Below are 57,671 nucleotides of genomic sequence, written 5' to 3'. Positions count from 1 at the left end.
GTGGGCGAAGGTGGTAGCAGGGGCGGGGTCGGTGAGGTCATCCGCAGGTACGTACACTGCCTGAATGGAGGTAATGGAACCTTCTGTTGTCGAGGTAATCCGCTCTTGCAGTTCACCTACGTCGGTTCCCAATGTGGGCTGATATCCTACCGCAGAAGGCATCCGACCCAATAGCGCGGATACTTCCGAACCTGCTTGCACAAATCGGAAGATGTTGTCAATAAACAGCAGCACATCCTGCTTGTTCACATCCCGGAAGTACTCTGCTACTGTTAATCCCGAAAGACCAACCCGCATTCTAGCTCCGGGTGGTTCGTTCATTTGACCGTAGACTAGAGCAATTTTTGATTCGTTGAGGTTTTCGTTATTGATAACCCCAGATTCAATCATTTCGTTGTAGAGGTCATTGCCTTCACGGGTGCGCTCACCCACGCCAGCAAATACGGAGACTCCACCATGCTGGGTAGCGATGTTGTTGATCAACTCCATCATGATGACGGTTTTACCAACACCAGCACCGCCGAATAGACCAATCTTACCGCCGCGTCGATAGGGAGTCAGAAGGTCAACAACTTTAATCCCAGTCTCGAACACGGAAGGTTTGGTTTCCAGGTCGGTGAATTTGGGAGCAGAGCGGTGGATGGGTAAACTTGCCTCAGCATTTACAGGCCCCCTGTTATCCACAGGTTCGCCAAGGACGTTGAAAATCCGCCCCAAAGTGGCTTTACCAACTGGCACCGTAATGGGAGCGCCTGTATCGGTGACTTCAAAACCGCGCACTAAGCCTTCGGTAGAACTCATTGCAACAGTCCGCACTTGGTTGTCGCCCAGCAGTTGCTGTACTTCAACGGTGATGTTGATTTCTTGTCCAGATTCGTTAGTGCCAACGATTTTCAAGGCGTTGTAGATTTGTGGCAATTTCCCGCCGGGAAATTTAACGTCTACAACTGGGCCAATGATTTGGGTAATGTAGCCAATGTTTGTTTTTTCTGCGGTTGTGACCATGCTGCGCCTAATGATTGAAGCTATATTTCAGATACGGTCGGAGAAGACATAAAATTAAGCAATGTCACCTTTCAGATTAGCACTGAACGTCCCCACCTTCGCCTTAAATTGATCCTTAAGACTGGGGCTTGGGGATAATAGGCTAGGTTCCCGAACTGCTTGGGAGAATCGAAATCAAAAACTGCCATGTCTTGCAACAACAAGACACAGCAGCCATCAAAATAGGTTAAAAATGAATTTTAGGCTTTAGATGCAGCTTTCTGGTGTTGTTTGCGTTTTAGGAGCGAAGTTGCACCGCAAGCACCGAATGCAATTAAACCTAATACAGATCCAGGCTCGGGAACTGACTTACTTGCAGGAGTAAAAGAAAGATTGTCATATACAAACGCATTAGTCTCTCCTATTCCAGTAAGGACAACCTTGCTGATATTACCCAAAGATGAAGAAAACTTTAACTGCTTCCACTCTCCGACTGCTGGAGTAATGGTGTCAGTACCTAGTAGCAAATTGTTGATATCAAATGCTTGTAGCTGGAAAGTAGTAGGCTCAAATTCTTCAGGAAACAAGAAATCAAATCCTCCAGCAGCAAAGATAGAGAAATCACTTATCAAGTCAGCAAAACTGATTGTTTCTGGGTCTGTTGGTAAACCACCGTCTGATAAGGTCGTATCACGATTGAACGCTAAAAAGTTAGAGCCGCTGAGTGCGTTAACTCCAAAGTTGCTGCCTTGATTCAATATAGAGCCACCACTCAGTTGAAATGGGCCACTAAAGGTTACACCCAAGGGGGCATACAAATTAGTAAGGGCAGTAGTGTCAGAGAATAAAAATGGAGCATCTATAGGATTGCCATTAGCATCAGTGTCGAAGTCAATCAAGCCAGCCTGTGCTGTACTGAAGGTTCCTAGAGTTATAAATGCTGTGCCGATGGTAGCTATTGAGAATTTCATTACAATTGAAGTAGCCATAAAACTCATTTCTCCAAAAAAATGTGTTAACAGTGGAAATATCCTCAACTGCCTACGCGAAACTTTCAGCGAAATTGCACATAACGCCTCAATGACGACAGGTGAAGTTTCAGCCTTTCGCTGCGATCGCAGATATAAACACTAGTGAAAATAACTAAACTTTTAAACTTAGCTTTTGTCTTCTAGTTATTTCAAGAGGTTTTATCTGTGTTTTCCTCACTTGCTTATTCACTTAGATTAGTGGCAATTTTTTTTATGACTAGATTTTGTACGTGTATTCACATAAAAATTACATTCTAAACTAGAATAAATAACAGCCAGAGCTTAGATTTAATGGGACTTGTGTAAGCGGTATCAAATGAATATTTGGCTAAAACTTTGTAAACTTAAGTTGTTCCTTTAAAACAGATTTATCAACGTAATTATACGTATATATATTTAAATATACCGTAATAACACACTGTTATGATGCTTACCTATTAAAACCGTAGTGGTTAAAAACTTAGGGTAGCGATGCCTGCGGCGAGCTTCTCTAAGAGACGCTCCGCGTAGCTTGCTTCTCTGTAAGAGTACGCCAAGGCTTGCTAAATTCTATTAGAAAAGTTTACATAAAAAATCTGCTCTCTCTAGCGATCGCAGAAAGAGCAGCTTAATACCATTTATTCAAATAGTTACTACACACCTTCTCAACGCAATTTCGGAATCTGAATAATTAATAATCAGTATTTGGTACTTGGATACTATACATCTTTATGCTTATACTACTTTAAGAAAGCTTACATAAAAAATCTACTCTCCCTAGTGATCGCAGAAAGAGCAGCGTAATACCATTTATTCAAATAGTTACTACACATCTTTTCAATGCAATTTTGGAATCTTCCTTGATTAATAATCACTAATTCTTACTTGGATTCTCTACATCTTTACATTGCTTAAAACAGATTTCGCACAAACTTATACTACGTTAAGAAAGTTTACATAAAAAATCTGCTCTCTCTAGCGATCGCAGAAAGAGCAGCGTAATACCATTTATTCAAATAGTTACTACACATCCTCTCAACGCCATTTCGGAATCTAATCAATCAGTAATATGAGTAAATTAATGCTGTTTAATAGCTTTATATTATACGTTTTTACATTTTTTATGTAAAAGCTCTACTTCATACTATAAATATGTATATTTGTCAATACGTAGGAGCTATATTAACCTATTTTCATTTTCTGGATAGATTAATGCCATGAAACTTATGTACAAACTAGATTTTCAAATCTTCTGAATATCCCTAATATAAAAATAGGTAGAAAAAACTATTTTCAGTTCAGTCAAGGCGTTCTCGCTTCATCCTCACACTTCGACCAAGCAAAAGCTTATGAATTTCTCGTCAACACGACAATATTTTTATCAGGAGATTCAGCAGTCTGACGAACACATTGACCTAGCAAAGGCAGCTTTATATATTGCACAAGAAGAATATCCCAAGCTAGACCCAGAAGAATATCTCAACGCCCTTGATACAATGGCATGGGAGCTTCAAGAACGCCTGCCTGATTCACGATATCCTTTGCGGATGATTCAAAGTATTAATCAGTATCTTTATGAAGATTTAAAGTTTTCTGGTAACCAAATTGACTATTACGATCCGCGTAACAGCTTTTTCAATGATGTAATTGACCGTCGGCTAGGGATTCCTATTAGCTTGGCGTTGGTTTATCTGGAAGTTGCTCGACGGATCGATTTTCCGATGGTGGGTGTGGGGATGCCGGGACATTTCCTAATCCGCCCGGATATTGAAGATATAGAGATTTTTGTGGATGCCTTCAATGGCGGTGAAATAATATTTGCCCAAGATTGCGAAGAACGGCTGTCTCAACTTTATCAGCAACCTGTAACGCTACAACCAGAGTTTTTAGCTGTAGTCAGTAATCGGCAATTTTTGGCACGGATGCTGACAAATTTAAAATTTATTTACCTCAAACAGCAAGAGTTAGAAAAAGCACTGGCAGCAGTTGAACGAATTTTATTGCTATTTCCTAGTTTAACTTTAGAGTTACGCGATCGCGGTCTGATCTATTATCAACTTGGTTACTACCCCCAAGCCGTAGACGACTTACAAAATTATTTAGCAAAAGTTCCCGATGCCCAAGATGCATCTGTAATTCGGCGGCTACTTACGGAATTGGGGAAAGAGGAGTAGAGAGGCAGGGACAGGAGCAGGGGGCAGGGGAAGAAATAAGCAATACCTAATGACAAATGACAAATGACTAATTTTGTTGTTCCGCGACTCGTTTGAGGCGGCGGAGTTGGGCTTGCATATCTTTTTTTGTCCAAGATGCGGCGAAGGTGTTGAAACCCCAACTCACTAAAGGGTTAGGGATATCATATTCAAAGCGGTTGAGTAGGAGCGTTCCTTTTTCTGTTGGCTGACATTCCCAGCGATCGCGCCCTTGAAAAAATCCCTGAAATTCCCAAACTACCAAACCCGGTTGTCGTTCTACAACTACGCTATTCAACGTGGGTTTCAATAGAGGAATTTGAATGATAAAACGGCTTTCACTGCCAACATCAGTACTCCAAGCACCCACAGGTTCGCAACGGAGAACGGGGTTGAGCCAGCGATGCATGAGAGCTAAATCGCTAATACAACGCTCTACCACTGTAGCTGTAGCATTAATTTGAATCGATTGCTCCAAAACTTGGGACATTCTATAAGCTGTTACTCATTTAAATTGCACATCCACTAGTCAGATTGTCCTTTGTCCTTTGTCCTTGGTAAACCCAAATGACTAATGACGGTCTACACGGAAAATAGTGCAATACGTAGGCGCGTTAGCTTATCTCTGATGCTGTTGCTGCAATTAGAGTAACGCCAAATCTAGCACTATCAGTAGATTAAATCAAATATTAGTAACAAAGTCAAAAATTACTCTTGATATCAATGACATAAATATATGTTTTTACTGGTAAATTGATAGGCAAAACACTGACTCAGTGTTTGCGGCGAATACTTAAGCATAATTCCCGACAACCATGAACACAACTTGGCAAGGAATAACCGAGGTGATAGGAGTTGCTTTGTCCACAAGGGTACAGCAATTTTTGGCACAATCGCCCAGTCTGCAACCGATACAACCAGCAGTGAATCAAGGAATTGCTGATGTGCAAGGTATTGTTCAACAGTTAATTCTGTTTACGCCCCGTCTGCTGGGGGCAGTAGCAATTTTGTTAGTAGGTTTGCTAATTGCCTTCGGTGTAGCCGCGCTGACGCGAGGAATCCTCAATCGCACAAATATAGATAACCGCATTGCCGCAGGGGTAACGGGTCGTCAAGATGTTCCCCAAGTAGAGAAATTAATCTCCAGCTTAGTCTTTTGGAGCATTATTCTGTTGACGGCGGTAGCTGTTTTACAAGCATTAGATTTAGAGGTAGCGTCTCGACCTCTGAATAATTTTCTCAATCAACTTATTGGCTTTTTGCCAAAGTTGGTTGGTGCGGGAATCCTTTTGGTAACTGCCTGGTTTTTAGCCACCATCGTCAAGATTATCACTGTACGCTCATTACAGGCATTTAACCTGGATGAACGTTTAAATCCAGAACCAGAAGACAGGGTACCCAGCCTCAATCAGCTGTCTCTGAGTGAGACTATTGGTAATGCTCTGTATTGGTTTATATTTTTACTGTTTCTGGCTCCAGTTTTAGATACTCTTGAACTAAGGCAGGCTCTACAACCAGTACAAGCTCTCATTACAGAAGTTCTGCTAATTCTACCGAACATTTTAGCGGCGGCACTAATTGCTGTAGTTGGCTGGTTTATAGCTAATGTGGTACGGCGGATTGTAACAAACTTGCTGGCAACAACTGGCATCGACCATTTAGGTAGTCGGTTGGGATTATCTGCGGCTGCGGGGGTGCAACCTCTATCGAATATTATCGGCACAATTGTCTATGTTTTGATTTTGATTCCTGTGGCGATCGCAGCTCTCAATGCCTTAGAAATTAGTGCGATCTCTGTGCCTGCGATCGCAATGCTGCAACAGATTCTCAATGCCCTCCCTGCCATCTTTACAGCCCTGGCAATTTTGATTGTTGCTTATTTTGTGGGGCGGTTTATTGCGGATTTGGTTACAAGTATCCTTACCAATTTAGGGTTTAATAACATTTTTACTATTTTGGGTCTGACAACACCCAGTAGACGAATCGTAGTTTCAACAGAATCAACAACCCCCCCAATTCCAACCCGCACACCATCGGAGATTGCAGGCATTGTTGCCTTAGTGGGTATCATGCTATTTGCAACGGTGGCGGCGGTGAATATTTTGAATATTCCAGCCTTGACAGCATTAGTGTCTGGGATTGTGATCATATTCGGACGGATTTTGGCGGGATTGGTGATATTTGCCATTGGTTTATTCTTAGCAAATCTGGCTTTTAACATCATTACAAGTTCCGGCGACCGCCAAGCCCAAATTTTGGGACAAGTGGCGCGGATTGCCATCATTACCTTAGTTTCTGCAATGGCACTGCAACAGATTGGAGTTGCTAGTGATATTGTGAATTTAGCCTTTGGACTTTTACTCGGTGCGATCGCAGTTGCTATTGCCCTAGCCTTTGGTCTTGGGGGGCGCGATATTGCCCGCGAGCAAGTTCAAGAATGGCTAAACTCTTTTAAAGGTAGAAACTAATTCCTCTGTGACATCTCCCACCACTAAATCGTCCTTCCCGATTTTGGTGGGGGCTTCCAAGATAATCTGGCTACTGCTGTACATAGGCTCTTTGCTTTAAAGAGGGAATGATCTTTAATATGTAAGAGCTTTCTGCTGTTTTAGATAAATAACTGACTCTGCCTTTTAATATGCGATCGCTCTGGTAAGGTAGTAGATAAAATCAGCCTACCCAAACTTTCATAGTATGACTAACATTAAGATTTCCTTGCCTGAGTCAATGAAAGTCTTTGTCGAGGAACAAGTCGCTAAGGGCGGTTATAGTTCAGCTAGTGAATATCTTCAAGAGCTAATTTTTCAAGACCAACAGCGCAAAGGTCAAGAAGAAAAACGCGCTCAGTTGATAGCGAAATTTCAGACACAGGGTCAACTGAATAACGAGGAGTTTGAACTAATTGCAGATAAGTTAGCTGACGAGTTTACGGCATACTTTGGGTTAGATTTACCTATGCTGTCAGATTATGCTGTGACTCGTGAGAGTATTTACGAGGATCATCCTTAACAGTGGTATACCTCATAGATACTAATATTCTGCTGCGTTTTGTAGATCGCACTCACCCACTACACCCAATACTACGAACTGCCATCCGAAAATTGCGACGTGATGGACATACACTGCAAATCACAGCGCAAAACTGCGTTGAGTTTTGGAATGTTGCTACAAGACCAGCCACAAAAAACGGATTTGGCTTGACACCAACAGATGCAGATCGGCTGCTACAACTGATTGAGCGTCTCTTTCCATTGTTGCCTGATATGCCTACTATTTATCCTGAGTGGCGTAAGCTTGTTGTCGCATTCAGTGTATCAGGTATCCAAGTGCATGATGCTCGTCTCGTTGCTAATATGAAGGTAAGCAGTATGACGCATATTTTGACGTTAAATACCAAAGATTTCATTCGCTATGCGTCTGAAGGAATTGTAGCGGTTGATCCAATAACACTGTAATGATTCAATGTGCGATCGCCCTTTACTAGTAAATTTGACTCGACGATTGATAGAAAGAACGTTGTAGTAAGAACACTAAGAACTAGGAAACTCTAACTCACTGCTTCCTCGCCCTAACTGTGCCGTCTGAGGTGGTAGATGTTGTTCTAACCAATCTTCTAAATCAGCTAGTACTTCGTGGTAATTTAGGTCACACTGAATTTCGTGATAGGCTCCCGGATACTCGATTCTCAGCTTATCTGTGCAATTTACCCGTTGGTAAAATATATCACTTCCCGCAGGTAAAGCAACTCGGTCTGCACCACCGTGGAGAATCAACAATGGTAATTGCCAATCAGCTGCGTGAGCATAAATCCAATCAACTGTTGCAAAAAATTCTGTAGCCAGACGGGCAGTAGCAAGGGTATGTCGCAGTGTATCCTGAGCGATGGCGGCTAAAACCTGCTGATCTCGTGAACCAGCACTCAGATCAATGCCTGTATTCAGGGTAAAACGCGGCCACACCCGTGAGAGCATTTTTCCTAAAAGCACCCGAATCGGTGAAACTCCAACTTTCCCTAAGCTTGGCGCTAGAGCGATCGCACCTTGCAAAACTGATGCTTTTTGGGGATGGCGTAGAATATAATCTAAGACAATCACCCCACCTAAACTATGACCCAAAAGAAAAATTGGGCATTCAGGATTCTGAGTCTGAATTAACTGTAAAAAGGCTCCTAAATCTTCGCAAAACTCACTCCAAGCGTTGATATAGCCTCGCTGGCCCGATGAGCGTCCATGACCACGCAAATCTAAGGCGTAGACAGCATATTGTTTGGGTATCAAATGCTGAACTATATTATTGTAGCGATCGCTGTGTCCTCCAAGTCCATGCACAATGGCTAATATTGCCCGTGCTTTACCCTCTGGATACCAGCTTTGGTAATACAGTTCAAGTCCTCCAACACCTTGAAATCTGCCTTCTCTACGAGACACGATGCGATCGCTATGGTCAATCATCTGGTTAGTTTTTTAGATATTCTCCCAGCAAGCTATTAACATGTCAACTAATTATTAACCAACAGGAGCCAAATTATACGTTATTTCCTCAATTACATGTTGTGGTAAGGGTTTATTGCTCTAAAAAGTTTGTAACTTTGAAATTTGATGTTCCCTCCCAACAGTGATTTAAAAACGCATTTACCTGAGCATCTGCTGAGTCAGCCGATTCTCTAGAAGCGTTAAATTGCACTGCTGTCACAATATATTCAAAAATAATTACAAACTCTTTTCGGGGTGAAATTCTTTCGACTACAATTGTTTCACCTATTTTAGGAACTTGAGGCACATTCACTACAAATGTCTCAATTTTCGGTTTATCTAGTGGATTTTTGAAATTGAAATATTTACAGTAAACAATAATTTTCACTTAGACAACCACCAATAACATTATAGATAATCTAAATTATTCTTTAATTGGAAGATTATAAATATTATAATAGTTTTAAAAAAAATATCTACCAATTTATGCAAATAATCCAAAATCCGGCTACAAGATGTAAACCTGTAAGCCCAGATGAAATCTAACAAATCTTAACTACGAATTACGAATTATTTACCCTGCCATAGTTGCCGTAACGACTGAAAAATCCTTACAAATCTCTCTTCTAGCCAGAGCATAATATAATCAACCCATTCTAAAAGTTGCTCTAAGGGGTGCTTTTCGTAACCTATTGAAGTTGCTTTAGTTTCTATCCAGTCTGGCTGCGCCTCAACTTGAGTGCTTTGGTGAAAATGCTGGTGTAAAATTTCCCCCTTCTGACTCTCGTTTTTAGATTGGGAAATACTAGTTCTGGTTTGTTTTGTAGAGGCAACTTTTCCAGATGTTTTTTTACTTCTTCGCACCAAACCAGATCCAACTTTAGGTTGCCTTATAGTTAAATTATTTTGTGGAAAATGTCCTGCTGATATTGAGGCTAAAGCAGGATTTGTCTCTCTAGAAAGTGCAACTGGTTTTTGGGCGATGGTTTCGGTGTCGCCAAATAGATCATTCCATGTTAGCCAAGGATTACCTGTTAAATCTTGGTTTTCCAACTGAGAGCTTTTGGACAAAGACTTTCTACGTGATGATAATAGTTTACCTGGCAATTTCTCATCGCTAGTTGTTGACTCAAGTGTTTTTCTATTCCCAACACCAAAAAAGTAATTAAGCGCTGCCTCAATTAAAGCCTGAACATTCAGCCTATGAGTTTCTAAACTGTCAGCATTGGCTGTAATTTCTCCTTTAGCAGCTAATTGCTCTTTGCCATAAAGAAATATATTTAACTGACTTTGGGCAACTTGAACAACTTTTTGACTACGTTCTTGTACAGGTACTAAAGCATTTGATTCCAATTTAGCAAAAGCTATATCTAGAAATGCTAATAATTTATCTGTATTAAGTAAATCTTTTGGTACCCCTTCAGCTAAAACTGAATTTTTAGCTATATTTCCATCAGTGAGTTTTGCTAATAAATGGTCAATTTGTGGTAATAGTTCCGTTTCTTTTTTAGCTATAATCAACCGCCAAGACTTCCAATAATTAGCAATTTCGTTAATAATGCGGTCTTCTAGTATTGCCTGTTGCTGGGGTGTCAAAATATCTAGAATTTCATTGTCGGCAGTAACAAGTACTAAACTACGATCTATCAAATTTGTGGCAATTCCCCGCACTACTGCAAGCTGCTGATGGAGAGCATTTTCTAGCTGTAAAGGGTTGAGACTTCCGCTCTGATTATCAGTAATATTTGATAATTGAGTAAGATTAGGATTATTTGTATACTTTTTAGCAAATTTTAGCCGTAAAACTCCCAAGAAAGCCAAAGGTTTGAAAAATTCAACTGTTTTTGCAGGATTAGAAGCAGCTTCATTAGATGACAGATAATTGACTGCCTCTAGTACATGTTGAATGGGACTATCAACATTTGGAATTTTGGGTTGGAAACCGGTATCATTTGGTTGTAACTTTAGTCTAGTTTGTGGTTCTTTGGTCTGTAGCGTTTTCCCAGATGATTCAGATGACTGAAACAGTAGATACACTGGGTAAAGTAGTGCCTCCACACCCCACTTAGTAGCAACTTGCAAATGCCGGAAGGTGTGTTCCCACTGTTGTGTCACCCGCCGAGATTGCTGGTGGACAAAGTTAAATAGTCTGCTTTGATAACGCCCAGAGGAACCAGAAGACATAGTAGTAATTTTTTAGTTCAAGTCTTGTATAAGTTGTGAGACTCGCGCCAAACAATAAAAACGACCAACACCTCATCTTAGCGAATATATGACCCCGACTGTCTCTCAATCCCAGACCAAAATCATCTCACAAGCAATTGAGCAACTGCGCTCTTTTTGTCAAGTTAATCTTCAGTCTACTTGGCTATACCAGGAATCTGACCTGATTATTACTGATGTTGTAGCTGCTGATTTGTCTCATTGGCAACCTGTCCAGTTGAATGCTAAAGAACATATTGCTTGGACAGGCAAGAAAAAAGTGTTATGGCTAGTGCAAAGATTGGTGGTTCCCCAAGATTTACAGGGCTATCCCTTAGCTGGGTTATCTTTGCGGCTGGCGCTGGTTTGGTGGGCGGATTCTGCTGAGATTTATGTAAATGGGGAGTTAGTGCTGGAGGGTGATTTATTTGATTGTTCGCCTAGAGTGCTTCTCAGTCGAGGGGTAACGCCTGGGGAAGAGTTTATTGTGGCTTTGCGGTTAGTGAGTCCGGGGCATTGTGATGGTGCTTTAGTGCGATCGCTCCTAGTTTATGAGTCTACTGTTGATAATAATCCCGATCCGGGGTTTGTGGCTGATGAGTTGGCTGTGGTGCAACTTTATTTGGAAAAGTTTGCGCCGGAGAGGTTGGATGTTTTGGCGGCGATGGTGGGGGAGGTTACGAACCGCCAAGACGCCAAGGACACGGAGGAAGAAAAGGGAGAGTTCGTAAAGTCGTTTTTGTCTCTACGTCAAAATTTAATTCAATCTGACATCGGCGTTTGGGGGGATCAAAAATCCAAAATTTTCTTGTTGGGTCATGCTCATTTAGATTTAGCATGGCTATGGCCTGTGAGTGAAACTTGGAATGCGGCGCAAAACACTTTTGAATCAGTTTTGAAGTTACAAGCAGATTTTCCTGAGTTAATTTTTTGTCATTCGACTCCTGCACTTTATGCCTGGATTGAAGAACATCGCCCGGATTTATTCAGGGCAATTCAAGCACAGGTAGTTGCTGGACGTTGGGAAGTTGTCGGCGGAATATGGGTGGAACCGGAACTCAACATAATTGCAGGTGAATCAATAGTCCGTCAGCTATTGTATGGTCAGCGTTACATTCAAGAAAAATTTGGTAAGCTTTCAACTGTGGTATGGGTTCCAGATTCTTTTGGTTTTTGTGCCACTTTACCGCAGTTTTTCGCTAATGCCGGAATTGAGTATTTTGTTACTCAGAAGTTGCGGTGGAATGATACTACTAAATTTGATTATGGGGCTTTTTGGTGGCGATCGCCTGACGGTAGCGAAGTCTTTAGTTTGATGTCTGCACCCATCGGTGAAGCTATAGACCCAGTTAAAATGGCATCCTACGCTCTTGAATGGCAATCCCAGACTGGTTTAGCACAATCCCTCTGGCTTCCCGGTGTCGGCGACCACGGCGGCGGCCCCACCCGTGATATGTTAGAAACCGCCCAACGTTGGCAAAAGTCCCCTTTCTTCCCAGACTTAGAATTTACAACGGCTGAAAAATATTTACAACAAATCAAATCAGGAGTCAGAATTCAGGAGTCAGAATTCAGGAGTTATTCTCCCTCTGCTTCCTCTGCTTCCCCTGCCTCCCCTGCCTCCCCTGCCTCTCCTCCTTTCCCCACCTGGAATGACGAACTATACCTCGAATTCCATCGCGGTTGCTACACTACACACGCAGACCAAAAACGCTGGAATCGTCGTTGTGAAAATTTATTGTATGAAGCTGAACTATTTGCTACTTTGGCAACCGTAAGCTGTGGTGTGACATATCCTAAAGCAGAAATCGAAGCAGCTTGGAAACTGGTGTTATTTCAACAGTTTCACGATATTTTACCTGGTTCTTCAATTACCCAAGTTTACACGGATGCGTTGCCCGAATGGCAGAAAGTGGAACAAATGGGAACGAAGATATTACAGGAATCACTTTTAGCGATCGCATCTTACATTACCCTATCAGAACCGCCAAAACCCGATAGTTTGTCTATTTTCGTTTTCAATTCTCTCAATTGGCAACGCTCTGAAGTAGTGTCTGTACCCTTACCCACGCCACCAACCACTACCCAGGAATGGCAGATTTACGATGCTTCTGGAAACCAGCTTGTCTCCCAATTATCTGAACCATCAATCCTACAATTTCTCGCTATCGAAATTCCACCCATAGGCTACCGTATATTTTGGCTTTCCCCCTCATCTCCCTTATCTCCCTTATCTCCCTCATCTCCCCCACTCCTCCCAGACTGGATTTTAGAAAATGAATTCTTACGAGTTGTTATAGACCCTGATACTGGAGATTTATCAAGTGTTTTTGACAAAACTTATCAACGAGAAGTTTTGAGTGGGGCAGGGAATCAACTACAAGCTTTTAAAGACAGTGGTCAATATTGGGATGCTTGGAATATAGACCCCAATTACGCTCAACATCCCTTACCCTCAACAAATCTTCTATCTATTCAGTGGTTAGAACAAGGGCCAGTGCAAAGTCGTGTGCGCGTGGTGCGTCAGTTGGGTGAATCGGAATTTTGCCAAGACTATATTCTGCAAGCTAATTCACCTCTGCTGAAAATAGCTACTACTGTCAACTGGCAAGAAAATCATGTATTAGTAAAAGCTGCTTTTCCTTTGAATATTGAAGCAGGCTTTGCTACTTATGAAATTCCCTGTGGCGCTATTCGCCGTCCAACTAAACCGCAAACCCCGGCAGAACAAGCAAAATGGGAAGTCCCCGCCTTACGTTGGGCTGATTTAACAACAGAAGACACAATCCAAAATTGTTGTGGTGTTAGTTTGCTGAATGATTGTAAATACGGTTACGACAGCAAACCAAATCAACTCCGCTTAACACTCCTACGCAGTCCTAATTGGCCAGACTCAGAGGCTGATAGAGGTTTTCACGAGTTCACATATACTTTGTATCCCCATGTTGGTAGCTGGGAATCAGCCCATACAGTACGCCGTGGCTATGAATTGAATATACCCTTACAAGTGATATTGAATCCCGTTAATCAAAACTTAGATAAAAATTCTCCCCTCTCAGCTAGCAAAGAGGGGTTGGGGGTGAGTTTCCTAGATTTATCAGCTGAAAATTTAATCTTGATGGCCTTCAAGCCATCTGAGGATGACCCACAGCAGTTAATTCTGCGGTGTTATGAATGTCACGGAGAAACAGCCGAGTTATCTTTGCAAAGCGATTTAGGGTTAAATCTAGGAGATACAGTAGACTTGTTAGAGCGTTCCTCTACTACTGAATTCTCATCTGAGCAACAAATATTGACGATACAGCCTTGGAAAATCGCCAGTTTCAAGGTAATACCAGCGATTAATCCCAAGCTAGAGTAAGCAACTAGTACTATGTCAGTGGTCAATTGTGGTTTTCCACAAACCATTGACAAATGACAAATGACAAATGACTCTTTTAGTCTTCGTGGTCATCAAACGGATCGTTCAATTGCTTGCTAGGAGGGCCAAAGGAGGTATAAATCGAAATTCCCGTGATGGCAATTACCACGGCAGCCACAGAAATGCTAAGAACTATTGCGGGTTCCATAATTGAGGAATAGATGATGAGTGCTATTCTTATAGAATATTACAGAAGATTAAAAAAAGCTTTGGCAAGTAATATTAGGTGAACTATGGCACAAAGGACTAGGTTGGGAGATATCCTGAAACCACTGAACTCTGAGTATGGGAAAGTGGCTCCAGGTTGGGGTACTACCCCTGTGATGGCTGTTTTTATAGGGCTATTTTTTGTGTTTCTGCTAATTATTCTGCAACTTTACAATAGAACACTGTTGGTTGAGGATGTAGTAGTCGATTGGCGGAGTTTAGGACGCTAAAGCATACACAGCTATCAAGTTTGGATAACAAGTTATGTTACACCCGGTTCTTCCGGGTTTTTTTATGAATTGCGATTTGCTACTGGGCAAGGTCTTGCGCCCCTAGTAGAAATAATTTGAGATAATTTATTTTTTGCAAGTCTCTTTATGTTGGTCATTCATGTCCTTTGACAACCTCTGCAAACTTTTGTCCGAAAAGCATCCTGCCACGTTTGCCAGTTGGGTATTAGGTACACCGCAAACTGGTGTCACAGTCCTCAAAACTGAATTGAGTATTGAACTAATTCGTGCTGATTACGTCACATTCCTACAACTTCAAGAACGCATTCTCCACCTAGAATTTCAAACCAAGCTCGAATCTACACCACCCCTACCCCTGCGGATGCTTGATTATTGGGTAAGGTTGTATCGGTTGTATCGTTTACCAATCACTCAAGTTGTCGTATTATTGCTTCCTCCTACACCAGGGACAGTGATTGAAACTGTCTTCAATGTCGAAACTACCCGTCACGAATATCGCGTAATTTGCTTATGAGAAGAAAATCCCGAACTATTTCTCAACAACCAGGCTTTGTTACCCTTAGCACCACTAACAGCAACCACCCAACCCCAAGCCTTGTTGCAACAAGTGCTAGAACGAGTAAATCAACTTGAGCAAAGAGAACGACTAGAAATTTCGGCCTACACTCAAATCTTAGCCGGGTTAAAATACGAAAAAGACTTGATTAGAAATTTGTTTCGGGAGGGTATGATGCGCGAATCAGTGATTTATCAAGAGATTCTCGCTGAAGGAGAACAGCGAGGAGAACAGCGCGAACGATCGCTCATTGTTCGTCAACTAACTCGGCGCGTGGGAGAATTACCTCAAGAGGTGCGTGAGCGAATTGAAACCCTCGACTTAGAGCAATTAGAAAATCTTGGTGAAGCTTTGTTAGATTTTCAGGCGATCGCAGATTTAGAAACTTGGTTTAATACATTAGAGTAGAAGCGCTAATAATAACTTCTCACTTAACAGTTAAAAATTTATTACTTTCAATGCTGGGCAAAATAAAGCCAGCACTATAACCAGTAACACGCCCTAGTTTGCGAGGCATGACCTAATATATTCAAAACTGTAATTGTTCTAAGTCTTTGATTGTCAGAGACATAAGGCATCACTCCCTCGTGGGGCAATCGCTTTCTATGATAGGCGATTATTGAGTAGACTACATAAATATGTGAGTCTATGTAGTGGTTTTAGAGTTTACAGGAGACAAAAATGAATATATTTGGTATTGGTCTGCCGGAAATGGCTGTAATTATGATAGTAGCGCTGTTAATCTTTGGCCCAAAGAAGCTGCCAGAGATTGGTCGGAGTGTAGGTAAAACTATTCGTAGTTTCCAAGAAGCTTCCAAAGATTTTCAAAACGAGTTTCAAAAAGAAGCAGAACAGTTAGAAGAAGCTGTCAAGACTACTGCTGAATTGGAACCTAAGCAAATCTACCCTGCTAAATCTGAGCAGGATACCACTAATTCTTCCCAACCTAGCTAGTACCGCAAGGCGGAAGTTAAAAGTCAAAAGTCAAAAGTCAAAAGTTAAAAGGCTTTAATTCTGGACTTTTTGGCTGTAATGAAATGATAGGTTTATTTTTGCCGCTCTGTACTATGAGAGTGCTGCATATCAATTGACTGTAGGCAAAATGACAGAAGCTGTTAAGCAACCAGCTTTAGTGATTCCCCAGCTAATTGTCGGGTTGGGGAATCCAGAAAGCAAGTACGACCAAACACGCCATAATATCGGCTTTGCTGCTGTAGAAACTCTTTCGCGTTCTTGGCGCATTTCCTTAGCAGAAAACCGCAAGTTTCAGGGTGAGTATGGCGAGGGTGTGGCCCCAGGTGGAGGTAAGATTCGCTTGCTCAAGCCGTTAACTTATATGAATCGCTCAGGACAAGCAATACAAGCGGTAACTAGTTGGTATAAATTGCCGCCTGAATCAGTGCTGGTGATTTATGACGATATGGATTTGCCTTTGGGAAAAACTCGTTTGCGGTTATCTGGTTCGGCTGGGGGACATAACGGTATGAAAAGTGCGATCGCACATCTTAGTACCCAAAACTTTCCCCGTTTGCGAATCGGTATTGGTAAACCCAAAGGTGCAGCTAACAACGATGATTCTGATGCTGTTTCTCATGTGCTGGGGCGATTTTCGGCAGCAGAAAATCAGCAGATGTCTCTTGTACTTCAGTTCGTGGTTGAGTGTATTGAACTAAGCCTCAAGCAGGGAGTAGAAAAGGCGATGAATATTTGTAATAGCCGCACCATTAATAATTCTGAGTCTTAGGGTTGGATGAATACTGCCTTGTAAGTTTGGCAAAGACGCTTATTTTAGTTGATGGGCAGCGATTTTAGCTTGTTCTATCTAACTGAAATAAACCCCTTAACGCCTTCTGTACATAGAACTAAGTGACTTATCTACACCCTAATTTGAGGTGCGGCATAGTTTGCTTAAATTTTGTAAGAATAATGGCGATGTCTACGACGGGCTAGGACTACATGCTGTTGCCTGTTTTAGGTCATAACCTCAAGCAACGCCAGTATCACATCAAATAGATTTATTTAAAACGTCTTGTGCGTCTAGCTGCCACTGCCTTACGTTTGCGCTTCTCTATCGGTGTTTCAAAGTGCCGATGATATTTCACATCAGCTAATATCCCAGCTTTGGAAACCTGACGTTTAAACCGACGCAAAGCTGAGTCTATTCCTTCGTTCTCTCCTAGAACCACCTGGGTCATTCTTGCCTGTTCCTCATCATCAATAGTTTCCATTCTAATATTACCCCCAACCTTAGTAAAACCCCCCTAACCTAAAATCATCATTAAAAGGCTATTCATCCCCTTGAAGAGGGTTATGTGTACTTCTACGTCGTGAAATTGGTACTTAACTAAATGCTAATCTAAGTGTCATAATGCACTTTCAGATTCAATAAAGATGATGGGAAAATTATAATATTAAATTTTTATTACTGTAATATTAACTAGCTAATATTAAATTAATGTCTAACAATAAATTTAGTAAAATATGATGATTCATACAGATTTTTAAAGTTAATCCACCCTCATTAAATAATTTATATGATACTTTTAATGTGACGAAAATAATAAATAAACTTTAAATGCTAGTTGATTCTGAAAATTACTCTACTATTGAATAAAACTAGTATTATGCTAATCCTAATAAAACCCATCCAAAATTACTAGCTTCTCTACGAAAAAACACTAATATAAACACACCTATCATAATTGCTAATATCTAAATAATAGCTGGTAGTCTGCTGAAAAAAGGTATCTATTAATTGCTAAAAATTATGATTTTTTGATTAAAAACTATAAGCCTATAAACAGTAAAATTAAACATATAAGTCTGATTAACAATCTGCCTATAATCTTTTTATATTTTTAATGGCTAAAGCTAATTTTAATCAGATTATGCTAAAGTTTTAAAAACTTTTATAAATTTTACTATAATTACTTAGCCTAAGTAAATATACTGAATTGTGATCCAAGCTGTCTGAAGATGTCAGTACAGGTAATGTTGATTAGATAAAGTAGTCCTTGCCAGCATTTTATCAAGGTGCTTTAATAGCGATGTCTGACGACAAGAAGCAGAGCTTCTACGCATTCCGCAAAACAGCCTACTTACAGAATATGAACACCAGCAGCCATGTTCATAAAATTACAGATTCAAAACATTAAACTCAAAGATATGACAAGCTATTAGCATATCTTTGACACTAAATTCTCCCAAAAGCTGAATCGGAGTATATATGGAGCCAATCATTTTTATAGTTTTAGTGCTTATAGGTTATGCCTTAGGTTCTGCAAAACTGATTAATCAAGGTAATGAAGCCCTAGTCGAACGCCTGGGGCAGTATCATCGGAAACTTAAACCTGGGCTGAACTTTATTGTTCCCTTGGTAGATCAGATTGTGATGGAAGATACTACACGAGAGCAGTTTTTAGACATCAAACCTCAGAATGTGATCACCCAAGATAATATTTATGTAGAAGTAGATGCTATTGTCTACTGGCGCATTAGAGATATTGAGAAAAGCTTTTATGCTATTGAGGATCTACAAGGGGCACTGACACAGGTGACTACAACCACGCTCCGCGAAATCATTGCCCAGAACACTCTGGAGCAGACTAATGTCTCCAGAGCGGAGATGCACTCAGCTATCATAGACCAGTTGAATGAGGTAACGGGAGATTGGGGAGTTGAGATTCTCCGATTAGACCTTCAGAGAATTACTCTACCTGAGAGTGTACGCAAGTCGAGAGAAGAGCAGCAAGCTGCTGAAATCAAAAAACGGGCGCTGATTACTGAAGCAGAGGGGGAAAAGGAAGCTGCAATTAAAAAAGCAGAAGGAACTATGGCTTCAGTGCAAATAATTTCTCAAGCTCTCCGTTCCAATCCAGATAGTAGGGACATTCTGCGGTATCTTGTAGCTCAAGATTACGTAGATGCTAGCCAAAAACTTGGTGAGAGCACTAATGCCAAAATTGTCTTTGTAGACCCAGCAAACTCAAGTGAAATGTTTCAGGAGTTAATAGCCCACCCAGAAAATCCAGAAGGTAACGGCAAAAAACACGAAAACGGTAATACTTAACAATTAGCTTGTGCGGCTTTTCTCAGTAGAGCATCGGCTACTAATGAGACATCACGCATTTCTTGAACATCGTGAACTCGGAGGATATCAGCGCCATTAAAAATAGCAGCACAACAAGCTGCTGCCGTTCCCCAAATTCGTGCTTTGGGATCTGGTTGATTTAAAATGCGACCAATAAAACTTTTACGGGATGCTCCTACTAAGATAGGACAGTTGAGTGGTGAGAGCGATCGCAATCGGCGAAAAATTTCTAAATTTTGCTCATGGTTCTTAGCAAAACCAATACCAGGATCAATAATAATTTTATCCCGGTCAATGCCCGCAGCAGTTGCTACCTCAATTTGCCGATCTAAAAAACTATAAATTTCTCCGAGCAAATCTTGATAATCAGTCTGTTGCTGCATTGTCTGTGGTGTTCCCCGGATATGCATTAAAATAATCGGCACACCTAACTCTGCAACTGTTGGTAACATTTCTGAGTCAAAAGTGCCGCCAGAAATATCATTAATAATATCCGCTCCAGCTTCTACAGATGCTTTGGCTACAGCAGCACGGGTAGTATCTACAGAAATCGGGATTGAAATTTCTGGTCTTAGCACCCGTAACACCGATAACACGCGGTCAAGTTCCTGTGCCAGAGTTATTTGCTTTGCCCCTGGTCGAGTTGATTGGCCGCCCACATCGATAATGTCAGCACCAGCAGCCACCAGTGCTTGCGCTTGTACTAAAGCGGCAGAGGTAGTGTTAAACTCACCCCCATCACTAAAGCTATCAGGCGTTACATTCAAAATTCCCATCAAATAGGTGCGCTGTCCCCACTCGAAACAGCGTCCTCGAATTATCAAGTTGCTTGACATAAATCTACATTAAGCATTCCCATGCAGAGCATGGGAACGAGAAGAAAGCACATTACAGCGACTGAAAATTTACAATTCGAGCGAAACTTTCAGCTTCCAAACTTGCTCCTCCGACTAAAACACCATCAATTTCTGGTTGAGCCATGATCTCATCAATATTGTTCGGCTTAACTGAGCCACCATATTGAATTGATACATTTGGATTACTCAACTGGCTACGAATTAAGCCAATTATCCGATTCGCCTCCGTTACTTCACAAGTGTCACCAGTACCAATTGCCCAAATTGGTTCATAGGCAATCACCAAGTTATCCTGATCAATATCTACCAAGCCTTTGTCGAGTTGGAGAGAAATCAGTGATTCAGTTTCTCCTGCATCTCGTTGTTGTTTAGTTTCGCCAACACAGAGAATTGGCGTCAAACCAAATCTTTGAGCAGTTCGGAGGCGTAGATTAACGGTTGCGTCCGTTTCACAAAAGTATTGCCGTCGTTCGCTATGACCGACAATCACAAAGCGCACACCAAGTTCTGTCAACATTGGGGCAGAAATTTCACCCGTGTAGGCTCCATATTCTTCCCAGTGGACATTTTGTGCCCCTAGTTGGATGAGGCTACCGTGCAAACTCTTAGACAAAACACTTAAATCAGTGAACGGAGGGCACAATATCACTTCTCGCCCTTGGGGGGCTTCTTCTAAGTGGGGCAGAAATCCTTGTAAAAACTCCTGGGTCTCTGCCTGAGTTTTGTACATTTTCCAGTTGCCAGCAATAACAATTTTCCGCACAGTTAATTTAGTCCAGATCCTAACGAGTTATTTAGATTGCATTTTTCAGTTTATGACTTTTTGTTAGTCATTAGGCATTGGGCATTGGGAATTGGGCATTGGGCATTGGTTATTAATTCTTGTCCCTCATCTCCCACCCTGCGGGAAGCTAAAGCTACATCCCCCTCATCTCGCCAAACCGCTCCTAAAAATAACTAGGATAGTAAAGGGGGTGTATCTAAAATTTAAAATCTAAAATCTAAAATCTAAAATCTAAAATTAATTATGACTTCAACACTACCCATGCCTGAACCTCATCAAAGCGATTCCGCTAACACTGACGTAAATTCTCTCAGTTGGGAGGAAGAACTGGATAGTGCCATTTTCAGTTTTGAAGACATTCAGACGGAACTGAACTATAAACAAGCACAAACGGCGCTGCGAAACTTGGTAGCCAATCTCGACCTCACCCCCCAAGAAAAAATCGGATTGGAGACAGAACTTACTGATTTGGAAACCATGTTAGGGAAATTAGACCGCATGGTGTTACAGATTGCCGCTTTTGGCATGGTGGGACGTGGTAAATCTTCTCTACTCAATGCTTTGGTTGGGCAAACAGTATTTGAAACTGGGCCGTTGCATGGTGTCACTCGTGCAGCACAAAGAGTTAATTGGAGCATTAGTGAGGAAGCGATTGGGGAAACTGAACATGCTTTGCGAGTTACTCTCCCTGGTGTAGGTCAATCCCAGGTGGAATTAATTGACACTCCTGGGTTAGACGAAGTAGATGGTGCAACTCGTGCTGCGTTAGCTGAACAGATTGCTAAACAAGCGGATTTGATTTTGTTTGTGATTTCTGGCGACATGACAAAGCTAGAATACGCTGCCCTTTCTCAGTTGCGGGAAGCAGGTAAACCGATCATTCTAGTATTTAACAAAGTAGACCAGTATCCAGAAGCAGACCGGATGGCAATTTATCACAAAATCCGGGATGAAAGGGTGCGGGAATTACTTACACCCTTGGAAATTGTCATGGCTGCGGCATCGCCATTGGTAAAGACGGCGATTCATCGCCCTGATGGTACTAGGGGCATACAGTTGCGTACAGGTAATGCCCAAATTGAGGAACTCAAGCTGAAAATCTTGGAGATTCTGCACCGTGAGGGTAAAGCTTTGGTTGCCCTCAATACCATGCTTTATGCCGATATCGTAAATGAGCAGTTGATAGAACGAAAACTGATGATTCGGGAAGTGAACGCTAATGAGTTGATTTGGAAGGCTGTAATGACTAAAGCATTAGCGATCGCACTTAATCCCGTAACTGTGGTAGATATTCTGAGTAGTGTGGTAATTGATATTGCTCTGATTTTGGGTTTATCTAAACTCTATGGCTTCTCTATGACTGAAGCCGGGGCTGTACAATTGCTACAAAAAATCGCCCTGAGTATGGGCGGAATTGGTGCTAGTGAACTGTTGGCAAATTTGGGCTTGAGTGGATTAAAAACTTTACTTGGTATCTCTGCAACAGCTACCGCAGGTGCTGCCCTTGGCCCTTATATATCCGTAGCAATTACGCAAGCGGGAGTAGCTGGTGTTTCTTCTTACGGGATTGGACAAGTTACCAAAGTTTATTTAGCCAACGGTGCGAATTGGGGGCCTGATGGGCCAAAAGCAGTGATTAATCGGATTTTGGCAAACCTAGATGAAACTTCAATTCTCAACCGCATTAAAGATGAATTACTCCACAAGGTAAAACTCAGAAAATGATGCATAGACGTAAAATTAATAAGATTCTGAAAAATACGTTGCTAAAGATTGAGAGTTTTTTCCAGCCAAGATAGGCTCTCCCTTTACTCCTCCACGGCTGAGAGTACAAATCTTATAAAGGTTTTCGCATTCAAAGATTGCCATAACTAGCTCTTTCCCCGTTTCATAAGAGGATGGTAAGGGTTTACCTACCTCGCATTCCATATCAATTTCGTTATCACGCCACTGTAACTTCCAAATACGCTTTTCGGTTATTGGTGCTTTGACAGACCGAGCAAAAGCACTATATACCTGCTCTGCTTTAATATCATCCTTAGCTGCTGGCACAAAAAACTTCATAGATGGTTACAAGTAACGTAAATTTCACGCTTCTTCAGCGTAACGCAGTTACCAAGGCAATCTGCTCCCATCCCATGAGAAAAACTGTCCACTATCGCCTTCTTGAAGCTGTTCGATGACAGTCAGTAATTGGGTAACGGTGCGTTCCACTGAGAATAACTTTTCCGCAGGTACATTTCCCTGGAAAGGACGAGAAAGGTTCGTATCAGTTGTACCAGGATGCAATGTCACTATTAATGTTTTAGGACAACTTCTTTTATACTCAATTGCCGCAGTTCGCATCAACATATTGAGTGCTGCTTTAGAGGCGCGATAGCCATACCATCCACCAAGTTGGTTATCGCCAATACTGCCTAATTTAGCAGAAATAGTGGCAAACACGTTGCGTTCTCCATGACGAAACAAAGGCAATAGATGTTTAGCCAGTAAGACAGAACCGATACTATTTATTTGAAAGTAACGCAGCAAATTTTCTGAATTTATCTGTCTTAAGCTTTTTTCAGGTTGCAAAGTATCTTCATGCAACAGTCCTACACAGTTGACTACCAAATGCAGTTTGTTAACTTGAGTACGTATTTTTTGAACAGCTTCAACAATCTGCAATTCGTCAGTAATATCCATTTTTAAACAAATTAATCGCTCAAAATGTTCGCTTGTAAGAGCGATTAAATCGGAGGCTGATTCCGGTTGACGAGAAGTTACATAAACTTTGGCTATTCTGTCATCTTGTAGCAATTTTTTTACAAAACCCAAACCAATACCTTGGCTGGCTCCCACAATCAATGCGTTAACAGGATTAATTTCATCGATAAAAGACATATCAATTCATAGCATTACAATTTTTATCTGCGGAATTAAGGAAACTTTTAAGATTCAGATTAATAGAGCAAAGCTAAGATCAACCATCTAGTTCCCTAAATATCCATTCCAGTAAGGTTCACCGTCAGACCAACAAGTTAAAATTAGATATGCTGGTGAAACGTGGAATTTTAATGAAATCGCGCTAAAAATCTCATACTTATGACAGCCAACAATATTAAACAGCAAATTTTAGAGCATCTTGAGGCATTGCCAGGGGAACAGGTAAAAAGTCTGCTCAAAACATGGTTGACTGTAACTGATGGAGACTTAGAAGATTTTGAGCAGTTACTCAGTTATGAATCTACTCAAAGTATAGAAGAAATCTTTGATTACGGTGAAATAGATAAAACATTAAATTTTCAGCCACTGACCCAAGCCCAAATGATTGAGCAAAGCCGTAAAGCTCTAGAAGCATACCGTAGGACAGGCGCAGGAATAGCACATGAGCGTGTGCGTGAATGGGCAGACTCTTGATAGACCGATAAAGAACGTCCATGTCCCAGATAGTTTGGACGCAAACGGCGATTGATGACTTAAATCGTCATTACGATTTTATCAAACTTAATAATGCTGATGCAGTAGCACGGGCAGTACAAGCAATTGTCTCTTCGGGTGAGAAGTCTATAGGAGAATCCCCGTCGAGGTGCGATTGTCGATGAAATAGCAGGATTGCGAAAACTTGTAGTTTCTTTTGGGAAATACGGCTTTATAATTCACTACGTGATTATTGAGGATGATGTTGTAATTTTACGCATCTATCACGGGCGAGAAAATCGACCTCACTAATCAGATTGACCACTAAAATTTCTCGGAGCATCACTCTCCACATTCCAGATAGGTTGAAAAAGCGATCGCATTAACTCATCAACCCATACAGGTGGGCTATGTTCGTATAGCCTCAGAATTTTCAGCTAAGGTGATTAGGACATCAACAGATGATAAAACTTAGACACAAAAAGACTTTTCACCCAGTCCCCAATCCCCAGTCCCCAGTCCCTTGCTATATTTATTAATCCTGTGGCAATTTAGCAAACGCCTCCTTAACTAACTCCTTAGACTTAGCATCTAAACGCAGCCAATCGACTTCACCGAATTCATCAATTAAACTAGTATCAATATCAGCACTTTCCTTGTCTGGGTTGTATTCAAGAAAACACACTTGATAACACAGTTCCCACAAATCGATACTTGCTTCTTGCTGTTGACGCTGTAAACGTAGATGATATCCTGGATGGGGCATCGGCAGACGAGCCAGAGTCTCTTTGATTTCATCTGCTTCTTGGGGTGTTGCAGTTTCCATTGCTTGCAACAACTCAGTCACCAATGCTTTGATTTCATCAGTGGTGCTAGGCGGCCAAATCAAGACATCGTGGTAAGTTCCCGTCCAGGAAGATTCATCAAGCTGCTTGCGGATATTGTCGATAACGCGAATGAAAGCAGGTTGCATGAGGATTTCAGCCTGCTGCCATGCAACTGAGTTTGTTATTTTGGGTGGCATTGGTAGTAAACAGGGGCACTAAAAGAAAAATAAACAGTCTGCGTTTATTAAAAAGCTGCGTTTTTAATCTAAATCTTTTCTCAAGATAGCGGATTTCATTGAAGAAAATTTGGAGATATTTATTACCAGCTAGAAAATTAGGTAATAACTCTGGGGAGTGAACATGATAGGCAAGTTACTAGACCATCGTTACCAAGTAATTCGAGTCCTCGCAATGGGAGGATTTGGTCAAACCTATATTGCCCAAGATACTAGGCGGCCCGGCAATCCTCTCTGCGTTGTCAAGCACCTCAAACCCGGAACTGACCCCAGAGTTTTTGATACTGCTAAACGTCTGTTCAACAGCGAAGCCGAAACTTTAGAAAAACTGGGCAATCATGACCAAGTACCCAGGCTGCTGGCGTACTTTGACGAAAACCAAGAATTTTATTTAGTACAAGAATATATTGAAGGGCATACCCTAGCTGAGGAACTTATACCTGGTAAACGCTGGAGTGAAAGCGAAGTAATTCAACTATTACAAGAAGTTCTAGAAATTCTCGAATTCGTCCACCGCCAAGGCGTGATTCACCGCGATATCAAACCAGATAATATCATCCGTCGCGCCTTAGATAATAAGTTAGTTTTAGTGGACTTTGGGGCTGTGAAACAACTGCGTACACAACTGGTAATAGCAGGTGGACAAGCCTCTGCTACAGTAGTTATTGGCACTCCTGGCTATATGCCCACTGAACAAGGGCAAGGTAAACCCCGTCCCAACAGCGATATCTATTCCCTCGGCATTATCGCCATTCAAGCACTAACAGGATTATCGCCAACAGAATTGCAGGAAGACCCAGAAACGGGGGAAATCATCTGGCGTCATTCAGTAACCGTGAACCATCGATTAGCGGCAGTGTTGACCAAAATGGTGCGTTATCACTTTAAAGACCGCTACCTAAACGCCACGCAAGCACTGCAAGCATGTAAAGAAGCTATTAATCCTGTACCTGCACTTTCCACACCTCAAGAATCTGCTAAAAATTCTAGTTACCAAACTGCTAAATCCCAGCCTCAAGTATCTCGATTGCAAACTGTTGCAGTTGCACCAGCAAATCCTGTCCCCGCTAAACCTACGCGTAAAGACTCGGACAAATTCGACCCATGGCCAATATTAATTGGCATATTATTAGCGGGTGGTACAGCTGCTTTGGTAGCAAATGTATCTCCAATGAAAAATTTAGCTTTTAATCTTACAGGTAACAATACTGCTTTAGCAAACAAATGCTCGGCTATTGTTGCCAGAAATTCTAATATTCGTTCTGAACCTAGTTCGATAAATTCTGATAATGTTGTGCAAACAGTTGCTGATAACACCAGTTTTGAGGTGACTGGCAAACAGACAAAACGAGGTTGGATAGAAGTTAAACTTAACTCTGGTGATTCGGCTTGGGTACGCTCGAATGTGATAACCAATAATCAAGAATGGGGTTCTTGCCTGCGCGAAAAAGGTATTGCAACTACGATTGTAGATGATAGTAGCTTGATTGCGACTCAACCGACTCCCAAGGCAAAACCAAAATCTAGGGATGTTGTAACTCCATTACCAGAAAAGTTGAAGGGGTCAACTGACGATGCTGGGAAAATAGAGCGATCGCAGCCTACTGATAACAGTACCAATATTATAGAACAAGCAAGACAGAAGTATGAATCAGGAGATATAGTTAGAGCGATCGCACTTTTAAAATCGGTTCCGGCAAATGCTGCTTCTGGTATCCAAGAAACGGGCAAAATGATTGCCCAGTGGCAAGATGATTGGGCTAAGGCAGAGGCGTTATCTAATGAAATCAACAAAGCAATAGATGATGGTAAATGGGATAAAGTTTTAGATTATAGAAACCATCCAGAAAAGTTGCCCAATACTAAATATTGGCGAAACAAAATAGAACCATTATTTAAACAAGCAGCAGAAAATCTAGCAAAGCAGGCACTAACTCAGCTAGGAAATCAAGGTAATCAAAAGACTACCCAACAGAAACTTCCCGATACTAAGCAACCTGCCACTAAAGAGAGTCCTAATGCTACAGAAACTTCTAAAAGCGGTTTGTGAAATCAAAGTTTGTTAATTATAATGTTTTAGCATCTATTGGTAATAAGTAATAGATAATCTTATTACCTTTACCTATCGATGTTGAACTAATTTGTTTTTTATTGATGTATCTTTTCTGCGATTTTAAGGGCTTGTGCTAATAATTGCTCACTTTTATCTTTTTCTTTTAATTGTGTGTACCCAATAGCGATCGCAGTTATCACCTTAACTTTATCATCATGGCTTTTAATAGTTTTAGCAACTTCAAGTGCTTGAGATAATACCTGCTCTGCTTTAGCAGGTGGTTCTGATTGAGTAGCTTGCTCAACAATTTTAGGCAAAGCTAAGGCTTTGATATATTGAGACTTTAACAAAAACCTTGCTTTGATAAAGTCAGACTCTGACGAAAGCAAGGCTTTGTTATAGTCAGACTCAAGATTCTCTTTAAGTACTTGAAAAGCTTGCTTGTATTGACTCTTTTTTGCATATTCAACAGCAACTACACCTAAGGCTTCGCTTTTATTATCAGAGAACTTTATTTTCTGGATCGCTTGAAAAGCTTGCTCATATCGCCCTGCTGCTGCACACTTCTCAGCAATTTCAACAAAAACATCTGGTAAATTAAGGCCAATAATTAAACCATCATGAGTGATATAACCGTCTTTAAATTCTCTATAATCAGGGTAGTCCTTTATAGATTTGGCAAGCTCAATAGCTTGGTTGCATTGCCCCAGTTTTGCATAACCAATAGCAATATAGCCCAAATCCAAATTCTTGATTTTACCATCTTTTTCCTTTTTAACACTTTGAAGGGCTTGGGCTAACAACTGCTCTCCCTTAGCCTGTTGTCCAACTTGTGCATACTTGAAAGCCACTTTATCAATATCGTTTGGATATTGTGCATTTTGTGAGGCTTGCGCTAGCACTTGCAATACCTTTGCTTTTTGTCCAACTTGTGCATATTTGAGTGCAATTTCAGCCATCTCATCAGTGGTATTAGCTTTTTGAAGTGCTTGTACTAATACCTGTTCTGCTTGAGACTTTTGCCCAATTTGTACATATTTGAGTGCGATTTCAGCCATTTCATCACTGGCTTTAGCTTTTTGAATTGCTTGTACTAATATCTGTTCTGCTTGAGCCTTTTGTCCTGCTTGTGCATACTTAAGTGCAACTTCAGACATTGCTGTAGATTGAGAAGCAATGCTACTAGATTGAGATAAAAAGTTAACGTCTTCAAAGATATATCTATGACCATCTATTGATATTAATTTAGCAATTTGAAAAGCTTTTTCGTATTGCCCTACTTGTGTTAGGCGAGTAGTAATATGTTTCAACCGAATATCACTGTATATTGGCTCGTATACTTGAAGAGATTTTGCTACTTGAAGTGCTTTGTCGTATTGTCCCATTTCTACATAACTAATTCCCAACTGCTCTAATAATTTGAGTCTAATGTAAAAAGACTCACTTGTTTTGATAGACTCATTTATTTTGATAGTCTGAATAGCTGGGGCTAATAACTTCGAGGCTTTATCCTGTTGTCCTAATTTTGCATATCCGACAGCAATTTTAGCTAAAAGTTCTGCCTGGACTGGTTGCTTACCATTATTTTTCTCGTAAATGGCAACTTTATCTACAGGTTGACAAGCTGCACAGACTGTAATAATTAATACTGCGTTAGCGCAGATCGTCAAAGACATCGCCAGTTTTTTGAGTTTCATGCGCTTTTTGAGCTTGATTAATCACTCATGTACTGTACAAAAAAAAGCATCTAGGCAGTATTTTAACAGTGTTACCCTGTATATCTCTTACCTAGATGCTTTGTCCGATATTTTTTGTTGTTACTGCATTTCGTCGTACTCTGGGGCTTCAACTCGTCTTGTTTCCATCCGCGAAGCAGGCAAAAACTCAGCACGACGCACTGGAACCAAGGGTGGTGTATTTCCTTGGTAAGGGTGAATCACTTGTACAGTACGGGCTGGACGCTGCCGTGGTGAGAATAAAGCTAATACCCCAGCGACGACAACACCACCACCAATAGTGAGAGTTGCGCCTCCCACAGCCCAAAGCACGGGTGAAGACCACCAAGAACCTTGAGGCTGGAGTGTTGTTACTTTTTGTTGGTTATACTGCTGGGCTTGTTGCCACTGCTGCTGAGTATTGAAATTTTGAACTTGACCTTGGAGCTGTTGATTTTGCGCCTTCAGTTGTTCATTGTCGTTTTTTAAACGCTCCAACTGCATCTGCGTATTCAGCTTTTCCATCTCTAGACGCTGGTCTGTATTGGGAGCAGTCGGTGGCTGAACCTGACCGGGATACATTGGTTGCCCATAAGGCCCATAAGGATACATTTGTGGCTGCATTCCCGGCGCTACTACAGTTCCTGGCATTTGCGGAGCAACAGCAAAGTTAGGCTGTAGGGGGGTATTCGTTCCTTTGAGCAATACGAGAGCTGCCAGCCCAGCTACAGCAACCCCACCGATAAACGCCATACTCTCACTCATCGCCTTTGCTCCTCAATTGCGACCTAATTATAACTATTTGTGACTGACTCACTCTCACACTCATAAATTATGCCTACTTGATTTCACATAATACTCAAACTATAAGCGACTGGATCAGCTAGTTTTTTTACATCATGATATCTGATGTTAATATTCAAAACCATAACGGTCAAATTGTCTACCAAACAAGCATAGAAAAACCGCGCTGTTATACTTTTTTAATCTACTTTATTGGTCTAATCAAGAGGAGTATTTGTACTGGTGCTGGTGGTCTTGATGGCAGCCTTGAGACTTTGGCAAAATTGGGCGATCGCCGAAAGTCCCTGCTCTGGAGTACCTTCTGCTAACCGTTTTACAAAAGCACTACCGACGATCGCCGCATCTGCGCCCCATTCCTTTACCTGACGGGCTTGGGCAGCTTCGGAGATGCCAAAGCCTACACCGATGGGTTTATCAGTGACACTACGAATTTGTTTGAGTAAATCAGACACGCGATTTTCTAATTGCGATCGCACCCCTGTTACTCCTGTGACGCTGACTAAATAAATAAATCCTTGGGAAGAATGAGCGATCGCTTCTATGCGTTGGGCATCACTGGTGGGCGCTACCAACAAGATTACATCAATTCCCATCTTACTAGCTGGTTGGAGCAAACCTGCTGCTTCTTCCAAGGGCAAATCTGGTACTACTAATCCTGCAACCCCAGCCGCAGCAACTGAAGAGAGGAATTTTTCAATTCCTTGGTGCAGAATTGGGTTGTAGTAGGTAAATAGGACAATAGGCGATCGCAATTTGGGAGTAATCCCTTGCAGCATTTCTAGCACCTGCTCTAATTTCGTACCCCTTTGTAAGGCGCGAGTAGCAGCAGCTTGAATTACTGGCCCATCCGCTAGAGGATCGGAATAGGGTATACCCAGTTCTATAATGTCGGCTCCACTACGATCTAGAACCTGCAACGCTTTTGCTGTTGTTTCTAAATCTGGATCGCCAGCAGTAATAAACGGAATTAGAGCGCACTCACCATTTTTCTTAAGGGTTTCAAAGCAATCAGAAATTGCAGTCATTTTTTGTCAAGTGTTAATAGCCAGTGGTCATCGGTCATTGGTCATTAGTCACTGGTCATTAGTGAAGGACAAATGACTAATGACAAATGAGACAACTGACCAATGATAACTTTACACCTGAGATTGCTCTTCTTGTTCTATTTGGGCTTGAATTCGTGCTAGTTCTTCGGGAGTAAGCTCATCTAACCGTTTTTGCAGAAAGTCTTGCTCATACTGTTCCCGTTGTTGGTGGTAGGTCATTTTTTGTCCCACCGCACGGAAAAAATAGGTGGCTAACCAGCCAACTAACCCACTGACTAGTAAAACTTGGCTCCATATACCAGCTTGCTGATTATCCAAACCGACTAGCTGCAATCCTATATAAGCCAAGCCGCCAGCAATAAAAACGCCCAAGCCAATTCCAATAGCGTCAATCCGTCGCATGAGAGTTATGACCTACCAATTTAGTTAAACTTCAATTTGTCGCCGTTGGGGTCGAAAATTTAGAAACGGCGATAGAACCAACAAACCCGGAAAGAAGAAGAACACCAAAAAGTACATAAAGGTACGCTCGATTGAGGTAGCTACATACCAACGCTGCTTCAGGTACAGCAAAATAGCAATTGGGATTACCAGAAGGTAAGCTCCAGCCAAAATCAGATACAGCAGGGCGACAATCATAAACTTTCAAGTCTTAAGCTTCTATTTTCCATCATAGGCTGAAGAGCGAAACTGAGGAAACTATTGACAAAAGGTAGTGTTATGCTACGATACTAAATCTGCCACCAAAGAAATGCTCTGGTCAGACAAGATAGAAAACTTATCCAGATTGATTATGAGGAAACAAGGAAAACTTGCAACTCTAGAAAGCGATCGCTCAATCGGGAAAAAATATTTTCAATCTAGTTGGACAAAAGACACAATTGATGGTGGAATAGATGAGGAGGTATTTGCTGCCTCTAAAGAATAACTAGTTATACTAGTTGCAAAACAGCTGCGGGGGTGTGGCGGAATGGTAGACGCTACGGACTTAGATAACTGAGCCTTGAAGGAGAAATCCCTCAAGTGGAAGCTCTCAAACTCAGGGAAACCTAAATCTGGTGACAGACATGGCAATCCTGAGCCAAGCCCAGAAATTTTAGATTTACGATTTTAGATTTGCGATTAGTCTTCAATCCAAAATTCAAAATCTAAAATCCAAAATTGAGGGAAGGTGCAGAGACCCGACGGGAGCTACCCTAACGTTAAGCCGAGGGTAAAGGGAGAGTCCAATTCTTAAAACCTGATTTTGCTAAAGCCATCAGGTAGCAGTGAAAACTGCGAAAGAATGAAAATCCGTTGACCGTAAAAGGTCGTGTGGGTTCAAGTCCCTCCACCCCCATTTGACAGGCAAAAAGACTTCTATACAAGGTTGTGACTTTACCCATAACTTTGCTGCAACGGCAAGCTTATGCTTCCAAACAAATTTCTCTTTGCGCTGCCCTTAAAGCAGTGCGAACTTTTTTATCGTGAAAACACCTTGGTTTAGCTAATAGCTTTGAAATAGGTGCTTCACTAGGATAAATACCTTCAGTGTAAAATTGCCTAACAGCTTGTTTTACCTCCTCGCAACACTGATCGATTCGCTTGAGGCGAGATTCTTTCATATAGTTAAAACTCCTCATACACTACAAGTGTTTCTGGGATGATCGCTTCATCTTTATCCGCTTGAAAATCGGTATTGGCAAAAGTAACTTGAATAAGTTTTGGTTCTTCGTTAAGGCGTAAGGGATACCAATATTAAACGGGTCGTATCTTGTTTGCGCTAGCATCTCCAAGGAGAAGGCTTGAACTTCTCTTCTCTACGAGAGGCTTCTCCTGTCGGAGACGCTTCGCAAACGCCAACGCTTATCGCACTCGTTTTCTCAGCCACCAAACCATAAAACCAACAATGATTCCAAGTATTAGACTGCCACTTAAAGGATACTTGCAAAAGAAGTTAACTTGCTTAAAAATATCTTCACAACTTTTTGCCGTCTCTCTTACCAGAGATACTGTTGCTATACCAGCACCAGCAACAGCTACAAGCTCTTGGAAGTTACGCTCTCGTTCCGATTTTTCGACTTCTATGCGACTGCGAGTAGTGTTAATTGTATTTTCTAAAAGTTGCAAGCCAAGCTGCATATTTTCGATATCTTTGGTAATTTGTGGTAAATATTTTTTATCGGCTAGCTCGCTAAATTTTTCTAAGAAATCTAACTGATTATTTTGACCTGCTTTTTCTTTAATTAACGCCAAGCGAAGTTGATAATTAGACAAATTAATTTCAATAATTTGTTTTTGGAAAGAAAGGTTAAGTAAGTCAATTGTATATTGCTGGATAATCTTATCAATATTATTTAAAATCTTGCGAGAAGTTGTAATATTCTGTTTTTCTTGCCGAGAATTACTTTGATTGGTAATTTTTCTATTTTCTTCAATCTGTTTATAATGATTGAGCAGAGATTCTTTGACTAAACGACTTTGCCAATAAGCCCACGAAATTTTACTTCGATAACAAAATAACCCCATCCAATCTTTATAAAATTCCGCAGCTTTTTCTGCGCTCTTTCGATGCGGATAAATAGCAATAATCACATGATGTTTGTGATTATCTAAATGAGTAGTTACTTTTTCTTGGCTCTGATTTATATTTTGTGATCGCCATATTTCAAAAACTTTTCCACCTAAAAAACTACCTTTTTCTGGCTCCCAATAATTATCTTGAAGTAAAGCAGAATAGCAATCTTTGGCAATATCTTCAGGATTTTGAGACGAGTTTTCTGGGAGCCAACCAGAAAGCAACCAGGTTCTTCCAATTATTGCTAGTTCTTGATTGAGTTTTTGTTCTATTTCAGTTTTTAAGATTGTAAAAGACTTAGCTGGTTGAGTTTCGGTTTGATTATTAATAGAACAATCAATTTGTAAGCCATAAGTGTCATTTAATCTAACAGGATAATAGTATCCTTCTAAAATATTATCGGAGGAAATAAAGTTAATTTGAGTAGGGTGGGTAATCTCTAAATACTCAGTTTCAATATCAGGATCGTAGAATTTAGTATCAGAGGGTAATTGTTCTAAAAAAGCTGCTTGCTTCTTTTGCGTTTCTGCATCGGTTGTGTTTAAAGAAGTTTTTAACGCATATAAAAACAAGTCGAGTGTAGGATATATTAAATCGCTCATCACAAGGATAAAACTAATTTGATTGATTGGATTGAGATAAAAATTGTTTCCATTTTTCTAAAAATGTCGCTTGTTTAACTGTTTCTTCTGGTTGAGAAGAACTACCAACAATGACTACAACATTATTAAGTTGGCTTTCGTAGCCTGTAGCTTCATTTTTTGGTTTAAAGCCTCTAGTTATTGGAGACTTTTCAAGAGTATTTAGTCTATTAACTTCTGCTTCACTAGGAAGTAAATCATTAGGAATTTCTTCTAGATTATCTAATTGAGATTTATAAAATTGATAAGACTTATTTAAGTCAGGATTAGGGATAATTATTTCTAATAAACGTCCTTTAATATAGTCTTCCCAAGCTTTGGGTTGGGTATCTAATTGCTTGGCAACTTCTTTTAAATTCTGTTTTTCTTGTTCTCCAAGGGCGGTTTTTAAGTCTTGAAACGCCAAGAGAAAAGCGATGATAGTATTATCAGCCTTTGTATTCATCCGTTTTTATACCAAACTCACTACGACTAGTATAAACATGATTTCAATGAGATAATTACAGCATATATTTGATGTTCAGTTTTTATTTTATCTGTCTAAAAAGAATAATTCACAAAACAATAATGTGATTTATTATACCTTTAATTGTGTAAATTAATTTAGTTTATTGCACTGGATTATAGTAATTTTTCATACAACATAAACGAATGCTGTAGACAGATTTTGCCAACAGTTTAAGCAAAAAGTTATTAGAGTCAGTCAGGTAATAAAAATGGCATCGGAATGGGCGGCTATTGTTATTGGAATTAATTATTACCCAGAGTACACTACTCTAAAGCCGCTAACAGCAGCAGCAGAGGATGCAGAGAAAATTGCCCAACAGTTAGAAGTATACGGTTATAGACCTTTTCGCGCTCAGTGTTTACCTAGAACTTTAAACCAGAAGGGAGAGAGTACAATTGACCGCCAAGGGGCGGTAAAGGTGCAAGAATTAAGAGAAGCGATCGCTAATCTTTTCAATCCTCCTCCTCCTAACCCCATCCCAGAGACAGCATTATTCTTCTTTTCAGGACATGGGTGGTGCAAAACTGTAGCGGGCAAAGAAGAAGTATTTCTAGCTACCAGTGATGTTTTACCTGAAGCAGAAATTTATGGTATACCCTTAAGTTGGTTGGGTGAGCAGTTGCAAAGAAGTCAGGCTAAACGAGTGGTTGTTTGGCTAGATTGCTGCTATAGCGGTGAATTGTTGAAGTTTATTCCCACAGATAAAGACTACTGTTTTATTACTGCAACCCGTTCTTACGAAACTGGAGTAGAAATTCCCCACACGCAGGGGTTGTTGACAGAAGCGTTACTTGCAGGATTGAACCCGGAAAATGACGCAGATGGGATCATCAATAGCCACAAGTTGGCAGATTTCATTATCAGCCAAATGCCGAATACAGTCCAGCGTCCGTTAATTGAGAATTCCCCACGAGCAATTCTGCTGACAACTAAGTTTTCGCAAAAAAGCTTTCAGGATAAGTGTCCTTATCGTTCTCTGTCGTATTTTACCGAGACAAAGGAAGATGCTGAGGTTTTTTATGGGCGGAGTGCGCTAACTGGGCAGTTGATTCAACAAGTAAGAGATAAGCATCGCCTAATTGCTGTATTAGGTGCTTCCGGTAGTGGAAAATCATCTATGTTACGGGCGGGGTTACTCTACCAGATGAAGCTAGGACAAGAAATTCCAGGGAGCGATCGCTGGACTTATATTACACCGTTTACGCCTAAAGAATCTCCTGTTAACAGTTTACAGGAAGCTTTTGCACTTTCTTTTCCAAGCTGCGGTGTAGATACAAGTCAAATTACCCCCCTTAATCCCCCCTTGGAAAGGGGAGAGACTGGAAAATCTAATTTCCTTCCCTTGGAGGAAACTGGACAATCTAGCTCCCTCCCTTTTACAAGAGGAGGGTTGGGGAGGGGTAATTTTACCCATGTCATTGGCGAGGAGTTAAAAGCATTAAACACACCAGTTATCTTGATTATCGACCAGTTTGAAGAATGCTTTACTATGTGCGGTGACAGCCAGCGCCAAGAATTCTTTGACTGTTTGCGGGAATTAATTGATTGTACAGATAACCTCTATATTTTCATTGGGATGCGATCGGATTTTCGGGCGAGATGGCGAGAATATCCCAAATTTGCGGGCAGAATTAATAAACCTTACATCAACGTCGAACACTTAACCCGTGAGGAAATTGAAGAAGCGATTACTAAACCGGCTGATTGGGTGGGGTTAGGCATAGAGGGAAGGTTAGAACAGCAACTAATTAATGATGTTGAAGATTACCCCGGAAGTTTGCCTTTGCTGCAATATACCCTAACAGAATTGTGGCGTGAATCGAGAAATCAAGGCGATGAGGTTCTCAGCCTGAAAACTTATCAGGATTTAGGCGGGGTGGAAGGAACGCTACAAAAACGCGCTGATGCAGTTTACGAAAGTCTTTCAGCAACAGAAAAAACTGTAGCGCGGCGGCTTTTTCTAGAATTGATGCAAATTGGAGAAACCACAGATGTCAGGCGGCGCGTGCGTTTGGGCGAGTTGGTTAATTCCCATCATTCTTTGGAACTGTTGCAACAGGTGAGTGAGAAGTTAGCGGATAAAGATGCACGATTAATTACCAAGACAGATGAGCCGGATTCCCAGGATGTAATTTTAGATGTTGTCCATGAAGCCTTAATTCGCCATTGGCAAATGTTGCGGGAATGGAAAGAGGAATATAAGTTGGGAATAGTTATTGAGCGGCAGATTGAAGCGGAAGCTCAAGAATGGGAGAGGAATGATAAAAAGCCAGGGTTCCTTAGAAAAGATGAGAGATTAGCAGTAGTAGAAGCATATTTAACTAGATTTGGCGATTGGCAAATGTTGAATGGAATAGCGCAGGAGTACATTCAGGAGAGTCGAGAATTGCGCGATCGCTTGGTTCGAGAAGAGAAAGAACGCCAACAGGAAGAGCTTGAAGCAGCACGACAGCAAAATCAAATATTCTTCATCTTATGGTATTACGCTCTAAACAAAGCAAAGGAAGCAATACAACAAAGTGTCATTGCTCTAGCCCAAAGTTCTGAAGCTTCTTTAATATCTAATAGGCAACTTGAGGCTTTAGTTGCAGCTATAAAATCAGGCAGACAACTTTCAGGTAAATCACTGAGAAATGATGCCAATTTAGAACAAGAGGCCAACCATCAAGCGATTTCAGCACTAAAGCGAGCAATTTACAATATCCAAGAGCGGAATCACTTAGAGGGGCATGACACATTAGTTTATAGCGTAGCATTCAGTCCTGATGGCAAGATGATTGCTTCTGGTAGTTGGGACAAAACCGTGAAACTCTGGGATGCGGCTACAGGTAAGGAAATTATCACCCTCAAGGGGCATAGCTCCAAGATCCAGGGCGTAGCATTTAGCCCTGATAGCAAAACCATTGCTTCTGCTGGTGCTGAAAATACCGTGAAACTCTGGGATGTGGCTACAGGCAAGGAAATTATTACCTTCAACGGGCATAGTAATCAAGTTAATAGCGTAGCATTCAGCCCCGATGGCAAGACGATCGCTTCTGCTAGTAGTGACACTACAGTAAAACTCTGGAATGCAGCTACAGGTACGGAAATCACTACCCTCAATGGGCATAGCTCCACGATCCGGGGTGTAGCATTTAGCCCCGATGGCAAGACGATCGCTTCTGCTAGTAGTGACACTACGGTAAAACTCTGGAATACAGATACAGGTACGGAAATCACTACCCTCAATGGGCATAGCGATTTTGTCCGGGGCGTAGCATTCAGCCCGGATGGCAAGACCATCGCTTCTGCTAGTGCTGACGCTACCGTGAAACTGTGGGATGCGAGTACAGGCAAGGAAATCATCACCCTCAGCGGGCATAGCGGTGAAGTCTGGAGTGTAGTATTCAGCCCGGATGGCAAGACCATCGCTTCTGGTAGTACTGACACAACCGTAAAACTCTGGAATGCGGCTACAGGCAAGGAAATTACTACCTTCAACGGACATAGTAATCAAGTCAATAGCGTAGCATTTAGCCCGGATGGCAAGACGATCACTTCTGCTAGTAGTGACACTACGGTAAAACTCTGGAATGCAGCTATAGACAAGGAGAACAGCATTCTTAACGGGCATAGGAATTGGGTCTGGGGCGTAGCATTCAGCCCTGATGGCAAGACCATCGCTTCTGCTAGTAGTGACAATACTGTAAAACTCTGGAATACAGATACAGGCAAGGAAATCATCACCCTCATCGGGCATAGCGCTGAAGTCTGGAGTGTAGTATTCAGCCCCGATGGCAAGACCATCGCTTCTGCTGGTGCTGAAAATATTGTGAAACTTTGGAATGCAGATACAGGTAAGGAAATCACTACCCTCAACGGGCATCGCTCTGGTATCTGGGGCGTAGCATTCAGCCCTGATGGTAATACCATCGCTTCTGCTAGTGCTGACGCTACCTTAAAACTCTGGAATACAGATACAGGCAAGGAAATCATCACCCTCAGCGGGCATAGCAGTGCAGCCTGGGACGTAAAATTTAGTCCCGATGGCAAGATTATCGCTTCTGCTAGTGGTGACACAACCGTGAAACTCTGGAATGCGTCTACAGGTAATGAAATCACTACCCTCAAGGGGCATAGATTAGTGGTCTGGGGAGTTGCATTCAGTCCCGATGGCAAGATTATCGCTTCTGCTAGTGGTGACAAAACTGTCAAACTCTGGAATGCGTTTACAGGTGAGGAAATCATTACCCTCAACGGGCATAGCTTAGTGGTCTGGAAGCTAGCATTCAGCCCTGATGGCAAGACCATCGCTTCTGCTAGTGCTGACAAAACTGTCAAACTTTGGAATGTCGCTACAGGTAAGGAAATCATTACCCTCAACGGGCATAGCAATGAAGTCTATGGTATAGCATTCAGCCCTGATGGCAAGACCATCGCTTCTGCTAGTGCTGACGCTACCGTCAAACTCTGGAATTTGTACCCAGATCACCTTAGGGATTTAATAATTTCTGGTACTCTCGACAAGCTAATGAACTACAGTTGCGATTGGCTACGCAGTTATTTGCAATCAAATCTCAATGTGAGCGAGAGCGATCGCACTCTCTGCGATGGCATTGGTACAAAGAGCAATTAGAATGTTCCCTTCGACTCTGCTCAGGGAAAGTTTTGTTTAGGGAATGTTTTGCTTAGGGAAATCAATTACTGGTACTGCGATCGCCCCGAAAGTGCGATCGCTTCTAAAACTCAAACAATGCACTGATTAAAATACGCGTAGGCGCAGCCCAACCCAAGCATCGCTTCATACCATTTCACTAAAATCCTGATACAAATTCTTTCCCCTCTGCTCCCCTGCTCCTCTGCTCCCCTGCTTGTCTAAATGTATCAACCTTAAAGTGAAACGGTATCACTGGTATTTGCCGATCTAAACATTAACTGCTGTTCAAATTTTATAAGAGTTATGAAAATTCAGCAGGAGAGTGTTCTTTTTGACTTCCCTCAGGGAACACTTTTTTTAATATAAAGCGATCGCAGCAGATGAGTAAGTATATACCTAAGAATCTTTAGTGTACTGAAGTAGACTAAAGCTTGTAGCCTGGAACTAAAGTTCAAGGCGGGTGAGGAAGCCAACAGTTAAGCTTAAGTTGACACGTATGGGTAATACCGTGTCCCTAGCCGTGTAGTTTATTCAGAAGAAAATCGTTACAAAAGTAAGCAATTCCACTGAAATATTTGATAAAGGATTAAACAATTTATCTTTAATCCTTTATCTATAGCCGGAGTTTATCAAATTTGTGTAAAAAGATTACTGAATATCTGAAGAATAGATTGATACTATTGTTTGCCAAGGTTAAGCTGGTAATAATATGAACAGGAAACCTTTTGATCCTGATAACTGGAATGACCGCTAATAGTTTATCAATTAGTCAGGAATATCCGCATTGTATTACGTCTAACTCTAGACAGGTAAGTGTGCAAATTGCCCAAGAAGAGGTTTATAGCTTCTTCATACGAATTGTTAACACAATGTCGCCAGATGAAGTTTTGTGCGAATTCAAAGCTTTTTTCATAGACGGTCTTGATTTAGAATATTCTCATTCTGTACCTGAGATATACCATCTTTTTTTAAATGATAAAGAACAGGATTTTCGTAATACACTTAAGCGCTGTATATATATAATAATTAATACTTGGAAAACTAATAGAAAGGATAAATATATCCAAGAATTAGTTAACTTATTTGATATTAAAAATTTAAAAGTAAAAGCTAATTATTTGCCAGGTTTAAATACCTGTAAAAGCTGGCTAGAAAATTTTATAAATAGCAAAGACTATCAAGAAATAAAACTATTTGCTGCTAAACATGACGAATTACATAAAGGTCATTGGGCTAATCGCTACACTTCCTATTTCTTAGTTGCTCAATCTGTTAACGAGAATAATCCAAGAGAGCAACAAGAGGCTGCTAAAAAGCTTTATAGACAGATAAAAGACAAATATAAGTTTGAACTGGCAATGTATATCGCTCGTTCTCAATCTACCGTCTCAAGCACAGCACGCTACAAAAATCCTAGTGTCTTGGGAGATAATGCTCTGCGTTTAATTAAAGCAATTGTTTTAAGAAAAGGTGCATTTAGCCATGAAAATATTGCCAATATATTTATCAAGCAAATTCAAGGGCAAACCCTTGAACAGTTTAAAATAAGTATAGAAAAGTATCTATTTTTTTCTGTAGACAATCAAGAATTAGTTAAAACTTTGCGGCAACAGTTTGCAGAATTTTTATCTTTATGGAAGAAAGATTATAATCAAGAAATTCTTACTAAAGAATTGTTTTTGAGAGCCTGTAATCGAGTCATTGATTATTTTACAACAGAAAACGGTAAAGAACCTTCGTTATTATTTGTATTACTACTTACTCAAGGTCACTCTTTAACATTGGTAATTATACTATTAAAGACTATTTTGATTTCTAGAAATTCTCGTAGACATTTAGAAATTAAAATTGCTCATTTGATTCGTTATTACGAACAATATCCTGAAGAAGAGTGTCAGTGGGTAATTAATTTTATGGAAATTTTTAATATAACGTTTGCAATTTACGCAGAAAATGTAGAATACAACTTGATTAAGGTGGAAGAAGATGAAAGCAGTAATCCACAATTAAATCTGGATGCTTATCGAGTGTTTTCACAGATGAAGGTGGATAGACAAAAATGAGTGTCGTCTGATTCATGATTTAGCAAGGCGTTCGTCTAACCAAGCCAAAGCAGCACCCGCAGTTTCAGCTACAATACTAATGAGGCGATATAAAGCGATCGCACTAAATACTAAAGCAGATGGAAAGTGGTGTCGTAAAAGTTCATACGCGGTTGCTTCAAACACACCTAACCCACCAGGCGCACCCGGAATCACAAGCCCCAACAACCAAGCGCCGCTAAAAGCTCCTAATAATAAAGGAATTTGATTCACATTCAACGAACCCAAGGCGAACATAGTTAATATAAACCCAGTGGCACGTAGTCCCATAAAGCCTAATTCTCCTAATAAAGGCCGTAGGGGATAGCTTTTAAGACTGAAGGGAACAGTTGCTTCAGTCGTGACAGCAGACTTTTTTGCTTTCAATTTGTATAAAAAGCGAATAACTGGGTTTAAAAACCAAGGATGAATCGCACAAAGAACTATAGCTAAACTCAGTAATTGTAATATTTCTAGAACAAAAGTACTATTAGCTGCTGCAAATTGGCTGCTGCATAAAACAATGATAATTAAAGCAGCTGTTAGCATGAGTAGGGGTTCTAGCAAAACGCTTAAGGTAGCTGCACCAGCAGAAATATTGGCATTTTTGGCGGCGATAATTCGCCCGTAGTAATGCCAGATATTACCTGGTAAATACTTTGCTATGTTTGTTTTTAGATAAACCTGGATGAACTCAGGAGACGACACAGGTTGATTTAACTCTTTCAGAATCCAAGTCCAGATCCAGCCTGCCCAAGTATGTGCTAGTAAAGTAACGCCTGTAGCGATCGCTATAATTGCCCATCCTACCCCATCAATGCGAATAGAAGTTACTCCAATCCAATTATCCTTCAAAGCTTTCGCTAAAAAAAACAGCGTTCCGCCCAAAATTATCCAACGTAAAAATTGCTTCATAAATTTAGTAATTTAACGGTTAGAGCAACAAGGGGGCAATGCCTCAACTATTACAGTAAATCAACGACCTATTAAACCAATTCGCAGTTCGCAATTACGTTTTGTAACGGGGATTTAGCTTAGGCATCAAAACGCGCTGCTTGATGAAGCAGGGGACTAAAACCCCTGAACTAGATTCAAAGCTTTTGAAGTATCAAACAGGTTCATGTAGTTCTTTTCACGAAACTTATATTACTTTATTTTATATCTCTCTAGAGTTAGATAAAAATATTGTTTTTATAGTAATTAAAATGTAGCCTGCGCTAGAGGTCAAGCGCATTTTATTATTCATATCCTTGAAAAAGGTTGTCAAATAGAGCAAACCAAGACAAGCACAATAACTTGCTGACCACTCCAAAGATTCAGCAAACTCTTAACTTATTAATGTTTTGGTAAGGAGGACTACGTGAACGCTGTGAGACTATTCTTGAAAAAAATAAGATTGCGCCAAATAGTAACTATCTTTTTAGCTGGACTGTTGTTGATAGTTAGCACTGCTTGTAGTGGGGCAAATGCTCAAGGTGCAAATCCACAAAATCCTGCTGTACAAGCTGGCGGAGCAAACAATCCTTATAAAAATGGTGGAGATAACTATACCAACAACAAATTGTCTACCGATCCGAAAATAGCAAACCCAAAAGCTAATAAGGGACGCGACCAAGCTAGCTTACAACCAAGTTCGGAATTATTGATTGCTACAACAGATAGAGAATCCAAGATCCTTTATCCTGGTGCTGAGACACCAGCAGGTCGAATCGAGAAAGAAGCAGAACTACCAATTATCACAGATAAAGACTTCCGAGAACCTGAACCAGGTGGTTTGATTCAAGATGAATCAAAGGTAGGAAATCGGATTCAAGACCGGATTGAGACTGTAAAAGAGAATGTTGAAGAAGCTTCCGGCTTTTTGCAAGATAAGGGGAATGAAGCTGCTGCTAGACCTGAATTACGAACAAATCCAGCAGTAGGCAAATAAAACTCTTATTTTTTTGAATGCCGTTGGATGTAAAATTAATTCCAAATGCCTTCTTGGTTGAAGTTTAAGTTAGTCGCAAAAATGCATGGAGTAAAAGTATGAAAAAAGCAATGAATTGGCTCAAAAGCATTCGTCCCTTGAAAATTTTAACTGTTTTTTTTGCAGGAGCATTCTTATTTCTGACACAAGCTTGTGGCGATCCAGGAGTAGCAACACAACCACCACAGCCTAATGATCAACCAGGTTATACCAAACGATATGATCCCACAAAAGATTATCCTCTCTCTTCTCCTGAAGGTGGGATAAATAACTTTAGTGATGTAGATCCTAGAGCGAAATCAGATGAAAAGGCAGCTAATGACAGAGGTGATGCGCTGGCGAAAAATTCTCAAAAAAATGTCGATCAAAAGGGAATTGATAGCCCAGAACAATATGGTCGAAATTTCAAACAAGGTACACCCTTTGGTCAAAGAGTGAAAAACTTGGGCGAAGATATCGGCAGTTCAGCTGATGAATTGGGAAAAGGCGTAGTTAAGGGTACTCAACGAGGAATTGAAAATCTGAAGGGAAATACCCAGAATGCAGCTGAAGGCGTGACAAAGAATGTTCAGCGTAGAGCTGAGGATGCTGGTAAAAATGTTCAGCGCACAGCTGAAGATGCGAGCAATGCAGTGAAGAAAGCAGTTGATTAAAATTTAGTTCTTCAATCTCCTGCAAAAATATGAAAGTTCCCACACAGCTTTAGTCTGGGGTTATCTAAACAAAGCCTGCATAAGCAGGCTTTGTTTGATCTGTAGTTATACCAATTCTCCAATCTTACTGCATCTAAGTTTCTTAATTGCGTTAGCGTAGCGGGGCGTAGCCCATTGCGAATTGGTATTAATTGCTTATTAAACCGGAAGAACCCCACCCTATCAAGCTATGCTTTATCCCCTCCCCGCAAGCCTACGGTGTATACACAAGTCCTAAAATCATTGCCTGGTAAGATACAAGCCTTGGTAGGCAAGGTTTTGAGTTAAGCAAACTGATTATCAATAGTGTCAGCTTATTGATAGAGTACTAATGGAAAATCAAGGATTTTAAAAATAATTTTCCGTTGTTTTTCGTTGATTTGATTGCCAACTCGACTTGTGTATACACGGTAGCCCCGCAAGCGAGGAGGGGATAAAGCAGAGGCGGTCTGAGTCTATGATCGCACGCTTGAACTAACAGGCTTGGTCAAACGGAAGCCCCTGCATTCTTCAACGTTATCGTCTTATACTGCCTCTACCTACCTTTACCTTCTGTGATCCTTCAACAATTTGGTAAAGTTTATCTTCAAATTTTTGCATACATGCTGACCAATCAAAGTCAAGTATGGAGGGGCGAGCGTTCCGAGTCATATCTGCTTTCAAATTGGGATTTTCTAAAATCGCAATCACTTTTTGAGCAAAGTCTGTGGGGTTGTTGGCTTGGGCAAGAAAGCCGTTATGACCAGGAGATACCTGTTCTGAGGTTGAGGGTGCAATAACTGCAACTAGAGGGGTTCCAGAGGCTAGTGCTTCGTTATTTGTAGTGCAAAAGTTTTCCGTAATGGAGGGATTGACAAAGACATCCGCTCTGGCAAACCAACCTAAAAGTTCTGTACCATGAGACTCGCCCCATACAGTAATACCTGATCCAAATTTTTCGGCACGCTGACGAATTTCTTTATCTAGTGGGCCACTACCAACAATCACTAGATGAACATCAGGAATTTTGGCAGCAATGAGTGGAAATATATCAAGCAGTTGGTTAACATTCTTTTCTGGGGTGATGCGTCCGACAAACAAGAGAGTTGGTCGGTTGTCGTTAGGAATTGGGTTATAACAAATGTTTCGCGGGTGAAATTTTTGGCAATCAATGCCTTGATAAGGGACGTATTCGGCGCGTTGGCATTTCAGTTCTTCGTATTTAGTGAGTTGTTCTTTAGAAGAAAAGTAATTGAAGTCATAAGACTCACTAAATTGCTTGACTAAAATGGGAATGATGGGACGAACAAAATTAAAGAATTTATCCCCAAAGTAATATTTGATATATGCAACAATATCTGTATGGAAGAGTGATATTGTTGGTGTGCCTGTTCGTCTTGCGTATTGCGTACCAATCGGGCGACCATAACCTTGCAAGAAAAATGAGTATAAACCTCTCATTTGCGCGGCTTCTTCAACTATGATAATATCGGGCTGAAATTTATCCAGCAACTTAGTATCGCTCCAATATCGATAGTTCAACGGTTGAGGTAGAGACTTGTAAAATAGCAGGGGTTGTGTAGGGAATGCGTAAGTAGAGAGGTTGGGGAAAGACTGAATTTCATTTAAACCAGGCATGGGGCGATCGCCTACATTTTTTGGATAGCGATCGTTAATTTGTGGATGGATTAGAAAAACCTCATGTCCCTGCTCTAGAAACCAACGAACTCGTTGGTGTACTGCAACGGAAACTCCAGTTAAGAAAGGAGCGTACAATCCTGTAAATAGTGCAATCCGAAGTGGTTTCTTAGTCATAAAGAATGGGAATATTTCACAAAAATGCTGGTTTTGAATTTAGGACTTACGCAGCAAATGTTTCATAAACATTCTGATTCTTTAGCTCATAAATTCCCGCTAATATAGTTAGACTAAGGATTTACGCTTTTTCAAATAGCCGAAGTTTGAGATTGTGAAGAGGATGTTTATAAACCTGGATTATAAACTATGAAAGTATCCAAAATATTAAGCTAAAATCCCCCTTAATATATTTGTCTAAACCCTTACTATTAATACAAATACACTGGTGTATTTTGATAAGGGTTCTAACTAATATAATTCTACTAAATATAAGATTATATAATTTAAAGACTAGGGAATGTTTAGTGTAATAACTTTCATACCCTAGTTCATATTTAGCAATTTAATTCAAAGAGAAACCTTGCTATCAATAGGCTGATCCAACCATTGATAAGGGCGATATTCAACTAGCCGGACATTCCAAGGCCCTTGAACCCTGTAGGAAACACCGCGCCAAGTAACTGTTGAAACCCATAGAGATGATAGCATCGCTAACCCATAAACCCATTGTGTCAAGGGAATCGCAATCAACATTTTGATGATTGTAGTAGCTGATAATTTTGCAATCGCCTGGTCATTAGAGCGAACCACTCGCTGTATCTCTAATTCCAACACGAGCATTATCAAAAGTAACCCGACATTATAGACACTATAGCAGCCTAACAAGAGAGTCGCAGCTTCCCATTTTGCCTCTAACAACGACTCAAGAACTAAAATGATCAGTGCAGTAGGAAACAAAATACTAGAAACAGCTTCACTAACCAAAGCTAACCAACGTGGATGATAGAGTCGAGAACAAAGAATGAGGCGCTTGAGATAATCTATTAAATTAAATAAATTAGTTTCTTCCCGATTTACAATCAGCAGCGAAGGCACAAACTTTACCTGCAATCCCTGTTTTTTGAGGATGTCGTGCATCATAAAATCTTCGCCTAAAGCTTGTCCCCACTTATCAAGCAGTTCTGTTTGGCGAAGCACTTCTGTTTTTACAGCTAAAGTCCCACCCCAAGGAATTTGAAAGAGAAACATTTGCACAACTGTGGCTACATTACCGGCGTATCGCACTAAAGATCCCCAATACTTACCTGTAGGTACATACCAACGATTACCGGTTGTTGCTCCTACTTTCGCATCCCCCAAAGGACTGACTAATTCTCGCAGCCAATTTATATGGACTATAGTATCAGCATCTACTAAAGCAACCACTTTGTAAGAATCATCCAACTCACCGACAGCTTGGATTAAAGAACTGCATTTGAGACTACAATTGTTGCGTACTATTCTCAAAGGGCTGATTTGAACGTTGGTCGCTTCTTGCTCTGTGATGGTTTCACTAGCAATTTTCCAAGCGGGATCTTCGTGACTATCAACGATCAATTTTAAATCATATTGTGGGTAGTTTTGATTTAGGAGCGATCGCAAACATCTAGGCAAAAACGGATCGGCTCCGCGTAGACAAAGAATCACTGCGGTTTTGGGTAACTGCTCATCTGGTAATAAGTTTTTTTTAGATGAGCGCAGATACCATATAAAAACAAGCGTTAAACACACCTGAATAACCAGCCAACCCGTCAAAGACTTAGACAGAAATATTGCCAAATCTTCCATTAAATTTTTAGTCTCCGACAGAATAAGGGATTGAGCATGGGGCATTGGAAAGAGGACAAGGGGCAGGGAGCGGGGAGCAGAGGGGAGAAGTAATACCAATTCGCACTCGCTTTTTCGCCCATTCGCAATTAAGAAACTTAGATGCAGCAAGACTTTTCTGATTTACATCTGTTGCTTCATTTTGGAGAATTGGTATAATTTTTGTTCTCCCTCTGCCCCCTTTCCCCTGCTTCTTCCCTACTCCCCACTGCTTTATGAATCCAGCGAATATTTCATAATGATGTTAACTGTTGTATTTTTGTTTACAACAAAACAGGCATCACGAAACTTTGGTGTACCTGTTTGTATAGACACAGTTGGATTTTTGGAAATTCCAAAACCTTCTTTGGGAATACCGAAAAAGTCTTTATTGAGTTTGCGATCGCCATTTTGATCATCAACTACAGCGACAGCATAAGTTCCAGGCTTCAAACCGGAAAATTGTTTTTTCACAGAATTGCCAGTAATCTTAGCGCAGCCACTTTGAGATCCGCTAGAATTACTCATCGGGAATCCTTGTTCACTTGCGTAAACTCTGAAGCAAATCTTACCTTTTTGATGATGTATTCCATTTACCACAACATTAAGTGTTGCAGTTGGCTCTGCATTCGCTGTTCTAGCAAAGCTGAAGCTTACTAAAGTAGCAAGCAAAACATGACAAACTTGAGATAGTTTCAACATAGTTTTGTAGTGAATAAGAGGTGATTTGTGGCTTGAAAAAAAGCTATATTTGCCAGCTTATTTTTCTGAAGTGATTCGTTCAAAGTCTGACTGGCTGTTTTTTAATTGATGCTGCTTGCAAACCTTTCCAAAGATTTAGCACCACCATTAGCAAATCTTTCAGCAGAAGATATTCTGCCCCTACTAACTGCTGATATAAACTTCTATAGCAACATAGCTGCTCATAGAAACTTAAAGAACTACGCCATATAGAGAGTAGATACTCCCATAATATTCTCCAATGTGGCAACAAAATTTGTCCTTTATTTGCTGAATCAAACCACACTGCATAGGCATAAAAATCAGGCAGCATACTCAATGAGTGTTTTTTTCTGTTGTTAGTAAACAACAAATAATTAGGGAAATACATACTCATTGATTGTTGCGGATGGCTTCTGGCAAAAAATAGGTATTCAGGAATTTCATAAAACCTACCGAGAATACCAAGTCTTAACAAGAAAATCCCATCTGCATTACCATAACCACCCATAGGCGGTGTTATTTTCAAGGCACTGGCGCGAATTACACCGTAACATTGATAACATAAATGCTTGGTCAGCAATTCGTGAAAACGCTCGTGTGGTTTTAGTGCATCTGCCTTGAGTTTAATATCATAGTTTTGGAGAAAACTCCCCTTTTCATCAATGAAATATGTTTGGGAATGACACAAGATGATAGTAGGATCTTGGTCAAGCACCTCAACACACTTCTTGATAAAATCTGGAGCATGTAGATCATCATAGGCTGCCCACTTAAAGTACTCACCCGAAGACAATTTAAAAACTTGATTGAAGTTACGGGCGCAACCGATATTATTGTCATTGCGGTAGTAACAAATACGCTTGTCTTGCTCGGCATAAGCTCTACAGATTTCTTCAGTTTTATCTGTAGATGCATTATCTGAAATAATTATCTCAAAATCTTCAAAGGTCTGAGCTAAGAGTGAATCTATGGCTTCTTTGATAAATTTTTCACCATTATATACAGGTAAACCAATGCTTAATCGTGGCTGATTGCTACTCATAGAAAACAACTATTCTAAAAACCTGTGGATTATTTGATGCTTAATTGCAGATAATTGTTAGGCAGATGCAACATAATAATCCAGAAGCCAGAATTTAGTAGGTAGGGTGAGGAACATAGCAAGATACCGCAGGGTAACCCAACATGAATTATCAAGGCTTTCTTAGGTTTCACTTATGTTCAACCCAACCTACTACTCTAATTATCCCTATTCCCTACTCCCCACTCCCCACTCCCTTCTCTCAAAAGACTATTTCATCAAGCTTTGAATATCTGTTTTTTGCAGCCATTCATGTGTTCGCTGCATTCCTGATTCTAGGTCAATTGTTGGTTTATAATTTAATAGGCTTTCTGCTTTTGCAATCGAACAAGCATAGGGACGAGTCATAAAATCTATAGACTCTGGTAAAATATCAACTTTTTTGCGAAAAAGTTTTTGTCCTTGAACGCGTAGCTTTAAAAACAACTTGATTTCATCTTTCGGTAATGAAAGTGGTGCTGATAAACCTTCGATTGCTGCTAAACGCATAAAGTACTCTTTCCACGAAGTTTCTTGTCCGTCGGTGATATTAAATATTTCACCATAGGTTTCTTTTTCGATCGCAAGAAAGATAGCATCAATCAAGTTATCTATATATACATGATTGATTACTCCTTTACCTTCGTTGGCATAGGCAAATAATTTTTGACGCATCATTAGAATTGGTCTGACTATCCAAGGAATACTTCCTGGGCCATAGACATCTCCAGCTCGAATAATAATGATGCCAAAATCCGGAGAATTGTTTAGTTCCAAAAATGCTTTTTCAGCTTCTATTTTCGTTTGACAGTATGGATTATTTTCGCCAGAGAGTGGGCCGGATTCTGTAATACCATTAGGATAGTTGAAACCGTAAACCATCACACTGGATAGATGCACAAATGTTTTGACACCAGATTGTTTAGCGGCTTTAGCTATGTTGAGTGTACCGCCAACATTGACATCACGAAAATGGTTAATTGCGCCAGCTTCTTCGGCAATTTGCTCTGTATGTAAAACGATATCTACTCCCTGGCAAGCTTTTTGAGCAATAGCAGAATCGGTGATACTACCAATAATTACTTCAACACCTAAATTTTGTAATTGTTTGTTCTGTTCTGTAGAAGTTTGCAGTCCACGGACATTGATTCCTTGCGCTATAGCTAGCTCGGCTGTACGCAAACCGACAAGTTGATCAATCCCAGTGATTAGCAGGGTTTTGTTTTTGAGGTTCATAAATTTGGACTTATTGTTAAATAGGTGAATTTGATTTATTAGATAGAAAGTTTCAAAGTTTTACCGAATTGGAACTTTGGTAAAAACTTTTAACTTAAAACCTACAATGGGTATAAAGAGCAATTTTTCTGTGGAGAGTTTGCATCTATCCTTACTTATGACACTATATCAACGCAAAATAATTTGATTAGTTTGCTGTTAAGAATAGCTAGAAAATATCTCCCGGATCTGCGGAGCGAAGTTTATTGATAGCAAGCGCTCCAGATGCTATGCACATTAAAACCGTTGAGGTTAAGACAATGAGTGCATTATTAATGGTCATAAAGATTGGTAGTTTAGTTGCTTCTGCTGCAAAGTCATATAACAAAACAGAAGTGATAAATCCTGGGATATAACCTAAAATTGCCAAAATCAAAGCTTGCTGAAATACCACATTTAATAAATATTTATTGGCATAACCTATGGCTTTTAAAGTGGCGTAAGCAACAAATTGTGTAGCAATATTGCTGTAAAGAATTTGATAAACAATAACTACACCAACAACCGCAGCCATTGTCAACATCAAGTTAAGAATAAAACCAATGGGTGTTCTGACAGCCCAATATTTTTTCTCAAAATCAATAAAGCCTTGGCGTGTAAAAACTTGGACATCATTAGGCAAAGTTGCTTGCAGATTTTTCAGTACTATTTCTGCATTAGTACCAGGTTTGAGGGAAATCAAACCGATATCGATCATATCTGCCGGACGGGTATTGGGATTTATCCTAAGAAAAGTTGAGTCACTGACAAGCAAGTTTCCGTCTACCCCAAAGGAAGGCCCTAAGCTGAATAAGCCACCAATTCTAACTCTATAACCAATTAATGAATTGAAGGGAAATATTTCAATTGTCTGTGCAGTATCTCCCGCATCAAATTTTTTAGCTATTGGGCCAAACTCTGGGCGAGAACTCCGATCAAAAAGCACGACATCGGGAATTTTCAGTTTATCTAAATTTTTCTCGACTTCTGCAATGTTCATCACAGGTCTACCCGGATCGAAACCAATGACGTATATTGAATATTTCTCGCCAGTTGCCGGATTTTTTAATTTGGCAAATTGCAAATACATAGGGCTAACTGACTCTACGCCATCAAACGCCAGAGATTGATACAAACGAGTCCGTGAAAAGCTTTGATTTGAGGTCAAAGATTTATATTGAGAACTAACTAAAAATAAATCTCCTTTGAGATTCTGATGTACTGCGGTCGCACTTGAATAGAGAGCATCTTGAAAACCAAGTTGCACAAACATTAACAGCACAATAAAACCAATCCCAGCTACAGCTACTAGTAAACGAATTTTTTGTTGGGCTAGCTGTAGCCATCCTAAAGGAATTTTGAAAATCATGGATTTATTTGTAATTTGTGAATGACCAATGCCCCTTAAGAGTGCTAAATAATGAGTGTTGTTAGCAAATAGCTAGAGTTTAGCCTGTGCCCCTTTACTCACAACTTGGAACGGGCAACTATAGCTATCCGCTAACGAAACTCGCAACTGTTTTGCTCCATACCTAATAACTAAATATGAATGGCAACATCCACCTGTAAGTTGGTTAAACGAGCAACCTTTTCACTATCTGCGGGACTATCGATGGAAATTTTCACTTCAATTATTCTGCGGTCTGTATCTGAGCCAGGGTTTAGGCTGAAGATGTTTTGCTTGTCAACTTGCCAACCAATCTCTTTTACAGTTCCTTTTATTGTTCCAGTAAATGCAGTGCTGGTAATTGTGGCTTTTTGTCCTACACGCACTTTTTGAACATCGGTTTGATACACCTCTGCAATCACATACATTTGAGATGTCTTACCTATCTCAGCAAATCCTCGGCTGGCGCTGATGACTTCTCCGGTTTTGGCGTGAATTTTCAAAATTTTGCCATTTATGGGAGCTTTGATATAACTTAAATCCAAGTCGGCTTTTGCTTGTTGAACGGAAGTTGTTGCACTGTTGACTTCGGTTTGTGCTACCTGAACATCTACACTACGCACTTCACTAATACTGGTGAGTTGCGCTTGTGCTTGCTTGCGTTGTTCTTGGTATGTGTCTTGAGTCCGCTTGAGAGTGGCTTGGGCTTCTGCTAACTGCTGTTGTGTAGTCTTTAGTTGCAAAGCTTTGCTATCTGCTACAGAAGCCGCGATCGCACCTTGTTTATATAATTGCTGATAGCGATTATTTTCAGCTTGAGCATTGTCTACTTCCGCCTGAATACGGTCGATTGTCGCCTGTTGGGTAGCAACGTCTCCTTTATATTGTGGCTCTAAACGGGCGATCGCGGCCTTTTGAGCATTGATATCTCCGGTTTTTGCTCCAGATTTCACCTGCGCTAGTTTAGCTTTGGCAACTTGCAGTTGGTCTAAAGCTTGTTGCAATGCGGTTCTAGAACGACCATAATTTTCTAGATAGGCCAGTACTTGCCCTGTTTTAACCGTATCGCCTTCTTTTACCAACAGTCTGTCTACTCGCACGCCATTATTGGAAGTGGGAGCAGTCAAAGTAGTAACTTCGCCTTCTGGTTCTAAACGTCCCAAGGCTGTCACAGCAAGTTTCACAGGAGTGACTGCTTTTGGAGGATTTGTTGCTGGTGTGACAACTTTAGATTTAGACCAAAACGGTATCAAACTATAAAAAGCTATTAATCCCGCCGCTAAGGTGAGAGAAGCTGCTAAAATTACTTGCGATCGCCCTACGGGTTTTGTGAATAATCGGCTTTCTTTATTTACTGCCATCTTTTCATTCCAATTCTGTTTTCTAGGGGATAGCCTGGTTATATTTAATCGCTTAGATATAGACTCATCCGCAAATTACCAAGAGGGCTTTTCCTCTAAGGTTTCTACCTTAATAAAGTGGATGGGTCTAAATTGGTTTTATATGAATTGTTGTACGCTTTTGCCGCCCAAACTCACTATTGTGGCGTGAAAATTAATGGTGGTGTTACTTCAAAGCTTCCTAAGTTATATCCTAATTTGACATCTAATCCCGTAGCGTAAAATACAATAGGGCTGACCAGAAAACTTAACTTTCAAGAACAATGAAGCGCTAATAAAAATGATCTCAAAGTTCGGATAAACTTGTTATTAACAATGGCATAAAAGTTAGATTTTGTCAACTGATTAGCTTTGCATAAGTCCTGATTCTCTCACTAAAATATTTCATCACAGTCAGATTAGAGACTGAAGAAATTTACTCATTACTAATCGCTCGTTTGCTAATTGAATACCAAAAGATAGTTTGTTATTAAGCAGATTTGATATTACTAACAGATTATTATCAGCAAGGTTGTGTAGTATTAGACATTCTTATCAGCTTTGTTCATAGTAATTAAAGGCGTGAAGCAATACATTTGGTGCGTTATACCAATTCTGTATGAATATGCACCTATAGTGCAATAACGAACCGCCAAGTACGCCAAGTACGCCAATAAATAAAGAGATTTGGCGCAGCTCCACAAAGAATGTTTATCAAGTAACATACTAAAAATTAACATTTGCTTTATAAATAACTGCTTTGCGTCTTAACTTGACTTATATTGAAAAATAACCCGAAACTTTGACTAAATTATGATGTTTCTCTGAAAAAACATACTTATGATTATTCAATTTATCTATGTATTCATAGAATTGTTATTTACTAGACAACAGATTTGCATTGTTAAGTTAATTCAGTACAAATTTTTGGCTAACCCGTAGATAACAAAATATCTCACAGATTTATATAGTCATAAATTATACTTTCATGTTGAATTCTATTCAAAAGTTACACCAGCAAGAATGGAAGTTTATTTATAAAATAACTTTAAAGGAATGATTTAGTTTATGTAAAGTGTGTTATTGTTTTTATTAATTCAATGCTTAAAAGCAGTTAGACAAACTAGTTATTTAATTAGAATTTAAAAATTAAAAATAACTAAAATTAACTGTTTATCCATCACATTATGATCGTTTAATTACTTCTAAACTTGCATAAACTCGGATAAAAGGTGGTGTCTTTTCTGTAACGAACTTGTCAACTTTCCTGGGTCAAATCCCATAAAATATATTATCCTGGACGTTGAAACTGGCTATGACATTGATCGAGATACAGAACGTTGTCATTAATAACAGCTATGTTGCTGTGGTTGGGCTAGAGAATCAAAAAGTTTCGGGTGAGAAAAGCGTTTCTGTTCCTTTAGCTACTCCTCAGTTGTCATCGTTCCAGTGGGATAGCATTGCTCAAAATCTCTACTATTACAAATGCATTGAATTCACTGGTCAAGCAGGTATTACACTCCAAGACTATTTTACCAGTTTTAACAACGTCATCAACCTATTGCCACAATATCAAGAGTCTAGCGTTGGATAACATTTTTTTGCGATGTCTACGACGGGCTACGCCTACGCAGTTTGCCAAAGTCGCCTGGAAACATAAGGCTTTACCCCGGCAGTATGTATCGTGTGGTGTCGATTTCAAGACAAGCATTTAGCAAAGATAAGATAGCTAATTGCTTACAAAACCAGAGTTTTTCATTAATTAGTAGGCAACAGAATTACTGTAGCTACACAATCCACAGTACTAACTATGCCCTATGTCTGCTTATTCGATTGATACTGCCTTAGCGGAGTTAGAAAGCCTTATCAATAATTGTGAGAAGGCTGTGATGAGGTCTATAGAGGAAAAAAACATGAAGTCAGATAAATCAGATAAATCAGTGTCAATTAACAAAATTAACAGACAATTACAACACAATCCTATCGCCATTGTTGGCATGGCTTCTCTATTGCCTCAAGCCAGAAATTTGCGGGAATACTGGCAAAATATAGTAAACAAAATTGACTGTATTACTGATGTTCCTGCTACTCACTGGAGTGTTGAAGATTATTACGATCCGAATCCCAGAACTACTGAAGATAAAACTTATTGTAAAAGAGGTGGGTTTCTTCCAGAAGTAGATTTTAACCCGATGGAATTCGGTATACCACCTAGCATTTTGGAAGTCACAGATGTATCGCAACTATTAAGTTTAGTAGTTGCGAAAGAGGCGATGGAAGATGCTGGTTATGGCGAAAAACGTGAGTTTAACCGTGAGATGGTTGGGGTAATCTTAGGCGTGGCGATGGCCAAGCAATTAGGAATGCCACTTTCTGCCAGGTTGGAATATCCAATTTGGGAAAAAGCACTCAAAAGTAGTGGTTTATCCGATGAAGATACTCAAAAAATCGTTGATAAAATCAGAAGCGCTTATGTGAAGTGGGATGAGAACGCTTTCCCTGGAATGTTAGCTAACGTAGTCGCGGGTAGAATTGCCAATCGCCTAAACTTTGGCGGAATGAATTGCGTAGTTGATGCCGCTTGCGCTAGTTCCTTTGGCGCTTTAAAGATGGCAATTAGCGAACTAGTTGAACATCGTTCAGACATGATGCTGACTGGTGGCGTTGATACCGATAACACCATCATGGCTTACATCTCGTTCAGCAAAACACCGGCTGTTTCTCCTAGTGAAAATGTCAAACCTTTCGATGCTAAATCCGATGGGATGATGCTGGGTGAAGGTATCGGGATGATTGTTCTCAAACGGTTAGAAGATGCTGAACGGGACAACGATAAAATATATGCCGTAATTAAAGGTATTGGTACTTCCAGCGATGGACGTTATAAGAGCATTTATGCTCCCCGCAAAGAAGGTCAAGTTAAAGCCTTAGAACGTGCTTATGAAGATGCCGGCTTCTCTCCTGCAACTGTTGGTTTGATGGAAGCACATGGCACCGGGACAATGGCTGGAGATCCGACAGAATTCGGTTCTTTAAAAGATTTCTTTGATGTACATGATGACAAAAAGCAGCACATCGCTTTGGGTAGTGTGAAATCGCAAATCGGACACACAAAAGCGGCTGCGGGTGCGGCGAGTTTGATTAAAACTGCTTTGGCTTTACATCACAAAGTATTACCGCCCACAATTAACATCACCGAGCCAAACCCCAAACTCAGCATTAAAACTTCATCCTTTTATTTGAATACCGAAACTAGACCTTGGATTCGTCCAGAAGGGGAAGCACCAAGACGCGCAGGTGTCAGTTCCTTTGGCTTTGGCGGCACTAACTATCACGTTGTTTTGGAAGAATATGAAGCTGACCAAAACCAGGCTTACCGCTTACACAGTGATGCTAGTGAAGTGCTGTTGTTTGCTCCTACAGTAGACCAATTGTTGAGCAAGTCGGAAGAGATTTTAGGTAAGTTGCGATCGCCTGAAGCACCCACACATTACGCACAATTAGTCAATGAGTGCAAATCACAACAAATTCCCCTTTCTGCTGCCAGATTTGGGTTTGTAGCTGAGAATCTCGGAGAAGCTTGTAAGTTGCTGCAAACTAGCATTGAGTGGCTGAAACACAAAGGAACAGCAGCATCTTGGGAGCATCCCCAAGGGATTTATTATCGTTCCTCTGGTATGGAGTTGGGCGGAAAAGTTGTCTCTCTATTTTCTGGTCAAGGTTCGCAATACTTGGAAATGGGACGCGAACTGGTGATGAATTTTCCTTTGATGCGCCGTCTGCATGGTTATATGGATAGCCTGTTGCTCAAAGATAATTTGCAGCCGTTGTCAGAAATCGTTTTTCCTCATCCTGTGTTTGGAGAGGCAGAAAAGAATGTCCAAATTGCTGCCTTGCAACGCACAGAATATGCTCAACCAGCCATCGGGGTGTTGAGTGCAGGGATGTACAGCATACTGCAACAAGCTGGATTTAAGTCAGATTTTGTGGCCGGTCATAGCTTTGGTGAACTAACAGCGCTATGGGCTGCGGGGGTTTTGAGTACTGAAGATTACTTGTTCTTAGTGAAAGCTAGGGGTCAAGCAATGGCTGCACCCGAAGATCCAGATCATGATGCGGGAAGTATGTTGGCTGTCAAAGAAGATATCAGCAAAGTGGAAGCAGTGCTGAGACATTTTCCCCAAGTTGCGATCGCTAATCAAAATTCTCCCACTCA

The 57,671-nt window shown here is 40.5% G+C and carries 49 protein-coding genes and 1 pseudogene (2 of these 50 cut by a window edge); 21 read left to right on the top strand and 29 right to left on the bottom strand.

Features of this window, described 5'->3' with window-relative positions:
• Nucleotides 1-1,005 carry the 5' portion of a F0F1 ATP synthase subunit beta gene (atpD, locus tag RMY00_RS25910; protein WP_012410748.1) on the bottom strand. 444 nt of this gene lie to the left of the window's left edge, so 1,005 of the gene's 1,449 nt are visible here — the first part of the coding sequence; its start codon is at nucleotides 1,003-1,005; its stop codon lies off the left edge, out of view.
• 239 nt (nucleotides 1,006-1,244) lie between these two features.
• Nucleotides 1,245-1,973: a PEP-CTERM sorting domain-containing protein gene (locus tag RMY00_RS25905; RefSeq protein ID WP_322650297.1), complete on the bottom strand. Its 729-nt coding sequence runs from the start codon at nucleotides 1,971-1,973 to the stop codon at nucleotides 1,245-1,247.
• A gap of 1,370 nt (nucleotides 1,974-3,343) precedes the next feature.
• Here RMY00_RS25905 and RMY00_RS25900 point away from each other — a divergent pair.
• A complete protein-coding gene (locus RMY00_RS25900; protein ID WP_322650296.1) occupies nucleotides 3,344-4,168 on the top strand; it encodes a SirB1 family protein in 825 nt (274 codons plus the stop codon).
• 67 nt (nucleotides 4,169-4,235) lie between these two features.
• On the opposite strand, the gene RMY00_RS25895 is transcribed toward RMY00_RS25900, so the two are convergent.
• On the bottom strand, nucleotides 4,236-4,676 hold the full coding sequence (locus tag RMY00_RS25895) for an SRPBCC family protein (protein ID WP_322650295.1): 441 nt from the start codon (nucleotides 4,674-4,676) through the stop codon (nucleotides 4,236-4,238).
• Between the two features lie 325 nt (nucleotides 4,677-5,001).
• On the opposite strand from RMY00_RS25895, the gene RMY00_RS25890 reads away from it, so the two are divergent.
• The 3 genes from RMY00_RS25890 (at nucleotide 5,002) to RMY00_RS25880 (ending at nucleotide 7,641) form a co-directional block, all read left to right on the top strand.
• A complete protein-coding gene (locus tag RMY00_RS25890; RefSeq protein ID WP_322650294.1) occupies nucleotides 5,002-6,654 on the top strand; it encodes a mechanosensitive ion channel in 1,653 nt (550 codons plus the stop codon).
• Between the two features lie 226 nt (nucleotides 6,655-6,880).
• Nucleotides 6,881-7,195, top strand: a complete 315-nt coding sequence (locus tag RMY00_RS25885) for a hypothetical protein (RefSeq protein ID WP_322650293.1) — start codon at nucleotides 6,881-6,883, stop codon at nucleotides 7,193-7,195.
• A 2-nt stretch (nucleotides 7,196-7,197) separates the two neighbouring features.
• Nucleotides 7,198-7,641 carry a type II toxin-antitoxin system VapC family toxin gene (locus RMY00_RS25880; RefSeq protein WP_322650292.1) on the top strand — a complete coding sequence of 148 codons (444 nt, stop codon included), beginning with the start codon at nucleotides 7,198-7,200 and terminating at the stop codon, nucleotides 7,639-7,641.
• A 75-nt stretch (nucleotides 7,642-7,716) separates the two neighbouring features.
• On the opposite strand, the gene RMY00_RS25875 is transcribed toward RMY00_RS25880, so the two are convergent.
• The 3 genes from RMY00_RS25875 to RMY00_RS25865 all read right to left on the bottom strand — a co-directional run bounded on the left by RMY00_RS25875 (nucleotide 7,717) and on the right by RMY00_RS25865 (nucleotide 10,842).
• Nucleotides 7,717-8,637: an alpha/beta hydrolase gene (locus tag RMY00_RS25875; protein ID WP_322650291.1), complete on the bottom strand. Its 921-nt coding sequence runs from the start codon at nucleotides 8,635-8,637 to the stop codon at nucleotides 7,717-7,719.
• A gap of 112 nt (nucleotides 8,638-8,749) precedes the next feature.
• Nucleotides 8,750-9,046: a hypothetical protein gene (locus RMY00_RS25870; RefSeq protein WP_322650290.1), complete on the bottom strand. Its 297-nt coding sequence runs from the start codon at nucleotides 9,044-9,046 to the stop codon at nucleotides 8,750-8,752.
• A 182-nt stretch (nucleotides 9,047-9,228) separates the two neighbouring features.
• On the bottom strand, nucleotides 9,229-10,842 hold the full coding sequence (locus RMY00_RS25865) for a hypothetical protein (RefSeq protein ID WP_322650289.1): 1,614 nt from the start codon (nucleotides 10,840-10,842) through the stop codon (nucleotides 9,229-9,231).
• 88 nt (nucleotides 10,843-10,930) lie between these two features.
• On the opposite strand from RMY00_RS25865, the gene RMY00_RS25860 reads away from it, so the two are divergent.
• Nucleotides 10,931-14,221, top strand: a complete 3,291-nt coding sequence (locus tag RMY00_RS25860; protein WP_322650288.1) for an alpha-mannosidase — start codon at nucleotides 10,931-10,933, stop codon at nucleotides 14,219-14,221.
• A 76-nt stretch (nucleotides 14,222-14,297) separates the two neighbouring features.
• Here RMY00_RS25860 and psbN read toward each other — a convergent pair whose 3' ends face one another.
• A complete protein-coding gene (psbN, locus tag RMY00_RS25855) occupies nucleotides 14,298-14,429 on the bottom strand; it encodes a photosystem II reaction center protein PsbN (RefSeq protein WP_109011889.1) in 132 nt (43 codons plus the stop codon).
• A gap of 85 nt (nucleotides 14,430-14,514) precedes the next feature.
• Between psbN and psbH the strand changes: the two genes are divergently transcribed.
• The 4 genes and pseudogenes from psbH to pth all read left to right on the top strand — a co-directional run bounded on the left by psbH (nucleotide 14,515) and on the right by pth (nucleotide 17,039).
• Nucleotides 14,515-14,718 (top strand): photosystem II reaction center phosphoprotein PsbH, encoded by a 204-nt coding sequence (psbH, locus tag RMY00_RS25850; RefSeq protein ID WP_322650287.1) that lies wholly within the window; start codon nucleotides 14,515-14,517, stop codon nucleotides 14,716-14,718.
• A gap of 160 nt (nucleotides 14,719-14,878) precedes the next feature.
• Nucleotides 14,879-15,703, top strand: a pseudogene (locus tag RMY00_RS25845) (Rpn family recombination-promoting nuclease/putative transposase).
• 273 nt (nucleotides 15,704-15,976) lie between these two features.
• Nucleotides 15,977-16,249 (top strand): TatA/E family twin arginine-targeting protein translocase, encoded by a 273-nt coding sequence (locus tag RMY00_RS25840; protein ID WP_322650286.1) that lies wholly within the window; start codon nucleotides 15,977-15,979, stop codon nucleotides 16,247-16,249.
• Between the two features lie 148 nt (nucleotides 16,250-16,397).
• Nucleotides 16,398-17,039 (top strand): aminoacyl-tRNA hydrolase, encoded by a 642-nt coding sequence (pth, locus tag RMY00_RS25835; RefSeq protein WP_322650285.1) that lies wholly within the window; start codon nucleotides 16,398-16,400, stop codon nucleotides 17,037-17,039.
• Nucleotides 17,040-17,310: 271 nt separating this feature from the next.
• Here pth and rpsU read toward each other — a convergent pair whose 3' ends face one another.
• Nucleotides 17,311-17,490, bottom strand: a complete 180-nt coding sequence (rpsU, locus tag RMY00_RS25830; RefSeq protein ID WP_069073049.1) for a 30S ribosomal protein S21 — start codon at nucleotides 17,488-17,490, stop codon at nucleotides 17,311-17,313.
• Between the two features lie 1,031 nt (nucleotides 17,491-18,521).
• Between rpsU and RMY00_RS25825 the strand changes: the two genes are divergently transcribed.
• Nucleotides 18,522-19,364 (top strand): SPFH domain-containing protein, encoded by an 843-nt coding sequence (locus tag RMY00_RS25825; protein WP_322650284.1) that lies wholly within the window; start codon nucleotides 18,522-18,524, stop codon nucleotides 19,362-19,364.
• Here the strand turns inward: RMY00_RS25825 and folP are convergent.
• Together folP and tpiA are read right to left on the bottom strand one after the other, a co-directional pair.
• The gene (folP, locus tag RMY00_RS25820; RefSeq protein ID WP_322650283.1) at nucleotides 19,361-20,221 is read right to left on the bottom strand and encodes a dihydropteroate synthase; all 861 of its coding nucleotides are present in this window, start codon (nucleotides 20,219-20,221) and stop codon (nucleotides 19,361-19,363) included. The two genes, RMY00_RS25825 and folP, sit on opposite strands and share 4 nt — an antisense overlap.
• A gap of 52 nt (nucleotides 20,222-20,273) precedes the next feature.
• On the bottom strand, nucleotides 20,274-21,005 hold the full coding sequence (gene tpiA / locus RMY00_RS25815) for a triose-phosphate isomerase (RefSeq protein ID WP_322650282.1): 732 nt from the start codon (nucleotides 21,003-21,005) through the stop codon (nucleotides 20,274-20,276).
• A 264-nt stretch (nucleotides 21,006-21,269) separates the two neighbouring features.
• On the opposite strand from tpiA, the gene RMY00_RS25810 reads away from it, so the two are divergent.
• Complete coding sequence (locus RMY00_RS25810) at nucleotides 21,270-22,751, top strand: GTP-binding protein (RefSeq protein WP_322650281.1); 1,482 nt, start codon at nucleotides 21,270-21,272, stop codon at nucleotides 22,749-22,751.
• A 15-nt stretch (nucleotides 22,752-22,766) separates the two neighbouring features.
• Here RMY00_RS25810 and RMY00_RS25805 read toward each other — a convergent pair whose 3' ends face one another.
• Both RMY00_RS25805 and RMY00_RS25800 read right to left on the bottom strand, forming a co-directional pair.
• Entirely contained in the window at nucleotides 22,767-23,090 is a 324-nt protein-coding gene (locus RMY00_RS25805; protein WP_322650280.1) for a hypothetical protein, read from the bottom strand.
• 48 nt (nucleotides 23,091-23,138) lie between these two features.
• Nucleotides 23,139-23,909, bottom strand: a complete 771-nt coding sequence (locus RMY00_RS25800) for an SDR family NAD(P)-dependent oxidoreductase (RefSeq protein ID WP_322650279.1) — start codon at nucleotides 23,907-23,909, stop codon at nucleotides 23,139-23,141.
• Nucleotides 23,910-24,110: 201 nt separating this feature from the next.
• Here RMY00_RS25800 and RMY00_RS25795 point away from each other — a divergent pair, with 201 nt between their 5' ends.
• Together RMY00_RS25795 and RMY00_RS25790 are read left to right on the top strand one after the other, a co-directional pair.
• A complete protein-coding gene (locus RMY00_RS25795; protein ID WP_322650278.1) occupies nucleotides 24,111-24,425 on the top strand; it encodes a hypothetical protein in 315 nt (104 codons plus the stop codon).
• 20 nt (nucleotides 24,426-24,445) lie between these two features.
• Nucleotides 24,446-24,610 carry a type II toxin-antitoxin system RelE/ParE family toxin gene (locus RMY00_RS25790; protein ID WP_322650277.1) on the top strand — a complete coding sequence of 55 codons (165 nt, stop codon included), beginning with the start codon at nucleotides 24,446-24,448 and terminating at the stop codon, nucleotides 24,608-24,610.
• A 350-nt stretch (nucleotides 24,611-24,960) separates the two neighbouring features.
• Here RMY00_RS25790 and RMY00_RS25785 read toward each other — a convergent pair whose 3' ends face one another.
• Complete coding sequence (locus RMY00_RS25785) at nucleotides 24,961-25,449, bottom strand: hypothetical protein (RefSeq protein ID WP_322650276.1); 489 nt, start codon at nucleotides 25,447-25,449, stop codon at nucleotides 24,961-24,963.
• A gap of 163 nt (nucleotides 25,450-25,612) precedes the next feature.
• Between RMY00_RS25785 and RMY00_RS25780 the strand changes: the two genes are divergently transcribed.
• Nucleotides 25,613-27,538 carry a serine/threonine protein kinase gene (locus tag RMY00_RS25780; protein ID WP_322650275.1) on the top strand — a complete coding sequence of 642 codons (1,926 nt, stop codon included), beginning with the start codon at nucleotides 25,613-25,615 and terminating at the stop codon, nucleotides 27,536-27,538.
• Between the two features lie 98 nt (nucleotides 27,539-27,636).
• On the opposite strand, the gene RMY00_RS25775 is transcribed toward RMY00_RS25780, so the two are convergent.
• The 5 genes from RMY00_RS25775 to ndhL all read right to left on the bottom strand — a co-directional run bounded on the left by RMY00_RS25775 (nucleotide 27,637) and on the right by ndhL (nucleotide 31,745).
• Nucleotides 27,637-29,217 carry a tetratricopeptide repeat protein gene (locus tag RMY00_RS25775; protein WP_322650274.1) on the bottom strand — a complete coding sequence of 527 codons (1,581 nt, stop codon included), beginning with the start codon at nucleotides 29,215-29,217 and terminating at the stop codon, nucleotides 27,637-27,639.
• 141 nt (nucleotides 29,218-29,358) lie between these two features.
• Nucleotides 29,359-30,021, bottom strand: a complete 663-nt coding sequence (locus RMY00_RS25770; protein ID WP_322650273.1) for a heterocyst differentiation related protein — start codon at nucleotides 30,019-30,021, stop codon at nucleotides 29,359-29,361.
• A 236-nt stretch (nucleotides 30,022-30,257) separates the two neighbouring features.
• On the bottom strand, nucleotides 30,258-31,085 hold the full coding sequence (gene trpA / locus RMY00_RS25765; protein ID WP_322650272.1) for a tryptophan synthase subunit alpha: 828 nt from the start codon (nucleotides 31,083-31,085) through the stop codon (nucleotides 30,258-30,260).
• Nucleotides 31,086-31,196: 111 nt separating this feature from the next.
• Nucleotides 31,197-31,508, bottom strand: coding sequence for a DUF3007 family protein (locus tag RMY00_RS25760; protein ID WP_322650271.1), 312 nt, complete (start codon nucleotides 31,506-31,508; stop codon nucleotides 31,197-31,199).
• A 24-nt stretch (nucleotides 31,509-31,532) separates the two neighbouring features.
• Nucleotides 31,533-31,745, bottom strand: a complete 213-nt coding sequence (ndhL, locus tag RMY00_RS25755) for an NAD(P)H-quinone oxidoreductase subunit L (RefSeq protein WP_100900242.1) — start codon at nucleotides 31,743-31,745, stop codon at nucleotides 31,533-31,535.
• Between the two features lie 76 nt (nucleotides 31,746-31,821).
• Here ndhL and RMY00_RS25750 point away from each other — a divergent pair, with 76 nt between their 5' ends.
• Nucleotides 31,822-32,034 carry a hypothetical protein gene (locus tag RMY00_RS25750; protein WP_322650270.1) on the top strand — a complete coding sequence of 71 codons (213 nt, stop codon included), beginning with the start codon at nucleotides 31,822-31,824 and terminating at the stop codon, nucleotides 32,032-32,034.
• 478 nt (nucleotides 32,035-32,512) lie between these two features.
• On the opposite strand, the gene RMY00_RS25745 is transcribed toward RMY00_RS25750, so the two are convergent.
• The 3 genes from RMY00_RS25745 to RMY00_RS25735 all read right to left on the bottom strand — a co-directional run bounded on the left by RMY00_RS25745 (nucleotide 32,513) and on the right by RMY00_RS25735 (nucleotide 34,749).
• A complete protein-coding gene (locus RMY00_RS25745) occupies nucleotides 32,513-32,710 on the bottom strand; it encodes a hypothetical protein (protein WP_322650269.1) in 198 nt (65 codons plus the stop codon).
• 241 nt (nucleotides 32,711-32,951) lie between these two features.
• Nucleotides 32,952-34,265, bottom strand: coding sequence for a hypothetical protein (locus RMY00_RS25740; protein ID WP_322650268.1), 1,314 nt, complete (start codon nucleotides 34,263-34,265; stop codon nucleotides 32,952-32,954).
• Nucleotides 34,266-34,278: 13 nt separating this feature from the next.
• Complete coding sequence (locus tag RMY00_RS25735) at nucleotides 34,279-34,749, bottom strand: hypothetical protein (RefSeq protein ID WP_322650267.1); 471 nt, start codon at nucleotides 34,747-34,749, stop codon at nucleotides 34,279-34,281.
• A gap of 271 nt (nucleotides 34,750-35,020) precedes the next feature.
• Between RMY00_RS25735 and RMY00_RS25730 the strand changes: the two genes are divergently transcribed.
• Both RMY00_RS25730 and RMY00_RS25725 read left to right on the top strand, forming a co-directional pair.
• A complete protein-coding gene (locus RMY00_RS25730) occupies nucleotides 35,021-39,427 on the top strand; it encodes a caspase family protein (protein WP_322650266.1) in 4,407 nt (1,468 codons plus the stop codon).
• A gap of 764 nt (nucleotides 39,428-40,191) precedes the next feature.
• The gene (locus tag RMY00_RS25725) at nucleotides 40,192-41,511 is read left to right on the top strand and encodes a hypothetical protein (protein ID WP_322650265.1); all 1,320 of its coding nucleotides are present in this window, start codon (nucleotides 40,192-40,194) and stop codon (nucleotides 41,509-41,511) included.
• A gap of 12 nt (nucleotides 41,512-41,523) precedes the next feature.
• Here the strand turns inward: RMY00_RS25725 and RMY00_RS25720 are convergent, their stop codons facing one another.
• Nucleotides 41,524-42,444 (bottom strand): lysylphosphatidylglycerol synthase domain-containing protein, encoded by a 921-nt coding sequence (locus tag RMY00_RS25720; RefSeq protein WP_322650264.1) that lies wholly within the window; start codon nucleotides 42,442-42,444, stop codon nucleotides 41,524-41,526.
• A gap of 445 nt (nucleotides 42,445-42,889) precedes the next feature.
• Here RMY00_RS25720 and RMY00_RS25715 point away from each other — a divergent pair, with 445 nt between their 5' ends.
• Together RMY00_RS25715 and RMY00_RS25710 are read left to right on the top strand one after the other, a co-directional pair.
• On the top strand, nucleotides 42,890-43,459 hold the full coding sequence (locus RMY00_RS25715) for a DUF6658 family protein (RefSeq protein ID WP_322650263.1): 570 nt from the start codon (nucleotides 42,890-42,892) through the stop codon (nucleotides 43,457-43,459).
• Between the two features lie 98 nt (nucleotides 43,460-43,557).
• Nucleotides 43,558-44,151, top strand: coding sequence for a hypothetical protein (locus tag RMY00_RS25710; RefSeq protein ID WP_322650262.1), 594 nt, complete (start codon nucleotides 43,558-43,560; stop codon nucleotides 44,149-44,151).
• 555 nt (nucleotides 44,152-44,706) lie between these two features.
• Here RMY00_RS25710 and RMY00_RS25705 read toward each other — a convergent pair.
• From RMY00_RS25705 to RMY00_RS25675, 7 genes are all read right to left on the bottom strand, one after another.
• Nucleotides 44,707-45,984, bottom strand: a complete 1,278-nt coding sequence (locus RMY00_RS25705) for a glycosyltransferase (RefSeq protein WP_322650261.1) — start codon at nucleotides 45,982-45,984, stop codon at nucleotides 44,707-44,709.
• A gap of 390 nt (nucleotides 45,985-46,374) precedes the next feature.
• Nucleotides 46,375-47,634 carry a glycosyltransferase family 2 protein gene (locus RMY00_RS25700; protein WP_322650260.1) on the bottom strand — a complete coding sequence of 420 codons (1,260 nt, stop codon included), beginning with the start codon at nucleotides 47,632-47,634 and terminating at the stop codon, nucleotides 46,375-46,377.
• Between the two features lie 252 nt (nucleotides 47,635-47,886).
• Entirely contained in the window at nucleotides 47,887-48,354 is a 468-nt protein-coding gene (locus RMY00_RS25695; RefSeq protein ID WP_322650259.1) for a DUF2141 domain-containing protein, read from the bottom strand.
• A 79-nt stretch (nucleotides 48,355-48,433) separates the two neighbouring features.
• Nucleotides 48,434-49,417 carry a glycosyltransferase family 2 protein gene (locus RMY00_RS25690; protein WP_322650258.1) on the bottom strand — a complete coding sequence of 328 codons (984 nt, stop codon included), beginning with the start codon at nucleotides 49,415-49,417 and terminating at the stop codon, nucleotides 48,434-48,436.
• 249 nt (nucleotides 49,418-49,666) lie between these two features.
• Nucleotides 49,667-50,671 (bottom strand): NAD(P)-dependent oxidoreductase, encoded by a 1,005-nt coding sequence (locus tag RMY00_RS25685; RefSeq protein ID WP_322650257.1) that lies wholly within the window; start codon nucleotides 50,669-50,671, stop codon nucleotides 49,667-49,669.
• A gap of 208 nt (nucleotides 50,672-50,879) precedes the next feature.
• Nucleotides 50,880-52,058: an ABC transporter permease DevC gene (devC, locus tag RMY00_RS25680; RefSeq protein WP_322650256.1), complete on the bottom strand. Its 1,179-nt coding sequence runs from the start codon at nucleotides 52,056-52,058 to the stop codon at nucleotides 50,880-50,882.
• A gap of 170 nt (nucleotides 52,059-52,228) precedes the next feature.
• Nucleotides 52,229-53,437, bottom strand: coding sequence for an ABC exporter membrane fusion protein (locus RMY00_RS25675; RefSeq protein ID WP_322650255.1), 1,209 nt, complete (start codon nucleotides 53,435-53,437; stop codon nucleotides 52,229-52,231).
• Between the two features lie 1,333 nt (nucleotides 53,438-54,770).
• On the opposite strand from RMY00_RS25675, the gene RMY00_RS25670 reads away from it, so the two are divergent.
• Nucleotides 54,771-55,049, top strand: coding sequence for a hypothetical protein (locus RMY00_RS25670; RefSeq protein ID WP_322650254.1), 279 nt, complete (start codon nucleotides 54,771-54,773; stop codon nucleotides 55,047-55,049).
• Between the two features lie 223 nt (nucleotides 55,050-55,272).
• A protein-coding gene (locus RMY00_RS25665) for a polyketide synthase (RefSeq protein ID WP_322650253.1) crosses the window boundary here: on the top strand, nucleotides 55,273-57,671 show its start. It continues 3,088 nt past the right edge of the window; the window shows 2,399 of its 5,487 coding nt (coding positions 1-2,399); its start codon is at nucleotides 55,273-55,275; its stop codon lies off the right edge, out of view.

This window comes from Nostoc sp. ChiVER01, assembly GCF_034531155.1.
In the GTDB taxonomy this organism is placed as follows: Bacteria; Cyanobacteriota; Cyanobacteriia; order Cyanobacteriales; family Nostocaceae; genus Nostoc.
This window is presented reverse-complemented; position numbering and strand designations above follow the sequence as displayed.

Bases quoted from the DNA above. Each gene is read 5' to 3' on its own strand.
- RMY00_RS25905 (WP_322650297.1), bottom strand. From the start codon at position 1,973: ATGGCTACTTCAATTGTAATGAAATTCTCAATAGCTACCATCGGCACA.
- RMY00_RS25900 (WP_322650296.1), top strand. From the start codon at position 3,344: ATGAATTTCTCGTCAACACGACAATATTTTTATCAGGAGATTCAGCAG.
- RMY00_RS25895 (WP_322650295.1), bottom strand. From the start codon at position 4,676: ATGTCCCAAGTTTTGGAGCAATCGATTCAAATTAATGCTACAGCTACA.
- RMY00_RS25890 (WP_322650294.1), top strand. From the start codon at position 5,002: ATGAACACAACTTGGCAAGGAATAACCGAGGTGATAGGAGTTGCTTTG.
- RMY00_RS25885 (WP_322650293.1), top strand. From the start codon at position 6,881: ATGACTAACATTAAGATTTCCTTGCCTGAGTCAATGAAAGTCTTTGTC.
- RMY00_RS25875 (WP_322650291.1), bottom strand. From the start codon at position 8,637: ATGATTGACCATAGCGATCGCATCGTGTCTCGTAGAGAAGGCAGATTT.
- RMY00_RS25865 (WP_322650289.1), bottom strand. From the start codon at position 10,842: ATGTCTTCTGGTTCCTCTGGGCGTTATCAAAGCAGACTATTTAACTTT.
- RMY00_RS25860 (WP_322650288.1), top strand. From the start codon at position 10,931: ATGACCCCGACTGTCTCTCAATCCCAGACCAAAATCATCTCACAAGCA.
- psbN (WP_109011889.1), bottom strand. From the start codon at position 14,429: ATGGAACCCGCAATAGTTCTTAGCATTTCTGTGGCTGCCGTGGTAATT.
- psbH (WP_322650287.1), top strand. From the start codon at position 14,515: ATGGCACAAAGGACTAGGTTGGGAGATATCCTGAAACCACTGAACTCT.
- RMY00_RS25840 (WP_322650286.1), top strand. From the start codon at position 15,977: ATGAATATATTTGGTATTGGTCTGCCGGAAATGGCTGTAATTATGATA.
- pth (WP_322650285.1), top strand. From the start codon at position 16,398: ATGACAGAAGCTGTTAAGCAACCAGCTTTAGTGATTCCCCAGCTAATT.
- rpsU (WP_069073049.1), bottom strand. From the start codon at position 17,490: ATGACCCAGGTGGTTCTAGGAGAGAACGAAGGAATAGACTCAGCTTTG.
- RMY00_RS25825 (WP_322650284.1), top strand. From the start codon at position 18,522: ATGGAGCCAATCATTTTTATAGTTTTAGTGCTTATAGGTTATGCCTTA.
- folP (WP_322650283.1), bottom strand. From the start codon at position 20,221: ATGTCAAGCAACTTGATAATTCGAGGACGCTGTTTCGAGTGGGGACAG.
- RMY00_RS25810 (WP_322650281.1), top strand. From the start codon at position 21,270: ATGACTTCAACACTACCCATGCCTGAACCTCATCAAAGCGATTCCGCT.
- RMY00_RS25805 (WP_322650280.1), bottom strand. From the start codon at position 23,090: ATGAAGTTTTTTGTGCCAGCAGCTAAGGATGATATTAAAGCAGAGCAG.
- RMY00_RS25800 (WP_322650279.1), bottom strand. From the start codon at position 23,909: ATGTCTTTTATCGATGAAATTAATCCTGTTAACGCATTGATTGTGGGA.
- RMY00_RS25795 (WP_322650278.1), top strand. From the start codon at position 24,111: ATGACAGCCAACAATATTAAACAGCAAATTTTAGAGCATCTTGAGGCA.
- RMY00_RS25790 (WP_322650277.1), top strand. From the start codon at position 24,446: ATGTCCCAGATAGTTTGGACGCAAACGGCGATTGATGACTTAAATCGT.
- RMY00_RS25785 (WP_322650276.1), bottom strand. From the start codon at position 25,449: ATGCCACCCAAAATAACAAACTCAGTTGCATGGCAGCAGGCTGAAATC.
- RMY00_RS25780 (WP_322650275.1), top strand. From the start codon at position 25,613: ATGATAGGCAAGTTACTAGACCATCGTTACCAAGTAATTCGAGTCCTC.
- RMY00_RS25775 (WP_322650274.1), bottom strand. From the start codon at position 29,217: ATGTCTTTGACGATCTGCGCTAACGCAGTATTAATTATTACAGTCTGT.
- RMY00_RS25770 (WP_322650273.1), bottom strand. From the start codon at position 30,021: ATGAGTGAGAGTATGGCGTTTATCGGTGGGGTTGCTGTAGCTGGGCTG.
- trpA (WP_322650272.1), bottom strand. From the start codon at position 31,085: ATGACTGCAATTTCTGATTGCTTTGAAACCCTTAAGAAAAATGGTGAG.
- RMY00_RS25760 (WP_322650271.1), bottom strand. From the start codon at position 31,508: ATGCGACGGATTGACGCTATTGGAATTGGCTTGGGCGTTTTTATTGCT.
- ndhL (WP_100900242.1), bottom strand. From the start codon at position 31,745: ATGATTGTCGCCCTGCTGTATCTGATTTTGGCTGGAGCTTACCTTCTG.
- RMY00_RS25745 (WP_322650269.1), bottom strand. From the start codon at position 32,710: ATGAAAGAATCTCGCCTCAAGCGAATCGATCAGTGTTGCGAGGAGGTA.
- RMY00_RS25740 (WP_322650268.1), bottom strand. From the start codon at position 34,265: ATGAGCGATTTAATATATCCTACACTCGACTTGTTTTTATATGCGTTA.
- RMY00_RS25735 (WP_322650267.1), bottom strand. From the start codon at position 34,749: ATGAATACAAAGGCTGATAATACTATCATCGCTTTTCTCTTGGCGTTT.
- RMY00_RS25730 (WP_322650266.1), top strand. From the start codon at position 35,021: ATGGCATCGGAATGGGCGGCTATTGTTATTGGAATTAATTATTACCCA.
- RMY00_RS25725 (WP_322650265.1), top strand. From the start codon at position 40,192: ATGACCGCTAATAGTTTATCAATTAGTCAGGAATATCCGCATTGTATT.
- RMY00_RS25720 (WP_322650264.1), bottom strand. From the start codon at position 42,444: ATGAAGCAATTTTTACGTTGGATAATTTTGGGCGGAACGCTGTTTTTT.
- RMY00_RS25710 (WP_322650262.1), top strand. From the start codon at position 43,558: ATGAAAAAAGCAATGAATTGGCTCAAAAGCATTCGTCCCTTGAAAATT.
- RMY00_RS25705 (WP_322650261.1), bottom strand. From the start codon at position 45,984: ATGACTAAGAAACCACTTCGGATTGCACTATTTACAGGATTGTACGCT.
- RMY00_RS25700 (WP_322650260.1), bottom strand. From the start codon at position 47,634: ATGGAAGATTTGGCAATATTTCTGTCTAAGTCTTTGACGGGTTGGCTG.
- RMY00_RS25695 (WP_322650259.1), bottom strand. From the start codon at position 48,354: ATGTTGAAACTATCTCAAGTTTGTCATGTTTTGCTTGCTACTTTAGTA.
- RMY00_RS25690 (WP_322650258.1), bottom strand. From the start codon at position 49,417: ATGAGTAGCAATCAGCCACGATTAAGCATTGGTTTACCTGTATATAAT.
- RMY00_RS25685 (WP_322650257.1), bottom strand. From the start codon at position 50,671: ATGAACCTCAAAAACAAAACCCTGCTAATCACTGGGATTGATCAACTT.
- devC (WP_322650256.1), bottom strand. From the start codon at position 52,058: ATGATTTTCAAAATTCCTTTAGGATGGCTACAGCTAGCCCAACAAAAA.
- RMY00_RS25675 (WP_322650255.1), bottom strand. From the start codon at position 53,437: ATGGCAGTAAATAAAGAAAGCCGATTATTCACAAAACCCGTAGGGCGA.
- RMY00_RS25670 (WP_322650254.1), top strand. From the start codon at position 54,771: ATGACATTGATCGAGATACAGAACGTTGTCATTAATAACAGCTATGTT.